This is a genomic window from Rhizobium sp. SRDI969 (assembly GCF_025152725.1).
GTDB classification, from domain to species: Bacteria; Pseudomonadota; Alphaproteobacteria; order Rhizobiales; family Rhizobiaceae; genus Rhizobium; species Rhizobium leguminosarum_I.
In genome coordinates this window covers 4,575,001-4,632,671 of sequence record NZ_CP104035.1, presented here as the reverse complement: position 1 = coordinate 4,632,671, position 57,671 = coordinate 4,575,001, and the positions used below count along the sequence as shown (strand labels likewise).

General features: G+C 60.5%; 45 protein-coding genes, 2 tRNA genes, 2 rRNA genes and 1 pseudogene (1 of these 50 running past the window's edge). 19 read left to right on the top strand and 31 right to left on the bottom strand.

Annotation, left to right across the window (positions count from 1 at the left end; genetic code table 11):
- The 3 genes from N2A41_RS22790 to N2A41_RS22780 form a co-directional block, all read right to left on the bottom strand.
- On the bottom strand, positions 1-1,217 hold the 5' portion of the coding sequence (locus N2A41_RS22790) for an MgtC/SapB family protein (RefSeq protein ID WP_260109771.1). Its footprint begins 37 nt before the window's first position; 1,217 of the gene's 1,254 nt are visible here — the first part of the coding sequence; the start codon lies at positions 1,215-1,217; its stop codon lies off the left edge, out of view.
- Between the two features lie 95 nt (positions 1,218-1,312).
- Entirely contained in the window at positions 1,313-1,669 is a 357-nt protein-coding gene (locus N2A41_RS22785) for an SPW repeat protein (protein ID WP_170257472.1), read from the bottom strand.
- Between the two features lie 119 nt (positions 1,670-1,788).
- Positions 1,789-2,220: a DUF3775 domain-containing protein gene (locus N2A41_RS22780; RefSeq protein ID WP_017966441.1), complete on the bottom strand. Its 432-nt coding sequence runs from the start codon at positions 2,218-2,220 to the stop codon at positions 1,789-1,791.
- Between the two features lie 201 nt (positions 2,221-2,421).
- Here N2A41_RS22780 and N2A41_RS22775 point away from each other — a divergent pair, with 201 nt between their 5' ends.
- Positions 2,422-3,405, top strand: a complete 984-nt coding sequence (locus N2A41_RS22775) for a zinc-dependent alcohol dehydrogenase family protein (RefSeq protein WP_260109770.1) — start codon at positions 2,422-2,424, stop codon at positions 3,403-3,405.
- Positions 3,406-3,591: 186 nt separating this feature from the next.
- Here N2A41_RS22775 and N2A41_RS22770 read toward each other — a convergent pair whose 3' ends face one another.
- Both N2A41_RS22770 and N2A41_RS22765 read right to left on the bottom strand, forming a co-directional pair.
- Positions 3,592-3,678: an inositol monophosphatase family protein gene (locus N2A41_RS22770; RefSeq protein WP_245268412.1), complete on the bottom strand. Its 87-nt coding sequence runs from the start codon at positions 3,676-3,678 to the stop codon at positions 3,592-3,594.
- Positions 3,675-3,869 carry a hypothetical protein gene (locus N2A41_RS22765; RefSeq protein WP_017966438.1) on the bottom strand — a complete coding sequence of 65 codons (195 nt, stop codon included), beginning with the start codon at positions 3,867-3,869 and terminating at the stop codon, positions 3,675-3,677. Before N2A41_RS22765 ends, N2A41_RS22770 begins: the two co-directional genes overlap by 4 nt.
- Positions 3,870-4,048: 179 nt before the next feature.
- Here N2A41_RS22765 and N2A41_RS22760 point away from each other — a divergent pair, with 179 nt between their 5' ends.
- Positions 4,049-5,635 carry an AAA family ATPase gene (locus N2A41_RS22760; protein WP_260109769.1) on the top strand — a complete coding sequence of 529 codons (1,587 nt, stop codon included), beginning with the start codon at positions 4,049-4,051 and terminating at the stop codon, positions 5,633-5,635.
- 33 nt (positions 5,636-5,668) lie between these two features.
- Here the strand turns inward: N2A41_RS22760 and N2A41_RS22755 are convergent.
- Positions 5,669-6,615 (bottom strand): IS630 family transposase gene (locus tag N2A41_RS22755; protein WP_222282285.1). Its coding sequence is split into 2 segments (ribosomal slippage): positions 5,669-6,274 and positions 6,277-6,615, totalling 945 coding nucleotides; the frame shifts between segments, so codons are not numbered across the junction.
- A 325-nt stretch (positions 6,616-6,940) separates the two neighbouring features.
- On the opposite strand from N2A41_RS22755, the gene N2A41_RS22750 reads away from it, so the two are divergent.
- A complete protein-coding gene (locus tag N2A41_RS22750; RefSeq protein WP_260109768.1) occupies positions 6,941-7,273 on the top strand; it encodes an ArsR/SmtB family transcription factor in 333 nt (110 codons plus the stop codon).
- A 154-nt stretch (positions 7,274-7,427) separates the two neighbouring features.
- Here the strand turns inward: N2A41_RS22750 and N2A41_RS22745 are convergent.
- Both N2A41_RS22745 and N2A41_RS22740 read right to left on the bottom strand, forming a co-directional pair.
- Positions 7,428-7,503, bottom strand: a tRNA-Ala gene (locus N2A41_RS22745).
- A 151-nt stretch (positions 7,504-7,654) separates the two neighbouring features.
- Positions 7,655-8,038: a TIGR02300 family protein gene (locus N2A41_RS22740; protein ID WP_017966434.1), complete on the bottom strand. Its 384-nt coding sequence runs from the start codon at positions 8,036-8,038 to the stop codon at positions 7,655-7,657.
- Positions 8,039-8,314: 276 nt separating this feature from the next.
- Here N2A41_RS22740 and aroA point away from each other — a divergent pair, with 276 nt between their 5' ends.
- From aroA to rpsA, 3 genes are all read left to right on the top strand, one after another.
- Positions 8,315-9,673, top strand: coding sequence for a 3-phosphoshikimate 1-carboxyvinyltransferase (aroA, locus tag N2A41_RS22735; protein WP_260109767.1), 1,359 nt, complete (start codon positions 8,315-8,317; stop codon positions 9,671-9,673).
- Positions 9,674-9,746: 73 nt separating this feature from the next.
- A complete protein-coding gene (gene cmk, locus N2A41_RS22730) occupies positions 9,747-10,394 on the top strand; it encodes a (d)CMP kinase (protein ID WP_260109766.1) in 648 nt (215 codons plus the stop codon).
- 175 nt (positions 10,395-10,569) lie between these two features.
- Positions 10,570-12,273 carry a 30S ribosomal protein S1 gene (gene rpsA / locus N2A41_RS22725; protein WP_003544285.1) on the top strand — a complete coding sequence of 568 codons (1,704 nt, stop codon included), beginning with the start codon at positions 10,570-10,572 and terminating at the stop codon, positions 12,271-12,273.
- A gap of 77 nt (positions 12,274-12,350) precedes the next feature.
- On the opposite strand, the gene N2A41_RS22720 is transcribed toward rpsA, so the two are convergent.
- The 3 genes from N2A41_RS22720 to N2A41_RS22710 form a co-directional block, all read right to left on the bottom strand.
- Positions 12,351-13,910, bottom strand: coding sequence for a hypothetical protein (locus N2A41_RS22720; RefSeq protein WP_260109765.1), 1,560 nt, complete (start codon positions 13,908-13,910; stop codon positions 12,351-12,353).
- A gap of 231 nt (positions 13,911-14,141) precedes the next feature.
- Entirely contained in the window at positions 14,142-14,768 is a 627-nt protein-coding gene (locus N2A41_RS22715) for a ribonuclease D (RefSeq protein ID WP_017966430.1), read from the bottom strand.
- A 253-nt stretch (positions 14,769-15,021) separates the two neighbouring features.
- The gene (locus tag N2A41_RS22710; protein ID WP_017966429.1) at positions 15,022-15,831 is read right to left on the bottom strand and encodes a MerR family transcriptional regulator; all 810 of its coding nucleotides are present in this window, start codon (positions 15,829-15,831) and stop codon (positions 15,022-15,024) included.
- A gap of 167 nt (positions 15,832-15,998) precedes the next feature.
- Here N2A41_RS22710 and N2A41_RS22705 point away from each other — a divergent pair, with 167 nt between their 5' ends.
- Together N2A41_RS22705 and N2A41_RS22700 are read left to right on the top strand one after the other, a co-directional pair.
- On the top strand, positions 15,999-17,279 hold the full coding sequence (locus N2A41_RS22705; protein WP_017966428.1) for a 4-aminobutyrate--2-oxoglutarate transaminase: 1,281 nt from the start codon (positions 15,999-16,001) through the stop codon (positions 17,277-17,279).
- Between the two features lie 67 nt (positions 17,280-17,346).
- Complete coding sequence (locus tag N2A41_RS22700; protein ID WP_017966427.1) at positions 17,347-18,828, top strand: NAD-dependent succinate-semialdehyde dehydrogenase; 1,482 nt, start codon at positions 17,347-17,349, stop codon at positions 18,826-18,828.
- A gap of 58 nt (positions 18,829-18,886) precedes the next feature.
- Here the strand turns inward: N2A41_RS22700 and N2A41_RS22695 are convergent, their stop codons facing one another.
- Positions 18,887-19,096 (bottom strand): SlyX family protein, encoded by a 210-nt coding sequence (locus N2A41_RS22695; RefSeq protein ID WP_026154379.1) that lies wholly within the window; start codon positions 19,094-19,096, stop codon positions 18,887-18,889.
- Between the two features lie 178 nt (positions 19,097-19,274).
- Here N2A41_RS22695 and uxaC point away from each other — a divergent pair, with 178 nt between their 5' ends.
- Both uxaC and N2A41_RS22685 read left to right on the top strand, forming a co-directional pair.
- Positions 19,275-20,690, top strand: coding sequence for a glucuronate isomerase (gene uxaC / locus N2A41_RS22690; protein WP_017966425.1), 1,416 nt, complete (start codon positions 19,275-19,277; stop codon positions 20,688-20,690).
- Positions 20,687-22,144, top strand: coding sequence for a mannitol dehydrogenase family protein (locus tag N2A41_RS22685; RefSeq protein WP_260109764.1), 1,458 nt, complete (start codon positions 20,687-20,689; stop codon positions 22,142-22,144). The genes uxaC and N2A41_RS22685 overlap by 4 nt, the downstream gene beginning before the upstream one ends.
- A 334-nt stretch (positions 22,145-22,478) precedes the next feature.
- Here N2A41_RS22685 and N2A41_RS22680 read toward each other — a convergent pair whose 3' ends face one another.
- From N2A41_RS22680 to N2A41_RS22650, 7 genes are all read right to left on the bottom strand, one after another.
- Positions 22,479-24,929, bottom strand: a complete 2,451-nt coding sequence (locus N2A41_RS22680) for a GcvT family protein (RefSeq protein ID WP_017966423.1) — start codon at positions 24,927-24,929, stop codon at positions 22,479-22,481.
- The gene (locus N2A41_RS22675; RefSeq protein WP_026154378.1) at positions 24,930-25,805 is read right to left on the bottom strand and encodes a phosphotransferase; all 876 of its coding nucleotides are present in this window, start codon (positions 25,803-25,805) and stop codon (positions 24,930-24,932) included.
- Between the two features lie 183 nt (positions 25,806-25,988).
- Entirely contained in the window at positions 25,989-27,065 is a 1,077-nt protein-coding gene (locus tag N2A41_RS22670; RefSeq protein WP_017966421.1) for an ABC transporter ATP-binding protein, read from the bottom strand.
- Positions 27,066-27,096: 31 nt separating this feature from the next.
- Positions 27,097-28,194, bottom strand: coding sequence for a Gfo/Idh/MocA family protein (locus N2A41_RS22665; protein ID WP_020486165.1), 1,098 nt, complete (start codon positions 28,192-28,194; stop codon positions 27,097-27,099).
- Positions 28,194-29,081: a carbohydrate ABC transporter permease gene (locus N2A41_RS22660; protein WP_085991538.1), complete on the bottom strand. Its 888-nt coding sequence runs from the start codon at positions 29,079-29,081 to the stop codon at positions 28,194-28,196. The genes N2A41_RS22665 and N2A41_RS22660 overlap by 1 nt, the downstream gene beginning before the upstream one ends.
- Positions 29,074-30,033, bottom strand: a complete 960-nt coding sequence (locus N2A41_RS22655; RefSeq protein WP_017966418.1) for a carbohydrate ABC transporter permease — start codon at positions 30,031-30,033, stop codon at positions 29,074-29,076. The genes N2A41_RS22660 and N2A41_RS22655 overlap by 8 nt, the downstream gene beginning before the upstream one ends.
- A gap of 6 nt (positions 30,034-30,039) precedes the next feature.
- Positions 30,040-31,326: an ABC transporter substrate-binding protein gene (locus N2A41_RS22650; protein ID WP_017966417.1), complete on the bottom strand. Its 1,287-nt coding sequence runs from the start codon at positions 31,324-31,326 to the stop codon at positions 30,040-30,042.
- Positions 31,327-31,524: 198 nt separating this feature from the next.
- Between N2A41_RS22650 and N2A41_RS22645 the strand changes: the two genes are divergently transcribed.
- The 5 genes from N2A41_RS22645 (at position 31,525) to N2A41_RS22625 (ending at position 36,928) form a co-directional block, all read left to right on the top strand.
- On the top strand, positions 31,525-32,202 hold the full coding sequence (locus N2A41_RS22645) for a TetR/AcrR family transcriptional regulator (RefSeq protein ID WP_017966416.1): 678 nt from the start codon (positions 31,525-31,527) through the stop codon (positions 32,200-32,202).
- Between the two features lie 131 nt (positions 32,203-32,333).
- Complete coding sequence (locus tag N2A41_RS22640; RefSeq protein ID WP_017966415.1) at positions 32,334-33,482, top strand: Gfo/Idh/MocA family protein; 1,149 nt, start codon at positions 32,334-32,336, stop codon at positions 33,480-33,482.
- Positions 33,483-33,485: 3 nt separating this feature from the next.
- Positions 33,486-34,649, top strand: a complete 1,164-nt coding sequence (locus N2A41_RS22635; protein WP_017966414.1) for a dihydrodipicolinate synthase family protein — start codon at positions 33,486-33,488, stop codon at positions 34,647-34,649.
- Between the two features lie 25 nt (positions 34,650-34,674).
- Complete coding sequence (locus N2A41_RS22630) at positions 34,675-35,499, top strand: sugar phosphate isomerase/epimerase family protein (protein ID WP_017966413.1); 825 nt, start codon at positions 34,675-34,677, stop codon at positions 35,497-35,499.
- A 151-nt stretch (positions 35,500-35,650) separates the two neighbouring features.
- Positions 35,651-36,928, top strand: coding sequence for a Gfo/Idh/MocA family protein (locus N2A41_RS22625; protein ID WP_026154377.1), 1,278 nt, complete (start codon positions 35,651-35,653; stop codon positions 36,926-36,928).
- Between the two features lie 27 nt (positions 36,929-36,955).
- On the opposite strand, the gene N2A41_RS22620 is transcribed toward N2A41_RS22625, so the two are convergent.
- From N2A41_RS22620 to N2A41_RS22610, 3 genes are read right to left on the bottom strand one after another with little or no spacing between them, the layout of a single operon-like run.
- On the bottom strand, positions 36,956-37,966 hold the full coding sequence (locus N2A41_RS22620; RefSeq protein WP_017966411.1) for a hydroxyacid dehydrogenase: 1,011 nt from the start codon (positions 37,964-37,966) through the stop codon (positions 36,956-36,958).
- Positions 37,963-39,819, bottom strand: coding sequence for a DUF2264 domain-containing protein (locus N2A41_RS22615; RefSeq protein ID WP_017966410.1), 1,857 nt, complete (start codon positions 39,817-39,819; stop codon positions 37,963-37,965). The genes N2A41_RS22620 and N2A41_RS22615 overlap by 4 nt, the downstream gene beginning before the upstream one ends.
- A gap of 8 nt (positions 39,820-39,827) precedes the next feature.
- The gene (locus tag N2A41_RS22610; RefSeq protein WP_017966409.1) at positions 39,828-40,862 is read right to left on the bottom strand and encodes a LacI family DNA-binding transcriptional regulator; all 1,035 of its coding nucleotides are present in this window, start codon (positions 40,860-40,862) and stop codon (positions 39,828-39,830) included.
- Positions 40,863-41,006: 144 nt separating this feature from the next.
- Between N2A41_RS22610 and N2A41_RS22605 the strand changes: the two genes are divergently transcribed.
- Positions 41,007-42,293 (top strand): ABC transporter substrate-binding protein, encoded by a 1,287-nt coding sequence (locus tag N2A41_RS22605; protein ID WP_017966408.1) that lies wholly within the window; start codon positions 41,007-41,009, stop codon positions 42,291-42,293.
- Between the two features lie 78 nt (positions 42,294-42,371).
- On the opposite strand, the gene N2A41_RS22600 is transcribed toward N2A41_RS22605, so the two are convergent.
- Genes N2A41_RS22600 through N2A41_RS22580 form a run of 5 tightly spaced genes read right to left on the bottom strand, consistent with a single transcriptional unit; the run spans position 42,372 to position 47,779 of the window.
- The gene (locus N2A41_RS22600; RefSeq protein ID WP_017966407.1) at positions 42,372-43,343 is read right to left on the bottom strand and encodes a glycoside hydrolase family 26 protein; all 972 of its coding nucleotides are present in this window, start codon (positions 43,341-43,343) and stop codon (positions 42,372-42,374) included.
- Between the two features lie 4 nt (positions 43,344-43,347).
- The gene (locus N2A41_RS22595; protein WP_017966406.1) at positions 43,348-43,869 is read right to left on the bottom strand and encodes a DUF995 domain-containing protein; all 522 of its coding nucleotides are present in this window, start codon (positions 43,867-43,869) and stop codon (positions 43,348-43,350) included.
- A 37-nt stretch (positions 43,870-43,906) separates the two neighbouring features.
- Entirely contained in the window at positions 43,907-45,775 is a 1,869-nt protein-coding gene (locus N2A41_RS22590) for a glycosyltransferase family 2 protein (RefSeq protein WP_017966405.1), read from the bottom strand.
- Positions 45,772-46,755, bottom strand: coding sequence for a UDP-glucose 4-epimerase GalE (gene galE, locus N2A41_RS22585; protein ID WP_017966404.1), 984 nt, complete (start codon positions 46,753-46,755; stop codon positions 45,772-45,774). The genes N2A41_RS22590 and galE overlap by 4 nt, the downstream gene beginning before the upstream one ends.
- 1 nt (position 46,756) lies before the next feature.
- Positions 46,757-47,779, bottom strand: coding sequence for a UDP-glucuronic acid decarboxylase family protein (locus N2A41_RS22580; RefSeq protein ID WP_260109763.1), 1,023 nt, complete (start codon positions 47,777-47,779; stop codon positions 46,757-46,759).
- Between the two features lie 385 nt (positions 47,780-48,164).
- On the opposite strand from N2A41_RS22580, the gene N2A41_RS22575 reads away from it, so the two are divergent.
- On the top strand, positions 48,165-48,485 hold the full coding sequence (locus N2A41_RS22575) for a hypothetical protein (RefSeq protein ID WP_260109762.1): 321 nt from the start codon (positions 48,165-48,167) through the stop codon (positions 48,483-48,485).
- Positions 48,486-48,500: 15 nt separating this feature from the next.
- Here N2A41_RS22575 and N2A41_RS22570 read toward each other — a convergent pair whose 3' ends face one another.
- Positions 48,501-49,283, bottom strand: coding sequence for a helix-turn-helix transcriptional regulator (locus tag N2A41_RS22570; protein WP_260109761.1), 783 nt, complete (start codon positions 49,281-49,283; stop codon positions 48,501-48,503).
- Between the two features lie 309 nt (positions 49,284-49,592).
- On the opposite strand from N2A41_RS22570, the pseudogene N2A41_RS22565 reads away from it, so the two are divergent.
- Both N2A41_RS22565 and N2A41_RS22560 read left to right on the top strand, forming a co-directional pair.
- Positions 49,593-49,984 (top strand): annotated as a pseudogene (locus N2A41_RS22565) (GNAT family N-acetyltransferase); the annotation flags it as partial.
- A gap of 122 nt (positions 49,985-50,106) precedes the next feature.
- The gene (locus N2A41_RS22560; protein ID WP_260109760.1) at positions 50,107-53,487 is read left to right on the top strand and encodes a DEAD/DEAH box helicase; all 3,381 of its coding nucleotides are present in this window, start codon (positions 50,107-50,109) and stop codon (positions 53,485-53,487) included.
- Positions 53,488-53,851: 364 nt separating this feature from the next.
- Here N2A41_RS22560 and N2A41_RS22555 read toward each other — a convergent pair.
- The 3 genes from N2A41_RS22555 to N2A41_RS22545 all read right to left on the bottom strand — a co-directional run bounded on the left by N2A41_RS22555 (position 53,852) and on the right by N2A41_RS22545 (position 57,382).
- Positions 53,852-53,928, bottom strand: a tRNA-Met gene (locus N2A41_RS22555).
- A 201-nt stretch (positions 53,929-54,129) separates the two neighbouring features.
- Positions 54,130-54,244, bottom strand: a 5S ribosomal RNA gene (rrf, locus tag N2A41_RS22550).
- Between the two features lie 260 nt (positions 54,245-54,504).
- Positions 54,505-57,382: ribosomal RNA gene (locus N2A41_RS22545) — 23S ribosomal RNA — on the bottom strand.
- Between the last annotated feature and the right edge of the window lie 289 nt (positions 57,383-57,671).

Genomic DNA, 57,671 nt, shown 5'->3' with positions numbered 1-57,671 from the left:
GCAACAATGCCGGCGATCGCGAAACGAACTGCATAGGCGATGCTCCCCATGCTTGCTGCAAGAACAGCTTTCGCAAGCAGATTGGCGAACGCGGCGACCGCTATGGCGCGAGCGGCCGCATCCGCCGGCACCTGGACGGATGACAATTTAGCCACGGCAAGTGTAATCGCATCGAGATCGCCCAGTCCCGTGATGAACGCAAGGGCGAGCAGCGACTGGTTTCCGAAGACGTTCAGGGTCACGCGCGTCAGGACTATCACGACGGCGAGAACAAGCGCGAAACGCAGCACAACCATCACCTCAAGTGGGTTTCGCGGCAAGAAATCAGTGCTGTCATCCGGGCGCCGCCACGATGCGGCGAGGCCGCCTGCCATGGCGAAGATCACAGCAGCTGGAGCGAGCGATGGAACCAGTTCCTTGAAAACAGCCGGTGCAACGACGCCGCAAATCAAAAGCACCCGGGCGAGGGAAACGGCGCCCGCCAGCATCGCTCCCGCTGAAAGCAATGGTGAGAGGGCAGGCATCTGTGTCGACTGGCGGGCAAAGGAAAGCGTCAAGGCCGTCGACGAGACAATGCCGCCGCTTGCCCCGGTCAGCAGGATGCCGGCGCGGGCGCCGCTGAGCCTGATCAGGATATAACCAGCAAAGGAAACAGTTCCCACCAGGATCGTCAGCATCCAAAGCTCAAAGGGGTTGATCGCCTGCCAGGGGTCAACCGGCTGATTGGGAAGGATCGGGAGGATGACCACCGTCATCGTCAGGAGGATCAGGGCGGCCCTGAGCTCGAGCCAAGTCAATTGACGAAGAAATCCATGCAATGGTTCGCGCGCGGCGAGGAGCGCTGTTATTGCAACAGCGCTTGCCGCCGTTGCCGTCATATCCGTAACGACTGCGCCGAAGCCCAGCGCGAAGACCGTTATTGCCGCAATGGCACCGGTTGCGCTGTAGTCTTTGTCATGTGTTGCCTGCATGCGGCTGAAAAGGAGAATTGTGACGCAAAAGGAAGCAAAGATGGCCGTCGGCAGAATTGGCCCCGTCACGGGCTGCAGGAAGCCGCAGAAGCCGCCCAGGAAACTGGACAGGCCATAGGTGCGGATCCCTGCTACCCTTTTGCCCGACGCGGCCTCACGATCCTGCCAGCCGCGCTCGATGCCGACCAGAATACCAATCGCAAGCGCGAGACTGAGGCGCTGGAAGGCTTCTTCGGTCGTTACCATGACGTGATCATCCGATGGGTCCAGACGTTGCCGGCCCATCCAATCGTGAAGGCACCTGCGCCGTATATGTCATTTCGTCATCCGCAAGCCGTCGTTCAGCGGCGTTCAGATAGGTTTGCTCCGCGAAGTGCCCATACGCCGAGAACAACGAGGAGAATGCCTGAGATGAAAGCATTCCAAACGAGGAGCGGCTCTTGAACGTACTGGAAGATCCATGGCGAGGCGACAAGCCAGACACCGATCAGAAGATTGACCCATTCTTCCCAAAAACGGTACGATGCCAGAGCAGCCAAGCCTAGGATAGCGATAGCGGTTCCGCAGACAAGGAAATTCCAGGCGGCCGACCCCATAGGCATGGAGTCCGGACTAAATCTTCCGAATACCCAAGGAGAACTGATGAGCCATATTCCCACGATAAAGGCGATGTGGTCTTGCCAACGGCGACGGTTCATTGCTGATCTCCTTGCTCTCCAAGAGCCATTCACAGTCATGCAGCTCAGTTCATGGCGTCGGATCGACATTCCTTGCAGCTGAGGAAATTCCCTGGCTGCCGCTTTGGGCGCCGGCGATATCAGAGCCGGCCCAACGCGTCGTCCGTGGACGCCTCTCCGAACTGGTCGAGTGCCTCTTCGAGATAATCCGGCAGGAGAGGCAGGCCGAGAAGATAAGCCGCCGTGCGCGTATTGTGCGCATCGGCAGCCAGGCTGCGCAGTTCATCCCAATCATCGACATTCCCATCGCCTCGGCCGAGCCATGCCAAGGCGACCAGGTCGATCTGTTCGTCTTCGTTGAGAGCCCAGATTGCACTCCTGAGCTCCGTCTCGACGGGATCGTCGTCATGGTCCTCCAGCACTTCGATCATCCCGTCGTCACTCGGATTCGAGCCCGGATCGGGTTCAGTGACAACATCCTTGACGTCGAACTGCTTGCCCTTGAGGATGAGAAAGCGGACGGTCTCCGGCGAAATGCTCGGCCTCCATGCCTCGTTCACAGCGTCATTCATGAAGTGGCCTCCGCGCACGTTATTTCATTTGAACTATACCACGATGTGACATGGAATGCCGATGCATTGAGAAGGTCAATCTGGGCGTCGTCACGTAACGAAAACGGCAAACGAGAATGGGCAGGACGTATCCTTGACGCGCGTTCATGCCGATTGACGCGTTTTCAAAAGGGTGCCGGTTTGCGAGATGAGGAGAGGCTGATGCAAGCAATGATTTTGGAAAGGATCGCGACCCCCTTGCGTCTGGTAGAGCGCGCTAATCCCGTGCCTGGAACGGGCCAGTTGATGTTGAGGATCGAAGCTTGCGCCGTCTGCAGGACGGATCTTCACGTCTGTGACGGCGACCTTCCGAACCCGAAGCTTCCACTCGTTCCCGGCCATGAGATCGTCGGCATCGTCGAGGCCGTTGGGGAAGGTGTCGCGCCATCGCGCATAGGGCAAAGGGTTGGTGTGCCCTGGCTAGGCCACACATGCGGCTGCTGCTCGTTCTGCCGCACCGGAGATGAAAATCTCTGCGACGAGCCGCAATTTACCGGCTATACGCGCGACGGAGGTTTTGCCACCCATGTGGTTGCCGACGCAGATTATGCATTTGCACTTGACGGCGAGGCCGATCCGGTCGCTCTTGCGCCGCTGCTATGCGCGGGTCTCATTGGCTGGCGTTCGCTGAAAAAAGCTGGTGACGGTGCCCGGATCGGGCTTTACGGATTCGGTGCAGCCGCCCATATCATCGCGCAAATATGCCGCTGGCAGGGCCGTCAGGTCTATGCTTTCTCACGCACCGGCGATGAGGCAGCGCAACGTTTCGCGCTCAGCCTTGGCGCTTCGTGGGCGGGAAGCTCGGATGAACCTTCGCCCGTCATGCTCGACGCGGCAATCATCTTCGCTCCGGTCGGCGAACTCGTGCCGGCAGCGCTGAAGGCGGTGCGCAAGGGCGGCAGGGTCGTCTGCGGAGGCATCCACATGAGTGATCTTCCGGCTATGCCCTATGCGCTGATTTGGGGGGAGAGAAGCGTTGTTTCGGTCGCAAATCTCACGCGCAAGGATGCGGAGGAATTCTTCCCCATCGCCCGCCAGGCAGGCATCAGAACCCATACGATTGTCTATCCGCTTACCGAAGCCAATAGGGCGCCTGACGACTTGCGTGCCGGCCGATTGAGTGGAGCGGCCGTCTTGAAGCCTTGAGCCACGGGCCTATTGCTGGGGCTTTGCAGCGCGACCAGGAGCGCTTCGGTCCGGGGATCGAGATGAGAGCGGCTGACAAGCGCGATCGGATGACGCCGTGGAGCGGAAGGGCGGGGCAGGCTGCGGCGCAGACCGCCGGCTGTTTGCTCGAATGCAAGTCCGGCGCCGTCGGTGAAGAAAAGCCGGTCACGGGCGGGTGCATAGGGCGATATTGACAGCAAACTCGTCTCGGCCTTTTATGAATTCCTTCGTGCCGTCGAGCGGATCGATCACGAGAGCGGAATCTGAGTCCTTGCGGGCCTCGAAGACACGGCTGTCTTCTTCGCCGGGACAGGCATTGCCGGAAAGACGGCCAGGCATGCTGCGCGCAGGATGTCATTGCTGGCAAGATCGGCGGCGGTGACGGGTGAACCGTCCTGTTTGGCTCTTACCGCAACGTCGTCGTCCTGCGACGTGAGCGGCATCGCCGGCTTTCCGGATCACCGGGATCAGCGCTTCGACAAGCTGTCTTCTCGAAGACAGGTTCATTTTCACCCCGCGACCCCGGGGCCTCGCTTTCGTTCTGAGATGTGGCGGCGGTCCGAGCATTGATACGGGTCAATGCACTGTCGCGGAGGCAGGGCGATGCTTTCGATGGCGCGGCATGTCAGCTGAAAGTTTGCAGATGATCACGGAAGACCAGTCGGCAACCATTTCCTTTCTCAACGACGCATTGCCCCAGGATGGGCAGCCGGTCGAAGTGATCGAGACGCATATCTCGCGCATTTTTCTTGCCGGGGACCGCGCGTACAAGATGAAGCGCGCCGTGAAGCTGCCCTATGCCGATTTCTCCTCGGCGGAGAAAAGGCTGGCGACATGCCGGAAAGAGGTGGAATTGAACGCGCCCACGGCGCCCGGCATCTATCTCGGAGTCAGGACGATCACGCTGGAAAAGGACGGTGGCCTTGCGCTTGATGGTCAAGGGACCCTGCATGATGCTCTGGTGGAAATGCGGCGCTTCGATCAGTCGCTGCTACTCGATCATATCGCCACCTCCGGCGGATTGACGTCGTCGATGATGACATCCCTTGCAAGGGCGATCGTCGGCTTTCATCGTCTCGCGCCGGTCATGAGTGCCAACGGCGGGGCGGCGAGCATGGCTGCGGTGCTGAAGGTCAATAAGGCCGGCTTTGCGACTAGCCATATCTTTTCCGTCAACGAGATCGAGGAACTGACCGGGGCCTTCGAGAGGCACCTCGCGCGGCTCGCCCAGCTCCTGGATCGACGGGGGCTGGCCGGCAAGGTCCGGCGTTGCCATGGCGACTTGCATCTCCGCAATATATTCTTGCTTGCTGGCGAACCATGCCTGTTCGATTGCATCGAGTTCAACGATCAGATTGCCACCACCGACGTTCTCTACGACCTCGCCTTCCTGCTGATGGATCTCTGGCATCGAGGGCATCCCGAGTTCGCGAACCTCGTGATGAACCGTTATCTCGACGAGACGGACGAGGACGACGGTTTTGCAGCACTGCCGTTCTTCATTGCCGTACGCGCTGCCGTGCGGGCTCATGTGATCGCCACTCAGACGGAGGATGCAGGTGATCGTGCTGCGATGTTGACCGATGAGGCGCGCTCCTATTTCCAGCTCGCCCGGTCTCTCCTGCATCAGGTGCCGGGACAACTCGTCGCGCTCGGCGGCCTCAGCGGATCGGGAAAGACGACGCTTGCAGAAGTGCTGGCGCCGCGGATCGGCCTCGCGCCGGGAGCACGTATCATCGAAAGCGACCGCATCCGCAAGGCAATGCACGGCGTTCCGGCAGAGACGAGGCTGCCGAAGGCCGCGTACCGGCCAGAGGTTTCGGCAAAGGTCTATCAGGAGATGGCCTGGCGCGCCCGTCTCATCCTTGCGGAAGGCAGTTCGGCGGTGGCCGATGCGGTCTTCGACAAGCCGGTCCACCGGCGGATGATCGAGGAAGCGGCGGAAGAAGGCCACCATCCCTTTTCGGCCTTCTGGCTCGAAGCCGATCCGGCACTGCTGTGGCAGCGCGTTGCGGCACGGGTTGGCAGCCCCTCCGACGCGACGGTCGATATCCTGGCGCACCAGTTCGCGCATGAGACGGGCGCCATCGCATGGCCGCGCCTCGACGCCACGCAGCCCGCCGAAAGGCTCGCCGAGGAGATCATGCTGCGCAATAAGGCAAAAGTCATCGAGCCCGTCCCCTGTCAGCCGGCAGACCGCTCGTCCTGAGCCGCATCAGCCGTCCGCTAGAGCGGGATTGTTTTATGTCCGTTCATATCCGGCTTCCTTGAAGTAGTTTTGGCACTCTTTCGGCGAGACGGTTTGAAGGGTGGCTGCCAGCGCGTCGTCGATGGCCTGTCGGGTTCGAGCCTGCGCCTTGCGCAGCTCGTGCTTGATCTTGGCGAAGAGTTTTTCGATCGGATTGAGATCGGGGGAATACTGCGGCAGGAAGAACAATCTGGCGCCGGCCTTGCGGATGGCGGCACGGATAGCGCCGGCCTTGTGCGAGCCGAGATTATCCATGACGACGATGTCGCCGGGTTTGAGCTCCGGTACCAGCACCCTCTCGACATAGATGCGAAAGCGTTCGCCATTGATCGGGCCGTCGATGATCCACGGTGCGCTGACGCGGTCGGCCCTGAGGGCTGCGACAAAAGTCATGGTATTCCAGTGGCCGAAGGGCGCATGGCCCAACAGCCGTTCGCCGCGCGGCGCCCAGCCCCTGAGCGGCGTCATATTCGTCTTCGTCCAGGTTTCGTCGATAAAGACAAGGCGAGATGGATCGATGCGATGGCGATGCTTCAGCCAGCGCGCCCGCCGGGCGGCAACATCGGGCCGCTCGCGCTCGCTGGCGACCAACGTCTTTTTTTATAACTCAGCCCTTCCTCATGCACGAAGGTCCGGACGGCGCTGTAATCCACTTTCAGGCCGCGCTCTCCGAGTTCCGCCACCAACCCGCGCAAGGTGAACGCCTGCATGTGGCAGCGATCGATCAACCAGACCCGATGTTTACCTGAGATCGCCCGTGGCTTGTGCCCGCCCATCTGGCCGGGAGCCGCGCTGCCCGTCTCACGCAAGCGCCGGACCCAGTCGATCGCGGTGCTGATGCCAATGCCGAAGCGCTTTGCCGCCGCTCGACACGACAGGCCCTCGCGCGTTACTGCGCCAACAACGCGTTCCCGAAGATCATCCGAAAAAGGTTTCGCCATCCAGACCGGCCTCCTGCACCGGCCAGAATGGTGAATCTGATTTGCACCAGAAAGGGAATCCCTGTTCCGATTCCGACTAAAACAATCCCGCTCTAGTGCGACCGCATGATGCCGTCAGCCGAGATGGCTGGCATAGTCAAGCTGAAGCCCGCGCCCTGCTTTCGTCGCCGGACGATCGCGGATCGAACAGCGTCCGTTTTCACCACGGGCCGTGCTGACCTTCAGCGTGTTTTGACGCGGCCTTCTCACTATGCGATTTGCGTTAGGTCAATGAGCAAATCTCGCCCGCCGCTAATGTACATTTCGTGTTCAGAGGAGGCACGCCATGATCGTAAATGACCGTGAGCTGGCGGACTATTTTTCCGCGCTCGCCAACGTCAGCCGTTTAGCCGTGCTGCGCACGCTGGCCAAGGGTGAGATCTCAGCCACGGAACTCGCCACAAGTGTCGGGCTCAGCCAGTCGGCGTTATCGCACCATCTGAACGTGCTGAAACGTCAGCAGGTCGTCAAGGCGCGCCGCGAAGCTCAGACAATCTATTATTCGCTCGCCAGCCATCGAAGCGAGAAAGCCGTCTCTCTTCTCAAGGGCATATTGTTTCCCGACGGACTCCAGATGTCGATGTTCGGCTTCTTGGACTTCGGCCCCGAGGCCGCGTGAAGATCGCGATCGGCCGGAGCCTCGATCCTGCCAAAGGCAGCCAGCCGCAGCCTACTGTTAGATCGAAGGTTTTTATTGTCCGGTCCATTCTGATGAATGGAACGAAGCCCTACAGGCCGAGCTCTACATGGAAGACCTGGTTGGCTAACGAGTTTGGTGGAGCTAAGCGGGATCGAACCGCTGACCTCTTGCATGCCATGCAAGCGCTCTCCCAGCTGAGCTATAGCCCCATCAAGGTGGTCCGGCTCATGGCCGGTCCTGGGATACTCGTAAGGCACGTGCCCTGCGGAGTGGCGGCTTATTACTTCCGGTTTCCGGAGATAGCAAGCCTAAAAAAATGCGGCCCGGAGAATTTTTTCCTCGCCGGGCCGAAATGCGGTCTCAGACTTCGTCTTCGTCGCCGGTGACGCCGATGATATCGCTCATGTCGTCATCATCGTCATCTTCGTCGGGTGTGAGGAAGGTGTCGTCGTCGTCATCGCCTTCGATTTCGACATCGTCATCGCCGATATCCGGAATGTCGTCGCCGCCGGCGGCGTCATCGGCATCTTCCAGCGAAACCAGTTCGACTTCGGTGTTTTCAGTATCGACTTCCGCGACCTCGTCTTCCTCGGCAACTTCGGCGATCGCCGAGGTTTCTTCGAAGAAGGACAGGGGGTAGGACTTGCCAGTATAAGGAGAAACGATCGGATCCCGGTTCAGATCATAAAACTTCTTGCCGGTTTCCGGATCGGTACGCTTGGTTCCAAGTTCCGCTTTCGCCACTATAAGCCTCGTGTGAATAGCCGAATATGAGATTCGGCAGATGCCGTTCAAGCCGGCGTTCCATCGGAATTTATAAGCCGGTCCCCTTAATCGCTGTGGCTTCGCATGTCAAAGCCAAATTTTGCGATCCGAGCGCCGGGATTTTGGCAAGCCGATGGATGACCGCCCGGCGCGTTTATGTTAACGAGCCGCAACAGCTGCAGAAGCGGACGGGAATTGCGACCGGCCAAGCCTGCCTTGCGGCAAAAATAGACTGCGTTTGCAAAGGATTACGCCATGCCGAACGGCTCTGCGCCCAGGCCCGCCACCGCCCGCAAATCCGCCGGTCTCAAGGGCAGCGTCCGCATTCCGGGCGACAAGTCGATCTCGCATCGTTCCTTCATGTTCGGCGGGCTTGCTTCCGGCGAAACTCGGATCACCGGCGTGCTCGAGGGTGAGGACGTGATCAATACCGGCCGGGCGATGCAGGCGATGGGCGCCGGGATCCGCAAGGAGGGCGCGCAGTGGGTGATCGAGGGCACCGGCAATGGTGCGCTACTTGCGCCTGAGGCGCCGCTCGATTTTGGCAATGCCGGCACCGGCGTACGGCTGACCATGGGCCTCGTCGGCACATACGACTTTCACTCCACCTTCACAGGCGACGCCTCGCTTTCGAAACGGCCGATGGGCCGTGTGCTCGCTCCGCTGCGCGAAATGGGCGTGCAGGTCAGCGCATCCGAAGGCGACAGGCTGCCGGTGACGCTCAGAGGCCCGGGAACGCCGAGCCCGATCCGCTATCGGGTGCCGATGGCATCCGCCCAGGTGAAATCGGCCGTGCTGCTTGCCGGCCTCAATACGCCGGGAGTCACCACGGTCATCGAGCCGGTGATGACGCGCGACCATACCGAAAAAATGCTGCAGGGCTTTGGTGCCGCCCTTTCCGTCGAGACGGACGGGGATGGCGTCCGCACGATCCGGCTCGAAGGCCGCGGCAAGCTTAAGGGCCAGGTGATCGATATTCCGGGCGACCCCTCCTCCACCGCCTTCCCGCTGGTTGCGGCGCTGATTGTTCCCGGCTCCGACATCACCATCGTCAACGTGCTGATGAACCCGACCCGCACGGGGCTGATCCTGACGCTGCAGGAAATGGGGGCCGATATCGAGGTGGTGAATGCACGTCTTGCCGGCGGCGAGGACGTGGCGGATCTGCGCGTACGCCATTCCGAGCTCAAGGGCGTCACCGTTCCCGAAGATCGGGCGCCGTCGATGATCGACGAATATCCTATTCTCGCCATCGCTGCCTGTTTCGCCGAGGGCGCGACGGTCATGAAGGGGCTGGAAGAACTGCGCGTCAAGGAGTCCGACCGCCTTTCCGCCGTCGCCGACGGGCTGAAGCTGAATGGCGTCGACTGCGACGAGGGCAAGGATTTTCTCATCGTGCGCGGCCGGCTAGACGGCAGGGGCATCGGCAACGCTGCCGGCGGCCAAGTCCGGACGCATCTCGACCATCGCATCGCCATGAGTTTCCTTGTCCTGGGGCTTGCCTCGGAGCATGCTGTGACGATCGACGACGCGGCGATGATCGCGACCAGTTTTCCGGAATTCATGCAGCTGATGACCGGCCTTGGAGCGAAGATCGAGCTCGTGGCGGAATGATGTGCCAGCTGCCGCATGTCCGCAAAGACGAACTCATTAATCGTTACCACGCACTGCCGCAGGGACTGATTTGATGACAAACGAGACTTTCATCATCGCCATCGATGGCCCGGCGGCAGCCGGCAAGGGCACGCTCTCGCGCCTCATCGCAGAGCGCTACGGATATCACCATCTCGATACCGGCCTGACCTATCGCGCCACGGCCAAGGCGCTGATCGATGCCGGCCTGCCGCTCGACGACGAGGCGGTAGCGGAAAAGATCGCAAGAGAGGTTGAACTCGCTGGGTTGGATCGTGATATACTTTCCACACATGAGATCGGCGAAGCCGCATCGAAGATTGCCGTCATGCCGGCGGTGCGCCGGGCGCTGGTCGAGGCGCAGCGGCGGTTTTCGACGAAAGCGCCGGGAACGGTGCTCGATGGGCGCGATATCGGCACGGTCGTCTGCCCGAATGCGGCGGTGAAATTCTATGTGACGGCGTCGCCGGAAGTCCGCGCAAGACGCCGTTATGACGAGATCCTCGGCAAAGGCCTGACGGCGGATTTCGATGCGATCTTCGAGGACGTCAAGCGGCGCGACGAACGCGACATGGGACGGGCCGACAGCCCTTTGAAACCAGCTGATGATGCGCACTTGCTTGATACGTCGGAAATGAGTATAGAAGCCGCGTTTCAAGCTGCTCAATCGATCATCGATGCGGTCTTGAGCCGAAATGCCTAAATTCAAGCGATTTTGCGTGCTCTGAGCATGGATCGCTTCTCATACAGCAAGCCTGAAATTCCGTCCAAGCGCCGGATTGCCTTCGTAAGAGAGGGCGGACTGGGTTCAGGCCCGTTAACGCAAACCAACCGGCGCATACGTGTCCGCTTCCGTTTCAGGACACGCAGGAGATTTTATGTCAGTAGCTACCCCCTCCCGCGAGGATTTCGCGGCTCTTCTCGAAGAGTCCTTTGCCAAGAACGACCTGGCCGAAGGCTATGTCACCAAGGGCATCGTCACGGGCATCGAGAAGGACGTCGCCGTTGTCGACGTCGGCCTGAAGGTTGAAGGCCGCATCGCGCTCAAGGAATTCGGCGCGCGCGCCAAGGACGGCCTGTTGAAGGTCGGCGACGAAGTCGAAGTCTATGTCGAGCGCATCGAAAACGCACTTGGCGAAGCCGTTCTGTCGCGCGAGAAGGCTCGCCGCGAAGAAAGCTGGGTCAAGCTCGAAGCCAAGTTCGAAGCGGGCGAGCGCGTCGAAGGCGTGATCTTCAACCAGGTCAAGGGCGGCTTTACGGTCGACCTCGACGGTGCGATCGCCTTCCTGCCGCGTTCTCAGGTCGATATTCGCCCGATCCGCGACGTAACCCCGCTGATGCACAATCCGCAGCCCTTCGAAATCCTCAAGATGGACAAGCGCCGCGGCAATATCGTGGTTTCGCGCCGTACGGTTCTGGAAGAATCCCGTGCCGAGCAGCGTTCTGAAATCGTTCAGAACCTCGAAGAAGGCCAGGTTGTTGACGGCGTCGTCAAGAACATCACCGATTATGGTGCGTTCGTTGACCTCGGCGGCATCGATGGCCTGCTGCACGTCACCGACATGGCATGGCGCCGTGTGAACCATCCGTCGGAAATCCTGAACATCGGCCAGCAGGTCAAGGTTCAGATCATCCGCATCAACCAGGAAACCCACCGTATCTCGCTCGGCATGAAGCAGCTCGAGAGCGATCCGTGGGATGGCATCCAGGCTAAGTATCCGGAAGGCAAGAAGATTTCCGGTACCGTCACGAATATCACCGACTACGGTGCATTCGTCGAGCTGGAGCCGGGCATCGAAGGCCTGATCCACATCTCGGAAATGTCCTGGACCAAGAAGAACGTTCACCCCGGCAAGATCCTGTCCACGAGCCAGGAAGTCGAAGTCGTCGTTCTCGAAGTCGACCCGTCCAAGCGCCGTATTTCGCTCGGCCTCAAGCAGACGCTGGAAAATCCGTGGGCAGCATTCGCCCGCAGCCATCCGGCCGGCACTGAAGTCGAAGGCGAAGTCAAGAACAAGACCGAATTCGGCCTGTTCATCGGCCTCGACGGCGATGTCGACGGCATGGTGCACCTCTCCGACCTCGACTGGAACCGTCCGGGCGAACAGGTCATCGAGGAGTTCAACAAGGGTGACGTCGTCAAGGCGGTCGTTCTCGACGTCGATGTCGAGAAGGAACGCATCTCGCTCGGCATCAAGCAGCTCGGCAAGGATGCAGTCGGCGATGCCGCTGCTTCTGGCGACCTGCGCAAGAATGCAGTCGTTTCCTGCGAAGTCATCGCGGTCAACGACGGAGGCGTCGAAGTGAAGCTCGTCAACCACGAGGACATCACCTCCTTCATCCGCCGTGCCGACCTCGCCCGCGACCGCGACGAGCAGCGCCCCGAGCGTTTCTCGGTCGGCCAGGTGTTCGACGCCCGCGTCACCAACTTCTCCAAGAAGGACCGCAAGATCATGCTGTCCATCAAGGCTCTGGAGATTGCGGAAGAGAAGGAAGCCGTTGCCCAGTTCGGTTCGTCCGACAGCGGCGCTTCGCTCGGCGACATCTTGGGCGCAGCCCTGAAGAACCGCGGCGGCGAATAAGCCTCGCGTCCGCCTTTGAATTGCAGAACCCGCCGGAGCGATCCGGCGGGTTCTTCATTTTCAGGCGATGATAATTATCATTCCCAGCCGACCATGCGCTGATAGAGCGCATAGACCGGATCGGCGGCCGCGCCTGCCTGATAGGCCGACGGTTCGGCATCGATCATCCTTGGCGTCCTCCGCTCGGGTGCAGCGGCGGTTTCTTCAGCGTCGGGCTCGGCATCGCCGCCGCCGGACTGCGCCTGCTGCTGATCCTCGGACGCGTCGTCACGGTGGTGCTGATGCTGGTGGTGCGTTTCGCCTGCCTTCTCGTTCGACGGCGTATCCTTGGCGAACTGGTAGGGCAGCTGGCTATAGGCAAATCCCTCCGGCATCCTTGCCGCCAACGGCACATAGGAAGCCTCGGCCGTCTCGGGAACCGGCCTCATCTGCGGTTGCGCGGAGATTTCTTTCGGCTGACGGGCGGCCGCAGCCGCGGCCTCGATATCCATCTGCGATGGGCGGAGTGCTGCGGATTGGCGAGCATCGGGTGCGGTGAATTCGGCCGGCTGCCTGGTCAGGGTTTCGGTCGCATCGCTGATGACGGCGTCGTCGAGGATCGTATCGATCTCCACTGCCGCCTCGACGGGAAGATCGTCCTGCACGGTCTGGACGTCTTGTTCGCGGATGATGGTGGCGATCATCTCGGAGACTTCTTCGGTCATCGAGGCGACAATTCCTGCCCAGTTCCTGGGAATGACAGGATCGACCTTTTCCGCCATCGCACTGGTTTGGATGGCAGCCGGCTCCGGCGTTGCCGGCGTATCGTCGGCCGCTGCGGCTTCCGTCGGCAACGGTTGCCCGGCTTCGATCTCCCGCGGCGCAGATTTTTCCGGGGCGATCTCCCTTGCCGTGACAGGGGCGGATTGAGCCCGGTTCTCAGCCTTCGGCGATTCCGGATCGGCAGCTTCCACGGCTTCGGCGATGACCGCTTCTTCGACGGTCGCCAAAGCTGCGGCCTCGATCAGCGAATCGGCTGACGCGGGCGCCGCGTCGGCCGGCTGGTGCATGGCGGCAGGCAGGCTGTCCTCATGCAGCCTTATCTCGGGCAGCCGGATCTCGGGGCGAGCTTCGGTGCGCATCGGCGATGCATCGTTCTGGCCATAGGAGCGGACGACGGCGCGGGCGGCGAGATCGCGATCCTTATAGCGGACGATCTCCAGATAGGCGACGACGCGGGCGGCTTCAGGACCTGTCGGGTTCTTCAGGGCCTCGGCGATCGTCCGGAGCGGCACGCTATGCCCATTCTCGGTGAGCTGGCGCTCGACCTCGTCGATCCTGGCGGTTGGCAGTCGCCGGATGGCATCGGCGAGCCGAGAGGCGAAGGCAAGATTGCTCTCGTCCTCGCCACGCTCCAGCGAGATCGAGCGGCCTGCCGCGTCGATGACATCGAAAAGGGCTTCGACCATGCGCTCGCGCGCCGCAAGGAGCAGAATATTGAGCTTGCCGGCAATGGCGGAATTGAGGTCGGCGGCCTCGACTGCGTTGACAGGCGCGGGGGCAATCACCGATTGGCCGAGACCACCGGCGACGATCGCCGCTGTCTGACTCTGGGACGAAAAGCTTGCATTGGACGCTGCACGAACGGGAGTCAACATGGCATGCTCCTTTCGTAAAGTGACGATGAAAGCAGGCTCTAGAAAAGGACCGCGCTCATCCGGTCCCCTTGCATCCCAGCAGATCCTCCTGTCCGCATGACGCAGTTCCGGCGTCATCGAAATGCATAAAAATTAACAGGAATATTAATGAACAGGCGTTAACGAATCGCTAACGGCCGCCGGCAAGCCTGCCGTACGGCTATTGGCAAACGCAGAATGAAAGCAATTCGCTCAGCTATGGGCGAAGATATCGGCATCTTCCCAGCCGAGCAGGTCGAGCTTGGCGCGGGTCGGCAGGAATTCGAAGCAGGCCGTCGCATGATCGTAGCGGCCATCGCGGATCAGGCGTTCGGTCAGCTTATCGCGCAATGCATGCAGATAAAGCACGTCGGAGGCGGCATATTCGAGCTGGGCCGGGGACAGCGTCTCGGCCGCCCAATCGGAAGATTGCTGCGCCTTGGAGACATCGACGTCGAGCATCTCCTTGAGATTATCCTTGAGGCCGTGGCGATCCGTATAGGTCCGGATCAGGCGCGAGGCGATCTTGGTGCAGAAAACCCGGGTCGTCGTGACACCGAAGGTATGGAAGAGCACGGCAATATCGAAGCGGCCGTAATGAAAGATCTTCTGATGGGTGGGGTCTTCGAGCAGGGCGACGAGATTGGGCGCCTCTTTCTGGCCGGCGGCGATGCGGATGATATCGGCGGTGCCGTCACCCGGCGAAAGCTGGACGACACAGAGCCGGTCGCGGCGCGGCACAAGGCCGAGTGTTTCGGTGTCGATCGCAATCGCGCCGGTGTAGCGGGCTGCATCGGCCGCGGAAATATCGCCTTCGTGATAACGTATGGTCGCTGCCATGAGATTGTCTTTCGTTCGAATGCATCCCCCACAGCGCCGCGCGTCTCTTTTGACGCGCAAAGGACGCTGTAGCACTTTGAATGGCTGCTTAATTTTATCCTGAAATCGATTCCGATTTAAGAATTTATCCAGCAGCGCTATAGCGCAATGGCGCAGAGTGCGAAACCGCTTTCCAGCCGCTGGAGCGCCGTGCGTCCTCCTGGACGCACAAAGGACGCTCTACCTCATTTCGTCTCCGCATCGTGTTGGCCGTTCAGAATGTCGGCGGGGTGTTGATCCAGAGAAGCACGGTTTCGCCATCGTGGCGGTTGCGCCAGGAATGGTCGCGGCGGCTTTCGAAATAAAGTGAATCGCCAGGCCCGAGATCGAAGAACTGATCGCTGTCGAGCACCAGTTCGAGCCGGCCGGACAGAACATGCATGAATTCCTCGCCCTCGTGGCGATAGGCGCCTTCGCTGGCAGCCCCCGGCGCCAGCACGAAACGGTGGCAGTCCATCATCCTGCGGCCTTCGGCAAGGAGCTGCACCGCGACACCAGGCGTTGTTTCCGGCCACTTGCGCCATTCGCCGGCGCGCACCAGCGCCGGCACGTCCCCGCTTTCTTCACCGGAGAGGCGGGAGACGGTGGTGCCGTAATATTCGGCGAGATCGTGCAGCGTCTTGAAACTGACGCCCTGCGAGGTGCGCTCCAGCGTCGAGAGCGTCGAAGAGCTGACGCCGATGTCGCCAGCCACCTGATCGAGCGTCTTGCCGCTCGCATGGCGCAGGCTGCGCAGCTTGCGGCCGAGGCCGCCATCCTGGCTTGCCTCGGCGCCATCGGCGGAAGGCTCCTCGCTCTCCAGCGCCTCGCGGATTGCCGCGGGATTGAGGCCACGCTCGATACGATACCAGGAGATGCGCTTCAACCGCGCCACATCGTCGGCGCTGTATTGCCGATGACCGGTTTGCGAACGACCGGGAACCACCAGACCCTGGCTTTCCCAGAGGCGCAGCGTCGAGGCCGAAACGCCCGCCAGCCGCGCGGCTTCCGCCACTTTGTAGCGCACAGGCCCGTTATCGTTCATCCGCCAACATCCCTGATTCCAATCGCCCCAGAGCTTTCATCAAAAAACGTGATGTTTGAAGCAAAAAATGCCGCTTGTTTTCTTGCAGGAAAAATGTAGGTGTTTTGTATGCATCTTGCAGAAGATATGCAAGATAGTTTTCAAACTTTCCAGCGGAGGAGCCACCGATGAACACGACAAGCCTTACGGACCGGAAGAACGCCGCTATTTCACGCGGCGTCGGCATGACGACCCAGATCTATGCGGATCGTGCAGAGAATGCCGAGATCTGGGACAAGGAAGGCCGCCGTTACATCGATTTCGCCGCCGGCATCGCCGTTCTCAATACCGGCCACCGCCATCCCCGGGTCATCGCCGCGGTCAAGGATCAGCTCGATCGCTTCACCCATACCTGCCATCAGGTGGTGCCCTACGAAAGCTACGTGCATCTTGCCGAGCGGTTGAATGCGCTGCTGCCTGGTGATTTCGAGAAGAAGACGATCTTCGTCACGACGGGCGCCGAAGCAGTTGAGAACGCCGTCAAGATCGCGCGTGCAGCAACCGGCCGCTCGGCCGTCATCGCCTTTGGCGGCGGCTTCCATGGCCGCACCTTCATGGGCATGGCGCTGACCGGCAAAGTCGTGCCCTACAAGATCGGCTTCGGCGCGATGCCCGGCGACGTGTTCCATATTCCTTTCCCGGTCGAGCTGCACGGCGTCACCGCCGACCAGTCGCTGACGGCGCTGAAGAAGCTCTTCGCCGCCGATGTCGATCCGCAGCGCGTCGCCGCCATCATCATCGAACCGGTGCAGGGCGAAGGCGGCTTCTACGCCGCACCCGCCGCCTTCATGAAGGCGCTGCGCGAGCTCTGCGACCAGCACGGCATCCTGCTGATCGCCGACGAGGTGCAGACCGGCTTTGCCCGCACCGGCAGGATGTTCGCAATGGACCATCACGAAGTGGCGCCCGACCTGACGACGATGGCAAAGAGCCTGGCCGGCGGCTTTCCGCTCGCCGCCGTCACCGGCCGCGCCGAAATCATGGATGCGCCAGGACCGGGCGGGCTCGGCGGCACCTATGGCGGCAATCCACTCGGGATCGCGGCCGCCCATGCCGTGCTCGACGTCATTGTCGAGGAAGATCTCTGCAACCGGGCCAACCAGCTCGGCGGGCGGCTGAAGCAGCGGCTGGAATCAATGCGCGAGACGGTGCCGGAGATCGTCGATATCCGCGGGCCGGGTTTCATGAATGCCGTCGAATTCAACGACCGGACGACGGGACTGCCGAGTGCGGAATTCGCCAACCGGGTGCGTCTGATCGCGCTCGACAAGGGCCTGATCCTGCTCACCTGCGGCGTCCACGGAAACGTCATCCGCTTCCTGGCGCCGATCACCATCCAGGACGAGGTGCTCGGCGAAGCGCTCGATATTCTCGAAGCCTCGATGCTGGAAGGGAGCGCAGGCATTTAAGCGCACCGGAACCGGATTTTCATTGGCCGCCGGCAGCCGGCAGCCGCACTCCCAAGGAGGTTTTGACATGGCTTTCACCACCGCACTGACCAGGCACGTTCCCTTCTCCTCGCCCTTGCTGCGCGCTGCCGGCTATATCGACGGCGCCTGGACATCAGGCGATGCCACGAAAACGTTCGACGTCTCGAACCCGGCAACCGGCGAGCTGCTCGCCTCGCTGCCCGATATGGGTGCGGCCGAGACGCGGGCGGCGATCGATGCGGCCCATGCTGCCCAGCCGGCCTGGGCGGCCCGTCCGGCCAAGGAGCGCAGCGCGATCCTGCGCAAATGGTTCGACCTGATGGTTGCCAATGCCGACGAACTCGCGGCGATCCTGACTGCCGAAATGGGCAAGCCGTTCCCGGAAGCGCGCGGCGAGATCCTTTATGCCGCGGCCTATATCGAATGGTATGCGGAAGAGGCCAAACGCATTTACGGCGAGACGATCCCTGCGCCTTCCCAAGACAAACGGATGATCGTCATCCGGCAGCCGGTCGGCGTCGTCGGCACGATCACGCCGTGGAACTTCCCGGCGGCGATGATCACCCGCAAGATCGCCCCGGCGCTTGCCGTCGGCTGCACCGTGGTGTCGAAGCCAGCCGAACAGACGCCGCTGACGGCGATCGCGCTTGCCGTGCTCGCCGAGCAAGCCGGCATTCCGGCGGGCGTCTTCAACGTCATCGTCGGGCTCGACGGCCCGGCGATCGGCCGCGAGCTCTGCGGCAACGAAAAGGTGCGCAAGATCAGCTTCACCGGCTCGACCGAGGTCGGCCGCATCCTGATGCGGCAGTGCGCCGACCAGATCAAGAAGGTGAGCCTGGAGCTCGGCGGCAATGCGCCCTTCATCGTCTTCGACGATGCCGATCTCGACGCTGCCGTCGAAGGCGCGATCGCCTCCAAATACCGCAATGCCGGCCAGACTTGCGTCTGCGCCAACCGCCTCTACGTCCAGTCGAACGTCTATGACACCTTCGCCGCCAAGCTTGCCGCCAAGGTCGCCGAGATGTCGGTCGGCGACGGCTTCAAGCCGGGTGTCGTGATCGGGCCGCTAATCGACGCGCAAGGCCTTGCCAAGGTGGAAGACCATGTCAGCGACGCGCTTGCCAAGGGCGCCAAGGTGCTGACCGGCGGCAAGCGCATCGACGGCGCCGGCACCTTCTTCACACCGACGGTGCTGACCGGCGTTGCGCGCGGCATGAAAGTGGCGCGCGAGGAGACCTTCGGGCCGGTGGCGCCGCTCTTTCGCTTCGAGACCATCGAGGATGTCATCGCCCAAGCCAATGATACGGAATTCGGCCTCGCCGCCTATTTCTACGCCGGCGACCTGAAGAAGGTCTGGCGGGTTGCGGAAGCGCTGGAGTACGGGATGATCGGCATCAATACCGGCATCATGTCGTCCGAGACCGCGCCTTTCGGCGGCATCAAGCAATCCGGCCTCGGCCGCGAAGGCTCGCGCCACGGCGCCGACGACTATCTGGAAATGAAATATCTCTGCATCGGCGGCGTCTGATCCGCCGTCTTACGGCGCAAGACACCCCAACGGGCACGCGGCATTGCGCCGCGTGTCGTCAATAGTGCGGCGGGCGGGTGATCGCCGGCGCGTCCAGCGACTGCTCCTCCAGCGACAGGAAGCGTTCGGTCAGCCGGTCGAGCTTGGTGCGCATCTGCTCCACGATCTTCCATTGCTCGGCGAGCTGATCGGAAAGCTCTTCGATCGTCTTTGCCTGGTGGGCCAACATTTCTTCCAGCTGGGTGATACGGTTCGTCTCGTCGGACATCGATGCTCCTTTGCCGAAACCGGCAGAACAGATGGTTCTCCCAAAGCGGAAATAGGCCGCCTCGTCAATGCTTTCCATGCCGGCGCGGCCACGCGCAAACTGTACCGTTTGGTTACTAAAAGACCTTGCCGTGCCTGATGTTGTGGGGTAGGCCGTTATCCATCAGGGAGGAATACTGATGGATGCAGGAAACGGCTTTCTTCATCCGGACCGGCTTTTTCCGGCTGATCCGGCAACACGGACCATCGCGCGAGACCTTTACGAGACGGTGCGCAATCTTCCGATCGTCAGCCCGCACGGGCATACCGAACCCTCCTGGTTTGCCGACGACAAGCCCTTCGAAGACGCGGCCTCGCTGCTGGTCATTCCCGATCACTATCTCTTCCGCATGCTGCACAGCGTCGGCGTCACCTTGGACGAGCTCGGCGTGCCGCGGCTCGACGGCAAACCGGTGGCTGAGGGACGGGCGATCTGGCGGACCTTTGCCGCGCACTACCACCTTTTCCGAGGGACGCCATCGAGCCTCTGGGTCGACCACGCCATGTCGGCCGTGCTCGGCTGCACCGAGCCGCTGACGTCAGACAATGCCGATGCGCTGTACGACCATATCAATGCCCAGCTTGCCCTTCCCGAATTCCGCCCGCGGGCGCTGCATCAGCGATTCGGCATCGAAACGATCGCGACAACGGATGGGGCGCTCGACCCGCTGGCGCATCACCAGAAGTTGGCGGCGGACGGCTGGATCGGCAAGGTGCGCACCACCTACAGGCCGGACAGCGTCACCGATCCCGACGCCGTCGGCTTCCGCGACAATCTCATCAAGTTCGGAGAAATCACCGGCACTGAGGTGACGCGCTGGGAGGGCCTGATTGAGGCGCACCGGCGCCGGCGCGCCTATTTCCGCCAATTCGGCGCCACCGCGACCGATCATGGCGTGCCGACAGCCTTTACATCAGATCTGCCGCCTGCGGAAAAACAGGCGCTGCTCGAGAAGGCGCTGAAGGGTCCGCTTTCGCCTGAAGAGGCCGAGCTCTTCCGCGGCCAGATGATGACCGAGATGGCCGGGCTTTCGGCCGAAGACGGCATGGTGATGCAGATCCACGCCGGCTCCAGGCGCAATACCGACCGCGGGCTCTTTGCGACGCGCGGCGCCAATATGGGCGCCGATATCCCGACACGCACGGACTGGGTCGGCGGCCTGAATGCGCTGCTGTCAAAATATGGCCACGCACCGGGTTTGCGTGTGCTGCTCTTCACGCTCGACGAGACGACCTATGCACGCGAGCTGGCGCCGATGGCTGGCCACTGGCCCTGCCTGATGATCGGCCCGCCCTGGTGGTTCTACGACAGCCCGAACGGCATCCGGCGCTATCTCGACCAGGTTGCGGAAACGGCAGGTTTTGCCAATATGGCAGGTTTCAACGACGATACGCGCGCGCTGCTTTCGATCCCGGCCCGGCATGACGTCTGGCGCCGCGAAGTCTGTCGCTTCCTCGCCCAGCTTGCCGCCGAGCACCGGATTTCCAAGCGGGAAGCCGAGATCGTCGCGGGCGAGCTCTCCTATGGCAATGCAAAGAAGGCCTACAAGCTGTGACCGAACGACTGCAGACCCTTTCCGGCCTCGCCCCGACAGCGAAGCTTCCCGCCTATGACCGCGACCAGCTGAAAAGCGGCATCCTGCATCTCGGGCCGGGCGCCTTTTTCCGCGCGCATTTCGCGCCGTTTACGGATGGTGCGCTCGCAGCCGCAGGCGGCGACTGGGGCATCGAGGTAGCAAGCCTGCGAACGCCCGATGTCGCCGACAATCTGAGCGCTCAGAACGGGCTTTATACGACGCTGATCCGCGACAGCTCGGGCACGACGGCTGAGGTGATCGGTTCGATCCTGAAGGCGCATGTGGCGCCGCGCGATCCGGCCGGTCTGCTGGCGCGGCTCGAAGATCCCGCTACCCGCATCGTCAGCATGACGGTGACGGAAAAGGCCTATGGTTTCGATCCGGCAACCGGCGGCCTCGACCTGAAGCACCCCGATATCGTCGCCGATCTCGCCAGCCCGCATGCGCCGCGCGGCGTCATCGGCTACCTCGTGGAAGGCCTTGCGCGCCGCCGGCAGAAGGGGATCGCGCCCTTTACGGCGCTCAGCTGCGACAACCTGCCGAGCAACGGCGCGGTTCTGAAACGCCTCGTGCTTGAATTCACCTCGCGCATTGATCCCGACCTGCATCGCTGGATCGAAGCGAATGTGCCCTTCCCTTCGACGATGGTCGACCGCATCACGCCGGCAAGCACCGAAGCGACCTATGCCGATGCCGAGCGGCTGACGGGCCGCACCGACATGGCGGCGGTCGAGACAGAGCCTTTTACGCAGTGGGTCATCGAAGATCATTTCGCCAATGGCCGGCCGGCCTGGGAAAAGGTCCGCGGCGCGCTGATGGTCGAGGAAGTCTCGGCCTACGAAAAGATGAAGCTGAGGATGCTGAACGGCGCCCATTCGCTGCTCGCCTATCTCGGTTATATCGGCGGCTATGAATTAATCCGCGACGTGATGGACGATGCAGCCCTGGCAGCACTTGCCTACCGCCACATGCATGCGGCCGCGCGTACGCTCGATCCGGTGCCGGGCATCGACCTCGATGACTATGCCAGCGAATTGATAGCGCGCTTTGCAAACAAGGCGATCGCACATCGCACCTATCAGATCGCCATGGACGGCACGCAGAAACTGCCGCAGCGGCTGCTGGAACCGGCAGCCGAGGCACTGGCGCATGGCGACAAGGCGGAGACCTATGCGATCGCCGTTGCGGCATGGATGCGCTATGCGATCGGCGAGCACGGCAATGGTGAGCGTTATGAACTGCGCGATCCCCGTGCTGGCGAAATCGCCGCTCTCATCGCCGATGTCCCGCGCACCGGCCTGGCGATTTCGGCCGCTCTTTTCACCCTTCCGGGACTCTTCCCGGCAGCTTTGACAGGAAATCGGGCGTGGACGCAGGATGTCTCAGACAAGCTGGAGATCCTGATCCAGGACGACCGGCTGCCGCTGTTTTGAGACTTGGAGTCTCTGGCGCAGGCTCTATCTCTTCCTCATCCTGTCCTCTTCCTCGGGCACGCTTTGCTCTGACTAAGGAGAGATTGCAAGGCGCGTCTTACACGTCTCTTCTCCCCCGCGGGGAGAAGGTGCCGGCAGGCGGTTGAGGGGGTGAGCGGCAAAGCCGCGAATGCGCCGAGCGCAAGCGAAGGGCAAGCGAAGGGCAATGAATGGCGTTCCGTGTGGCCCCCTCATCCGACCCTTCGGGCCACCTTCTCCCCACTGGGGAGAAGAGGGAGCCAAGCCGCGGCCGTCCCGCTTTGACGCTGAGGTTCGGCAAAACCAAATCGCATGCTCAGGCTTTCACCCGCTCCATATCCGGATCGTAGAGCGGCGACAGCGATACCTTGCAGGGGATGCGCTCCCGCGCGACGTCAAGCTCATAGGTGCCGGAGAGGACGAAATCCTCGGTGACGCCGTCGGGATTGCGGACGTAGCCGTAGCCGATCGGTTTGCCCAGCGTGTAGCCGAAGCCGCCGCTCGACAGCCAGCCGACGCGCTTGCCGTCGCGATAGATCGTTTCACGGCCGAGCAGCACGGCATCCGCGTCCTCCGGAATGAAGCAGGCGAGGCGCTTCTTCACGCCGCCCGCAAGCTGCCGTTCGACCGCCTCACGGCCGCGGAAGGGAATATTCCTCCGCATCTTCACCGCCCAGCCGAGACCGGCTTCAACAGGCGTATGGTCGGGACCGATATCCGAGCCCCAGGCGCGATAACCCTTTTCCAGGCGGCAGCTCTCAATGGCGCGGTAGCCGGCATTGATGAGGCCGAGTTCACCGCCAGCGGCCATCAGCACGTCATAGACCGTGGTCGCATATTCAATGGGAATATGGAGTTCGTAGCCAAGCTCGCCGACATAGGTGATGCGCAGCGCCCGCACGGGGCAGCCTGCAATGCCGATAGTCCTGACCTTGCCGAAGGGGAAGGCTGCATTCGAGACGTCGCTGCCCGTCACCTTTTCCAGCACGGCGCGGGAATTCGGTCCCATCAGCGACAGCACGGAATAGGCGGATGTGACGTCGACCAACTCGGCATGCATGTCCGCCGGGATATTGCGTGCGATCCAGTCGAAGTCATGGGTGGCGAAACCGGTACCGGTGACGATGTAATATTCATTCTCGGCGATGCGGGCGACCGTCACGTCGCACTCGATGCCGCCCTTGTCGTTCAGCATCTGCGTGTAGACAAGCGATCCCACAGGCCTTGCGACATCGTTGGAAGCGATCCAGGACAAGGCCGCCTCGGCATCCCTGCCCTTCAGCACGAATTTGGCAAAGGAGGTCTGGTCGAAGATGACGGCCGCTTCGCGCACCGCCTTGTGCTCGCGGCCGACGGCGTCGAACCAGTTCTGCCTGGCATAGCTGTAGATATCCTTCGGCTCCTCGTTGGCGAAGAGATCGGCAAACCAGTTCGGCCGCTCCCAGCCGAGCTTTTCGCCGAAACAGGCACCCTGCGCCTTCAGCCGGTCATAGAGCGGCGATTTGCGGCAGGGGCGGCCGCTCGAATGTTCCTCGAACGGCCAGGCCATGGTGTAATGTTTGCCGTAGGCTTCGAGCGTGCGTGTCCGCACCCAGTCGGTATCGAAATGCGGACGGCCGAAACGGCGAATATCGACTGGCCAGAGATCATAGGGCGGTTCGCCCTTCGTCACCCATTCGGCAAGCGCCATGCCGGCGCCGCCGGCCGAAGCGATGCCGAAAGCGTTGAAACCGGCGCCGACGAAGAAATTCTTCAGCTCCGGCGCTTCGCCGAGAATGAAGTTGCCATCCGGCGTGAAGCTTTCCGGGCCGTTCAGCAGCTGCTTGACGCCGACATTCTCCAGCGCCGGAACGCGGCCGAGCGCCTGTTCCATGATCTGCTCGAAATGGTCGAAATTGCTGTCGAGCAGCGTGTAATGGAAACCTTCGGGGATGCCGTTTGCCGCCCAGGGAATGGGGTTCGGCTCGTAGCCGCCCATGACGATGCCGCCCACCTCCTCCTTGTAGTAGGTCAGGCGATCTGGATCGCGCAGCGTCGGCAGGTTGGAGGGCACGCCGAAGGATTCGGTGATGATGTATTGATGCTCGACGGAGACCAGCGGCACGTTGACGCCGAAGCGGGCCGCAAAGGCGCGCGTCCATTGGCCGGCGCAGACGACGACGCGCTCGCATTCGATGCGCCCTTGCGCGGTGATGACCGCACGAATCCTCCCCTTGTCGATTTCGAGGTCGAGGACTTCGATATCCTCGAAGATCGAAACGCCCGACATGCGGGCGCCCTTTGCCAGCGCCTGGGTGATGTCGGAGGGATTGGCCTGACCGTCGGTCGGAAGGAAGGCGGCGCCGACGAGATCGTCCACAGTCATCAGCGGCCAGAGATCGAAGGCTTCCTGCGGTGTCAGCAACTGCATTTCGAGGCCGAAGGACTGGGCGGTGGTCGCCTGGCGCCTGACCTCGGTCCAGCGTTCCTCGTTGCAGGCAAGACGCAGGCCGCCATTCATCTTCCAGCCGGTGCCGAGACCCGTTTCCGCCTCCAGCCGCTTGTAGAGATCGACGGAATAGCCGAGAAGCTGGGTGATATTGGCGCTGGTGCGCAACTGGCCGACAAGGCCGGCGGCGTGGAAAGTGGTGCCCGAGGTAAGCTTCTTGCGCTCCAGCAGCACGGTATCGGTCCAGCCGAGCTTGCCGAGATGATAGGCCGTCGAGCAGCCGATAATGCCGCCGCCGATGACCACGGCTTTCGCCGTCTTCGGTAATTCCTTCGTCATTTATTGGTCCTGTTCAAAGGCTTGATAGGCGCGCTCGAAGCGCGCCAGATTTTCGGCTGTGTAGCCGGCATAATCGAAATCGATGCTGGAATGAATTTCCGAAATCATGCTCCAGAGCGTCTCGCGCAGCAGCGAGGCGCATTTCATTGCGGCATATCGCCTGCTGAGATCATCGGTCAGCGGCCGGTCGAAATAGGTCTCCAGCATCGTGCGCTCGACCGCTTCCGGGAGCTCGTTGTTGGAGGCCAATCCGCCAAGATCGAAAAGCGGCGTGTTGAAACCGGCATAGTCCCAGTCGATCAGCCAGAGCCGCTTGCCGTCATCGAGAAAGTTGGCGGCCAGCAGGTCGTTGTGGCCGAAGGCGATCTCGAAAGGCCCTGCCGCTTCTTCCAGCGTCTCAGCCCTGCCGACGAGCCCCGGCAGCAGAGGAAGATAGCTGCTCTGCGACGCCTTAAGATTGGCAGCGTAATCCCGGATAACGTGAAAGACCCAGAAGATCATCGCCTGGCCGCGGAAATGCCGGGCGATGTCGCGATGGCAGGCGCGCACCAGGGGCAAGACCCGGGCGAGCATATCAGGCGTCCTGATATCCTCCGGCGAAAGCGCCCGCGCCTCGATATAGTCGAGCACCAGGACGCCCGGCGAATGGTGGATGACGGCAGGCGATATGCCGGCGGCATGGGCGGCACGGCTTGCGGCAAGCTCGTTCTGCCGGCTGATGTGATGGATCGGAATATCGGTGCCGAGCCTGACCACGCAGCGCGCGACGGCATCGCTGACCAGATAATTTCTGTTGGTGATGCCGCCTGCTATCGGCGAGATTGCGATCGGGCCTTGCCAGATGCCAAGCGCATGAATCCTATCTTCAGGCGTCATGCTTGATCCCCCAGAGCATGATGCCGAAAAGTGTGAGCGGTTTTCGGACGACATCATGCTCTAACTATATAATGTAGAACAGGATTCAGATTTTAGGCCGACCCGGCCTAAAATCATCCTGTTCTAGCGGCCCCTCCGGAAATGATGGGCCAGAGGAGGATCTGATGTCAAGCGGCGCCGCGCTTAGATCGTCTTGCCGGCCGCGTCGAAGACGTGGCAGCGGGCCGGGTCGAAGGACGCCTTCACATTGGCGCCGCGCTCGACCTTCTGCTGGCCGTCGAGCGCAACGGTCAGGAGCTGGTTATCCGGCGTCGTGGTGTAGAGCATGGTGGCGCCGCCGAGATTTTCGACGAGATCGACGTTGATGGTCGAGAGCGTGATTGCGCCTTCGGCCAGGGAAAGATGCTCGGGACGGATGCCGAAGGTGACGTCCTCTCCCGCCTTGCCTTTCAGCCGGCGCGGCAGGCGGACGGAATTGCCGCAGACATGGATGCTGGTTTCGGCCTCGCCGACCTGCTCGATGCGGGCCTTCAAAAAATTCATCTTCGGGCTGCCGATGAAACCGGCGACGAAGCGGTTGGCCGGGTTGTTGTAGAGATCAAGCGGCGCGCCGACCTGCTCGATACGGCCGGAATTCAACACCACGATCTTGTCCGCCATCGTCATGGCTTCGACCTGGTCATGGGTGACATAGATCATCGTATTGCCGAGGCTGCGGTGCAGGCGGGAGATCTCGACGCGCATCTGCACGCGCAATTCGGCATCGAGATTCGACAACGGCTCGTCGAACAGGAAGATCCGCGGCTCGCGCACGATGGCACGGCCGATCGCGACACGCTGGCGCTGGCCGCCGGAGAGTGCCTTCGGCTTGCGCTCCAAGAGCTTCTCGATCTGCAATATCTCGGCGGCGCGCTTCACCTTTGGCTGGATATCTGCCTTCTTGTAACCTGCCGTCTCCAGGCCGAAGGCGAGGTTCTTGTAGACCGACATATGGGGATAGAGCGCATAGGACTGGAAAACCATGGCGATGCCGCGCTTGGCAGGCGCCACCTCGTTCATGCGCTCGTTGTCGAGCAGCAGCCCGCCGCCGGTGATCTCCTCGAGACCGGCGATCATGCGCAGCAGGGTCGATTTTCCGCAGCCCGAGGGGCCGACAAAAACGACGAATTCGCCGGGATCGATCGTCAGGTCGATGCCATGGATCACATCCAGCGAGCCGTAGCGCTTCTCGACCTTCTGAAGAACGACACTGGTTGCCATCTTCTCAAACCCTCTCTTTTTATTTTGTCGGTTACTTCGTTTTTGCGCGCCAATCGGCGTATTTCGGGCTGTCGGGACCGACCGGCAGCGGCACGTCGGCGCCGCTATCGGAAGACTGGTAGATGGCGGTGACGAGTTCCAGCGCGCGGCGGGCGTCCCGGCTCGTTACCGGCAGCGGCGCATGGCCGCTGAGGAAAGCGTGGAACTGGCCCATCTGCGTGGTGAAACGCGGCGCGACCGGCTGCCAGTCGCCAACCACCCTGTCGATCTGCTCCTGCACGTCGTCATTCGCAGCGATGATCTTCCAGGGGTCCTTGCCGGGGGTATAGGGCTCGTGGCTGCTTTCGAAAGTGACATTCTCGAAGTGCAGCCTGAGCCGGCTAATCTGTTCCTGCGAACCAAGCGTGCAGGACAGCGAGACAAAGGCGCCGCTTTCCATCAGCAGGCTGGCGGAGGCACAATCCTCGACCTCGATATCGTTGACGCGGGTGGCGACACGGCCGAAGACCCTTGCCGCCGGACCCATCAGATGCATCAGCATGTCGTGCAGATGCAGCGCATGAGTGACGAGCACGCCGCCAAGTTCCGTCGCCCATTTGCCGCGCCAGGGCACGGCGTAATATTCGGGCTTGCGCAGCCAGAAGGTTTCGACCGAAGCGGTATAGGGCTTGCCGGCAATACCGGCGTCGATGATCCGTTTGGCCTTCTGGATGCCGTCGCCGTAACGATATTGGAAGATCGGCATCAGCACGCCTTTGGCGGTCTTTTCCGCTTCCATGATGGCATCGACAGCGGCAAGCGAGCCGGTCAGCGGCTTTTCGCAGACGACATGTTTACCGGCGGCAAGGGCTGCGACCACTTGTTCCAAATGGATGCCGGGAGGGGTGCAGATATCGATGATGTCGATCGCGTCGTCGGCCAACAGCTCCGCAAAGGAAGTGGTGCGCCGTTCGATGCCGAACTCGTCGCCAACCGCCGCCATGCGCAGCTCGTTCAGGTCGCAGATCGCCACGACCTTGAACTTGTCGGAATGCGGCAAGTAGCCTTCGACGATGTGGGAGCGGCCGATACCGCAGCCGACGATCGCAACCGTCCTGATGCTCATGTCGCTCTTTCCCGTTATCGCCATCAACGCTTCATGCCCGTCGTGGCGATGCCCTCGATCAGCAGGCGCTGGAAGAACAGGAAGAAGAAGAACACCGGCACGAGCGTCAGGGTCGACATGGCGAACAAACCGCCCCAATCCGATGCACTGGTGGAATCCACGAAAGTGCGCAGGCCGAGCTGGATCGTATAGGTGTTCATGTCGTTCAGATAAATCAGCGGGCCGAAGAAATCGTCCCAGGTCCAGATAAAGGAGAAGATCGCGGCCGTTGCCAGCACCGGCAGCGACAGCGGCAGCATGATCTTCCAGTAGATGCGCCAAGCGCTGCAGCCATCCATCATCGCGGCCTCATCGAGTTCGCGCGGGATACCGCGGAAGAACTGCACCATGAGGAAGATGAAGAAGGCATCGCTAGCCAGGAACTTCGGCACAACCAGCGGCAGGATGGTGTTCACCCAGCCGAGGTTGAGGAAAAGCACATATTGCGGGATCAGCGTCACATGGTAGGGGATCATCAGCGTGCCGAGCATGATCGCGAACCAGAAGTTCCGGCCGGCAAAACGCAGCCGCGCAAAGGCGAAGGCCGTCAGCGAACAGGCGATGACATTGCCCGTCACCACCAGCAGCGAGATGACCAGCGAATTCCAGAAAAACCGACCAAAGCTGACATCAAGGCCGACCCAACCGCGCGCATAGGAGGAGAAATCGATCGACGACGGGATGAGCGAGGTCGACGAGAAGATCTCGTTTTCCGGCCTGACCGACGCCGAAACCATCCACAACAGCGGATAGAGCATCAAAAGTGAAGCGGCGATCAGCAGGGCGTGGACGATGAGCGACGCCGGCAGGCTGCGTTTGGTGATGTCGGATGGCGGCCTGGCCGCAGTGACGGAAGCGGTCATCTCAGTCATCGTAGTGCACCCAATAACGCGAGGTCAGGAAGGAGAAGGCGGTGAAGATCGCGATGATCAACACCAGGATCCAGGCGAGCGCCGAGGCATAGCCCATGCGGAAATTGCCGAAGGCTTCCTGATAGAGGTAGAGCGTGTAGAACAGCGTCGAGTTGATCGGACCGCCGGTGCCGCCTGAGATGATGAAGGCCGGCGTAAAGGCCTTGAACGCATCAATCGTCTGGACGACGGCATTGAAAAAGATCACCGGCGTCAGAAGTGGCAGGGTGATCTTGTAGAATTGCCGGAATTTCGAGGCGCCGTCGAGGCTTGCCGCCTCATACATATCCTGCGGGATCTGGCGCAGGCCGGCCAGGAAAATAATCATCGGCGAGCCGAACTGCCAGACGGACAGAGCCACCAGCGTGTAGATCGAATAGTTCGGATGCGAGATCCAGCTCGGACCTTCGATGCCGAAATGCGAGAGCGCGGCATTGACCAGGCCATCGCTGGCGAAAAGCTGACGCCAGAGCACGGCGATCGCCACGCTGCCGCCCAGGAGTGACGGCAGATAGAAGATGGCACGATAGATCGACAGCCCGCGCAGGCCGCGGTTCAGCGCCATGGCGACCAGCAAGGCGAAGGTCAGCTTGAACGGCACCGAGAAGACGACATAGGTCAGGGTGACATGCATGGCAGCCGAGAATTTCGGATCCGCCGTGGCGATGCGCACGTAATTCGCCATTCCCACCCACCGCGGCGACTGAAGCATGTCGAAGTCGGTGAAGGAGAGGTAGAGCGAAATCAGGGCCGGCCCGAGCGTCAGCCCGAAAAAGCCGATGAGCCATGGAAGAAGGAAGAGATAACCGGGAGCATTGGCATTCCAGAGACGCCTGAAGCGTCCTTCGGCCACGGCCCCCTGATATCTTTCCACATTTATGGCCCCTGCGGGCGTGCGCATCGCATTGCTCATACGGGATCAGCCTCGTGCGAGAATCTGCGTGATTTCAGCGACAAGCTGTTTGCCGCCGTCTGAGGGAGACAGCTGTCCAAAGCCGACCTGTTCGGCGATGTTGCGTAACATCAGCTCACCTTCACCGGCGCCGGCCGGCGGCGGCGGCGGCAATTTGCCGGCGAGATCGCCAAGGCCACTGACATAGGCCAGCGCAACCTTGCCGTTCTCATCAAGCTTCGCCGCCACGACTTCGCGCATGGCCTTCGATTCCGGAATTCCGCGTTCGACATCCAGAAGCAGCGCTGCCTCGGGGTTCTTGACGAAGAAATTGACGTAGTCCACGGCCAGGTCCACGGATTTCGACTGGGCGGAGACCGAGAAGAACATCGAAGGCTTGCGATAATGGCCGCCCTTCGAATCCGCCTTGACGCGCATGTAGTTGGTCAGCGCCAGCTTGTCCTTGTTCATTGCCTGATAGGCGACGAATTGGTTGGAATGGGCAAAACCGGCGGCCGACTTGCCGAGCGAAACCGTGTTGGTGTCGATATCGTTCTTGTCGAGGGCCTGGACATCGGCAGGAACGCAGGCGCCCGCCGCACGGAACTTGGCCCACATGTCGTACCATTCGGAGGCATCGTCCACGTCGAAGGCGATCTTGCCGTCGGCGGTATAAAGCGCCTTGCCGCGCTGACGCAGCCAGTTTTCGAACAGCGGTTCGCCGCCGCTGCCGTCGGCCATGCCGAACATGCCCTTGCGTTTGCCTGCCTTGGTGATCTCCGTCCCCATGCGGGCGAATTCTTCCCAAGTGGTCGCCTGGGTCGGCAGATCGACGCCGGCTTCCTTGAAGGCGGTGGTGTTCAGGACCGTGGCGGCCGAATTCGCCCCAAGGCTGACGCCGTAGAGATGGCCGTCGACGCTGCCGCCTTCGATCTGCGCCTTGTCGAAATCGTCGAGGTTCAGCTTGGCCGGCATATAGGATTCGAGTGGGGCGAGCGCGCCGCGCCGCGCATACTGGACAATATAGCGATAGTCCATCTGGATGACATCGGGCGCGTTGCGGCCAGCGACCTGGGTCGCAAGGCGCGGCCAGTAGTCGCCCCAGCCGAGGAATTCGCCGGTGATCGACGTGCCCGGATTTTTCGTCTGATAAAGCTGCGATACCTTGTTGGTTCGGTCGGCGCGCGGCTGCGAACCCCACCACAGGAGACGCAGGCGCTTTTCCTGTGCCAAAGCGCTGGTTCCCAGCGCTGAGAGTGAGAGAAGCGTGGCGCCTCCCGCGACGAAATTGCGTCTGCTTACACGGAATGTCATTTCTTTCCTCCTCTAAAGGGAAGCGCCTCCACACGCTTCCGAACCTAGTTACCCTTGCATAAATAACTAATTGGTTACAAGCTACGGGCAAAGCGGCGCACGTGTCAAGCGGTGTCGCTCGCAGGCCCTTCAAATTCGGTTTTTACAATTTCGCACCGAAGGCTTATGAGCGCAACATGTGAAGACGGAGGTGGAGAGATGAACGACAGCGGGGAGAATGGGGGAAAGAAAAGGTCTCGACGCCCATCGGCAGAACGGACGACCCAACGCGATCCGGAACGGACACGCGCTGCTATCCTTGATGCCGCAACTCGGGAATTTGCCGAAAACGGCATAGGTGGAGCTCGCGTCGATGCGATCGCCGAGCGCGCCGGCACCAATAAGCGCATGCTCTATCATTATTTCGGCGACAAGGAGCAGCTCTACCTCAGAGTGCTCGAGGAAGCCTATGTCAGCATCCGCACCGCAGAGCGCGCGCTGCATATCGGCGACCGCAGCCCCGAGGAAGGCATCGGCGAATTGGCACTCTTCACCTGGCGTTATTTTCTCCAGCATCCGGAATTCCTCAGCCTGCTCGGCACGGAAAATCTGCATCGGGCCCGCTGGCTACGCCAGTCCGTCCGGCTCAAGGAATTGCATTCGCATCTGATCGGCGAGCTTTCGGACGTGCTCAAGCAAGGAAAGAAGCAGGGCGTCTTCATCGAGACCGCCGATCCCCTGCATGTCTACCTGACGATCGCCTCGCTCGGTTATTTCTACCTCTCCAACCAATACACGCTGTCGACGATCTTCGGCCGCGACCTGATCGAGCCGACCCATCTCAACGCCTGGGAAAGACATATCGTCCACGTCACGCTCGCCTCGATCAAGCGCTGAATTTCTAAAATCGGATTTGACTATTGACAGCCACGTCGCTCTTCTGCCATCAAGTAACTGTTTAGTTACCGGCTTGGGAGGGTCGGGCCAGGACGCCCGCTCCCGCCGCAAAAATCTGCTGGGAGGAAAACATGGCACGCTTGGGGATCATCTTGCACGGCGTCACCGGCCGCATGGGTTACAATCAACATCTGGTGCGTTCTATCCTCGCCTTCCGCGACCAGGGCGGCATCATGCTGAAATCGGGCGAGAAACTCGAGATCGACCCGATCATTATCGGCCGCAACGGCGCCAAGATGGAAGAGCTGGCGAAGAAGCATGGCATCAAGCGCTGGTCGACCGATCTCGATGCCGCTCTCACCAATCCCGACGACACGATCTTCTTCGACGCCGGCACGACGCTGATGCGGGCCGAGCTGCTGTCCAAGGCGCTCGATGCCGGCAAACATGTCTATTGCGAAAAGCCGATTTCCGACGATCTGCAGGTGGCGCTCGACCTTGCTCGCAAGGCGCGCCGCTCCGGCCTCAAGCACGGCGTCGTGCAGGACAAACTCTTCCTGCCCGGCCTGCGCAAGCTGGCCCTACTCAAGGATTCCGGCTTTTTCGGCAAGATCCTCTCGGTGCGCGGCGAATTCGGCTACTGGGTTTTCGAAGGCGATTGGGGCGTGCCCGCCCAGCGCCCCTCCTGGAACTACCGCAAGGGCGACGGCGGCGGCATCATCCTCGATATGCTCTGCCACTGGCGCTACGTGCTCGATAATCTGTTCGGCGAAGTCAAAGCCGTATCCTGCCTCGGCGCTACGCATATTCCGCGCCGCATTGACGAGCAGGGCAAGCCTTATGAGTGCGACACGGACGATGCGGCCTATGCGACCTTCGAGCTCGAAGGCGGTGCGATCGCGCAGATCAATTCCTCCTGGGCCGTTCGCGTCCGCCGCGACGACCTCGTCACATTCCAGGTCGACGGCACACATGGTTCAGCCGTCGCCGGCCTGACGAAATGCTGGAGCCAGCACCGCGTCAACACGCCGAAGCCGGTGTGGAATCCAGACCAGCCGCAAACGATCGACTTCTACAAGACCTGGGACGAGGTTCCCGACACACAGGCCTTCGACAACGGCTTCAAGGCGCAGTGGGAAATGTTCATCCGCCATGTCGTCGAAGATGCGCCGTGGCCCTATGGCCTGGAAGCTGGTGCCAAGGGCGTGCAGCTTGCCGAACTCGGCTTGAAATCCTGGGCCGAGCGCCGCTGGCTCGATGTTCCCGCACTGGAGTTCTGAGCCGTGACGACGATCAATCTCCCTCTCGACGGCAAGATCGCCCCCTACACGCTGACGGGCACGCCGATCGCGCTCGTCAAGCGCGACTCCAAGGCCTTTCCGCGCATCGCCTTTGCCGCCGCCCATGTGGTCGCCGATCCGCTCGCCGACAATGATCCGTGGCTGACGCCGGCGATCGATTGGGAGCGAACACTTGCCTTTCGCCATCGGCTCTGGGATCTCGGCCTCGGCGTTGCCGAAGCGATGGATACGGCGCAGCGCGGCATGGGCCTCGGCTGGCCGGAAGCGCGCGACCTCATCCGCCGGGCGCTCGGTGAGGCGGCCGGCCGAAAGGACGCGCTGATCGCCTGCGGCGCCGGCACCGACCATCTGCCGCCGGGACCTGATGTCACTATCGACACGATCCTCAGGGCCTATGAGGAGCAGATCGAAACGGTGGAGGCGGCCGGTGGTCGCATCATCCTGATGGCGAGCCGGGCGCTTGCCGCCGCCGCCAAAGGGCCGGACGACTATGTAAGCGTCTATGACCGCATTCTCCGCCAGGTCAAGGAACCTGTCATCATCCATTGGCTCGGCGAAATGTTCGATCCGGCGCTTCAGGGTTATTGGGGCAATGGTGATCATATCGAAGCCATGTCCACCTGCCTCGAGGTGATCGAGGCGCATGCCGACAAGGTCGACGGCATCAAGATCTCGCTGCTCTCCAAGGAAAAGGAAGTGGCGATGCGCCGCCGGCTGCCGAAAGGCGTGCGCATGTATACCGGCGACGATTTCAACTATGCGGAACTGATCGCCGGCGACGAAGAGGGCCATTCCGACGCGCTGCTCGGCATTTTCGACGCCATCGCGCCGGCTGCCTCGGCAGCCCTCGAGGCGCTCGGCCGCAAGAGCAGTCATGAATTCTTCGACCTGCTGGAGCCGACGGTGCCGCTGTCGCGCCACATCTTCAAGGCGCCGACCCGCTTCTACAAGACCGGCGTCGTCTTCCTCGCCTATCTCAACGGCCTGCAGGACCATTTCGTCATGGTCGGCGGCCAGCAGAGCACGCGCTCGCTGACGCATCTGGCCGAACTCTTCCGCCTGGCCGACAAGGCACGGGTTCTGGCCGATCCCGAACTGGCCGCAAGCCGGATGCAGAAGGTGCTCGCCGTCCACGGCGTCAACTGAAGCCACCGGATGGGAGGAGAATGACATGCAGGTCGAAGGACTTTCGATCAATCTGGCGACGATCCGCGAACAATGCGGATTTGCAGAAGCCGTGGACATCTGCTTGAAACACGGCATCACCGCGATCGCGCCGTGGCGCGACCAGGTCGCCAAGGCCGGTCTCGACGAGGCGGTGCGTATCGTCAAATCGAATGGCATTAAGCTGACCGGGCTTTGCCGCGGCGGCTTCTTCCCGGCGGCAAACGATGCCGACTGGCAGAGAAACCTCGACGACAACAGGCGTGCGATCGACGAGGCGGCGGCATTTTCAGCCGATTGCCTCGTGCTGGTCGTCGGCGGCCTGCCGGGCGCGTCGAAGGACATCGTCGCTGCGCGCCAGATGGTGTCCGACGGCATTGCCGCGGTGCTGCGGCATGCGCAGGCTGCCGGCGTGAAGCTTGCCATCGAACCGTTGCATCCGATGTATGCCGCGGACCGTGCCTGCGTGAATACACTCGGTCAGGCGCTCGACATGTGCGAGCAGCTCGGCGAGGATGTCGGCGTGGCGATCGATGTCTACCATGTCTGGTGGGACCCCGATCTTGCCAACCAGATTGCCCGCGCCGGCCGCCTGAAACGCATCTTTGCCCATCACATCTGCGACTGGCTGGTGCCGACAACGGACATGCTGCTCGACCGCGGCATGATGGGCGATGGCGTGATCGACCTCAAAGGCATAAGGCGAATGGTGGAGACCGCTGGGTTCTTCGGCGCGCAGGAGGTGGAGATCTTTTCGGCCGAGAACTGGTGGAAACGCCCGGCCGAGGAAGTGATCGCCACCTGCGTCGAGCGCTTCAGGAGCTGCTGCTAAGGCATGTCGCGCAAAAGTGTACAGCGGTTTTGGACCATGACATGCGAAAATCAAAAACCTAGAGCGCTGGCCAAGCGAATCTGAAAGATCGCGACGCGCTTTAGGCCTGATTTCAGTATTTGTTTCATCACGCATGCAGGAGGATCATTCGATGGAGAAACGCCGTTTTGCCCTGATCGGGACGGGAAACCGCGGCACCACCATGTGGGGCAAGGATCTGCTTGCCGGCTGGCGCGAGCATGTCGAGCTGACCGCGATCGTCGAGAAGAATTCGCTGCGTGGCGAACGCGCCCGCAACATGATCGGCAGCAATGCGCCGCTCTACGAAAACATCGATTCGATGCTTACCGAGCAGAAACCGGATCTGGTCATCGTCTGTACGCCCGATCATACGCATGACGATATCGTCGTACGGGCGCTGGAGTCCGGTATCGACGTCATTACCGAAAAGCCAATGACGACCTCGGTCGAGAAGATTCGCCGGATTCTGGATGCCGAAAAGCGCACTGGTCGCCGGGTCGACGTGTCCTTCAACTATCGCTATGCGCCGACGGCGGCGAAGATCAAGGAATTGCTGAATGCCGGCGAGATCGGCCGGGTCACGTCAGTCGATTTTCATTGGTATCTGAACACCAAACACGGCGCCGATTATTTCCGCCGCTGGCATGCCTATACGGAGAATTCCGGCAGCCTGTTCGTCCACAAAGCGACGCATCATTTCGATCTGCTGAACTGGTACCTCGACAGCGATCCCGATGCCGTCACCTCCTTCGCCGACCTGCAGAATTATGGCAGCAGGGGCCCGTTCCGCGGCCCGCGCTGCAAGCTCTGTCCGCACGCACATGAATGCGACTACTACCTCGATCTCGAGGCCGATCCTTTCCTCGATTCGCTCTACGAGGATCCCTCGAAGATCGACGGCTACTTCCGAGACGGCTGCGTCTTCCGCGAGGACATCGACATTCCCGACACGATGGTGGTGTCGCTGCGTTACCGCAACAATGTCCATGTCTCCTATTCGCTGAACACCTTCCAGCCGATCGAAGGCCATCACCTTGCCTTCAACGGCACCAAAGGGCGCATCGAGCTTCGCCAATACGAGGCCCAGCCCTGGGAAGAGCCGAAGCAGGACACGATCCTCCTCATCCGCAATTTCCCTGATGGTAAGGAGGCTGTGGAGCGCATCGTCGTTCCGCATTTCACCGGCGGCCATTACGGCGGCGACGATCGGATGCGCAACATGATCTTCAAGCCCGATTCGGAAGACAGGCTCGCCCAACGCGCCGGCACGCGGGCGGGTGCCATGTCGGTGCTTTGCGGTATTGCCGCGCTGGAGAGCTCGCGCACCGGAAAGGTGGTCAATATTGCCGATCTCATGCCTGAACTTGCCAATGACGGTTCGCCAAATTCGCTGAGGACGTCGCGCTGATACCCTTCGCCTGAGCCGCTCGACGCCTCAGGCGATGTTTTCGAGATTTGCCTGGTGGATCTGGTAGAGCAGCGGCTGGCCGGTCACGAAGCGCTCTATCTCGTCCACCGCCATCTCGCCGAGGCGCGCCCGTTCCAGCCCGATGGCGCCGGCGATATGCGGTGTCAGAAAGACATTCGGCAGATCGTAGAAAGCAGAGCCCGCCTCCGGGATCTCCGGATCGGTGACATCGAGGACCGCGTCGATGCGGCCGGTCTTCAGCACCGAAAGCAGGGCGGCCTCATCGATGAGAATGCCGCGCGCCGTGTTGATGAGCGTCGCGCCGTTCTTCATCAGCGACAGCCTTCGCGCATCGATCATATGCTGTGTCGACGGCAGCGACGGCGCATGCAGGGAAACGATGTCTGCCTGCCGCATCAATTCATCGAGATCGACCTTTTCCGTTCCGAGGCCGGCTGCCTCAGCGGCATCGAGCGTCGGGTCGGCGAGCAGCAGCCTATAGTCAAAGGGTTTCAGGAGCTCGATGACGCGCCGGCCGATGCGCGACGCGCCGACGATGCCGACGGTGCGGCGGTAGTTTCCGATCGCTTCGCGCTGCATCGGATGAGTCCGATTGCGGTTGCGGTCGGCAACGTAGAGATCGCGGAAACGGAAAGCACGCTTGCCGGCGAAAATGATCGCCGCCAGCGTGAACTCGGCAACCGGCACAGCATTGGCCTCGGCCGAATGGCTGACCGGGATACCGGCTTCGAAGATGGCGTCGTCGACAACGCCCTTTACCGTGCCCGCCGCATGGACGATGAGCTTAAGATGCGGCGCCGCGGCGGGGATTTCAGGCCCGACATAGGGGGCGCCCCAGCCGGTGATCAGGATTTCGGCTTCGGCCAGCAGACGCCTCGCACGCTCGTCGTCGAAGCGCTGCAGCGGCTTGGAATCCAGCAGGCGACCGATGCCGCTCAGCCGGCGCCGGACCTCATCCGGCAGGACATGCTCCGTGCGCGACGGTTGCATGGCAAGGACAATGGCCGGCTGGCTCATGGCATGTGTCCCGGCGCCTCAATCGCGCTGACTGTCACGCCCTTTTCCCTCACCAGGGACTCCAGCGCTGCAATGTCAGGCGCTTTCGGCGGGATCGTCCAGACAGACGAGACAGCAGCGGGATCGTCAAGCGCGAGCACCGCCGTCACCAGAATTGTTTCACCGGCCGGAATCTGCCCGCGCAGTTGCGGCACGAGGGTTTTCGCGACAATCACGTTGGTGTTGGGCATTGCCTTCTGGACGAGCCCCGAACGCTTGACCGAAGAGCCGAGATCGAGAATGCCGGTGAAATCGGCGTCGCCGATCGCATAGGCAACCCCATCGGAAGCGGACAGCGTATCCAGCTCAAAATCCCGGCGGCCGATGGCAAACCCGCCTTCGGCAATCCGCAGCGGCCGACTTGTCCTGACCCGGTGGAGGCGGATATGCCAGGGAGCGGCAGGCACGAGCCAGGTTTCGACGTCGACATCGGCAAAAGGCGACCATTTCGCATACAGCACGTCGCCTGCGAGCTTGGCTTCCTCGTTCGTTTCGCGCACGCGGTAGTGCAGCCCGTCATCGCTGAAGGCAAGTGCTGAATCGAAGGCGGCAAGCGCAAAGGCACGCTCATCGGCCTCCACACTGAAGCCGTAGCGAGCGGAATAAGCGAACTTCGCGTATTTTTCCGTGCCGCACCGCATCTGCAGGTTTTCCTGGCCGGAAGACAGGGCCACGACATCGCCGCCCGCCCGCATGATCACCATGCCGGGGTGACGCTGGGCGACGACAACAGGCGCCTGCTCCGGCTCCTTTTCCGTAGCGGTCCAGAACGGATGATCATCGGGGATTGCCAGCGGCAGAAAGGCCTTGAAGGCCCAGTAGGGCGAGCCGGCGGAATTGTAGCTCTCCGACATCAGGAGGTTCGGATAGCCGAAGCCGATCGACAGCACGCCGTCGCGATCGGCGATCGGCTTGTCCTTCCACCAGCGCAGATGTTGAAGGCAGAGATGCTTGATCTCCCCCCAAGGCAGAGCCTCGACATCGGCAAAGGCCAGCGCCGACCAGAAGCCGGCGCAGGCGAAGCGATAGGTCAGGCTGCGGCCGAAGGGGATCGTCGCCCCGTCAGCGGCAAACCAGTGGCGGAAATCCCGGGCGAAGAGGACCGCGCGTTCGCGGTAGCGTTTTGCATAATCGTCATCGACGAGCTTCGAATAGATCAGGCCATAAAAATGCATGGCAAAGGGAATGTAATGGTCGATGCGACGCACGTTTCCGTCGCGATACCAGCCGTCACTGATATAGAAGCCTTCGAGTTCCTCGAGATATTGCCGCGTCAGGCTGCGGTCGAAATCGGCGCCGAGACGATCGAGTGCGATATCGACGAAGATCCGGAAGAATTTCCAGTTGTTGTCGGCATAGTCGAACTGTCTGACATGCTTGAGGTAGGCGACGACATTGCCGCGGGCGCGCGCATCGAGCGGCTCCCAGATCTTTTCCGGCACCAGCGCCAGGGCAAAACCGAGAGCGGCAAGCTCGACCATCCGCTGATCGCGGCTATTCACCGTTCCCCAATATTCGGGATGGGCGGGATCGGTGCCGTTTGCGAGACCCTCGGCAAACCGATGCCAATGGGCAAAGTTCCCACCGCCGGCGCCAAACGGCGCCAGTCCCCAGAGCGGGCGGGCGAACCCTTCGAGATCGGCCGCTGCCCGGTCGAAATGGGCGCCGCCGCCATTGAGGGTGACGCGGGCATTGCCCTTCGAAAAACAGGCAAGCAGCGGATTGAAGAGAGCAAGCAGGGCGCCGCTCATATCGGCGCGGGTTTCCAGCGGATTGCCGGCAAGCGGGTTGGCGCTGGCGGGATCATAGGTCATCGCATCTCTCACGGGTTTTCGGCATTCGGATTCGGAACAGTTCCGCCCGGAACGGGAATGACCGCCTGGCAGATGTGGCGCGCCGGTGCCGTCCTGTTGCGGAAACGGGCGAGCATCAGCGACACGGCCTCGCGCCCGAGGGCGGAACGATCGACGCGCATGGTGGACAGCCGCGGATTGGTCATCAGCGCGCAGGGCAGATCGTCGAAACCGACGATCGCGAAATCCTCCGGCACGCGCAGGCCGGCCTCGGTGACAGCCTCGAGCACGCCGACGGCGATGAAATCATTCATGCAGAAGGCGGCGGTAAAACCGGCATCCTCGGCAAGTGCTTCTGCCGTGCGTTCATGTGCCTCGCGGATGGCGCTGCCTTGAAGTGTCAAGGACACCAGACGGCCCTCGGCGCCGGGGACGGCGGCGATCGCCGCCTCGAAACCGCGCACGCGCTCGCGGATCGTGTGGCGGTGGGAGCCGCTGAGATGCAGGATGCGACGATGCCCGGCTTCGGTCAGCCGACGGGTGGCCTCGTAAGCGCCAAAGAAATTAGCCGGCGAAACACCGTCAAACTGCATCCTTGGATCAGTGCCGTTGACAAGAACGGTCGGTGTCATGCTGGCTTGCAGCCAGCCACGCAGCATCTCGTTCGGATCGATGCCGACGAGAAAGAGACCTTCAGCCTCAGCCGTCTGCATATAGTCGCGCACGGCATCCGGGGTGGTTCGATCCTCGCGGACCAACCGGACGTCGAAGGGCATGCCCGCTTCGGCAGCGCCGGCGCGCAGGCCGTCGACGATGGCTTCATAGAAGACGCTGAGGGTGCCGGTGACGCCGTCGCTGGCAATCAGCGCCAGCCCGCCGGCAACGGCGTCGGAAGCAGGCTTGACGGGATAGCCGTGCTCGGCTGCCACCTTCAATATCTGGCGGCGGACGGTTTCGCTGATGCCAGGTTCATTGGCGAGCACGCGCGACACCGTGGAGACGGAGACCCCGGCCAATGTAGCGATATCGGCCTGACGCGGCCGTCTGATCTTTTGGTCGTTCATAGGCAAACATTATGCAAGTGATGCAAATTTGCAAGAAAATGGTTGCTTCTTGCAATAAATTTTTTTTTGCGTAATCTGTTTGCCGAAGTGCCCGATAACGCCGTTGGAGGATGGCAGCGGGCAATTGGGACAAGGAGGATTAGCATGCAGGTCAATCGCCGTTCATTTCTGATGGGTTCAGCCGGTGCGGCCGCCGGCCTCGCTCTCGGCGCCGGAAGCGCCATTCCGGCCTTTGCCGAAGGCGCGCAACTGCGCGCCATGTGGTGGGGATCCAACGACCGCGCCAAGCGCACGCTCGATGTTGCCAAGCTCTATCAGTCGAAAACGCCTGGCGTCACTATCGTCGGTGAATCGCTTTCGGGCGACGGCTATTGGACGAAGCTGGCAACGCAGATGGCTGGCCGCTCGATCGCCGACATCTTCCAACTCGAGCCGGGAACGATTTCAGACTATTCGAAGCGCGGCGCCTGCCTGCCGCTCGATGAATTCGTCCCCTCCACCCTGGACGTTCAGTCCTTCGGTGCCGATATGCTGAAACTGACCACCATTGACGGTAAGCTCTATGGTGTTGGCCTCGGCCTCAACTCCTTCTCGATGTTCTTCGACACAGTCGAATTCGAAAAGGCAGGCATCCCGTTGCCGACGCCCGACCTCACCTGGGATGAGTACGCCAAGCTCGCCGTCGAACTCGCCAAGTCTTCCGGCAAGGGCGGCGGCCCCTATGCGGCGCGCTACGCCTATGTGTTCGATGCCTGGCTGCGCCAGCGCGGCAAAAGCCTCTTTGCGAGAGAAAGTGTTGGGCTGGGCTTCACGGCCGACGATGCCAGGGAATGGTTCGACTACTGGGAGAAACTGCGCAAGGCGGGCGGCACTGTTGCTGCCGACGTGCAGACGCTCGATCAGAACACGATCGACACCAATTGCCTTGGTCTCGGCAAATCGGTGATCGGCATGGCCTATTCCAACCAGATGATCGGCTATCAGCTGATCATCAAGAACAAGCTCGGCATCACCATGCTGCCGCGTGAAAAGAAGGGCGGTCCATCCGGCCATTATTACCGTCCGGCACTGATCTGGAGTGTGGGCGCCACGACCAAGCAGGGCGAAGCTGCCGCGAAGTTCATCAGCTTCTTTGTCAACGATCCCGAAGCCGGCAAGATTCTGGGTGTCGAACGCGGCGTGCCAATGTCGCCTGCCGTACGCGAAGCCATCCTGCCGCAACTCAACCCGACGGAGCAGGAAACGGTCAAATACGTGAACCTGCTCAAGGATCAGGTCGGCGAGTATCCGCCGCCGGTACCGATGGGAGCAACCCAATTCGACCAGCGCGTGCTGCGCCCGATTTGCGACGAACTCGCCTTCGAACGGATTTCGCCCGCCGATGCGGCGACCCGGCTCATCGAAGAGGGTAAGGCAACGATCAAGGGATGATCGGTCGCCCGACATGAGGAGAGGCCCGCAACACCCCGGCGGGCCTCTTCGTATTTCAGGCCTCTGTTTTCCGGACTATCAGTTGCTGCCCAGGTTTTCGACCACGCGCCAATCCGGCCGGCCGAGATCGAACGGCCATGCTTGCACATCCCGGTCGTTGAAATAGACGACTTCCTGCAGATTCGGGAAGGCGCTCTGCTTCAACGTGGCAGTTTCGATCCACGGCCTGATATAGGCGTCGCCGCCTTCATAGCCGAGCTCCGCCACCCAGATCGGCTTTCCGTAGCCGGCGACGAGATCATAGCCCTGCTTCAGCGCTTCCGAGAACGTCCGGTGCTCCTTGTAGGCAAGCTCGTCGTAGCGCTGCAGGCCGAAGACCGAGAGCCCGACGAGATCGACATAATCGTCGCCGGGATAGTAGGCCTGAAGGCCAGGTTCTCCCTTCGGCGACCACATGAGCTCTGTGCCGGGCGCCTCCTTGCGGACGATGTCCATCATCCGCTTGTAGGCCGTGATATAGTCTTGCGGGCTCCAGCCGGACCAGGAGAACCGCCCTGACTTGTCCTCCATCTCCTGTCCCCAGCGGACAATCACCGGGCTTTTCAGCTCGGATATCATATGGGCGATCGAACGCATGTTGACATCGTAGTCACCGCGCAGGACCTTGGCGCGAAGTTGAGCGGAGCTTAGCCGCCAGTCGACGTCCCAGGACCACGGCTCCACAGTGATCAGCAGGTTGCGGCCTCTCGCCAGCGCATAGGCATCGGCGACCCGCAAGGTTTCCAGGTCGACGTCCTCCCACGGCAGGAACAGGGCTTCGGTCGCGACATTCGTCTGCGCGCCGAAATCGCCGTGCGGATCGTAGGCCCCGAACTTGATGCCGCCGGCATGAACGACGGGGCGCTTGTCGATGATCGTCTGCACGGCCGCCGCCGGATTTGGCGCAATGCCCGCATATTGCACTTCGCTTCGGCCCGGCAGTTCCGCGACACACAACAACAGCAACGCGATCGCGGTGGTCGAGAGGTTGTTTTTCATTAGCTTCTTCATGGCTTCACCCTCCTTTTCGGGCTATTTCCTGGCTCAGCAGAACCTGCTTCAGTTCGCGCGCCTTCGCGCTCACCGTATCCAAGGGAACGAGCTTGCGGAACTCGTCATCCGGAAGCACCGATGCATGGCGGAAGACGTACCAATTGCCGTCCGGCTGGCGCCGCTGATAGATCGTGTTGCCGATCTTGCGGTGACCGAAACAGGTGCTGGCGCGGGCCGCACCCTCGGCATTCGTCCAGGTGGCACGCATGCAGAGCTGGCCGAGATCGTCGACCACCCATCTGCCTTCGGCGAAGGACGGCTTCCCCTTGTCATTGCTCCAGGCAACGAACCGCCGCCCATTGTCGAAGAAACGGCCGCCGCCGGTGTTCCAGGTCCAGGTCTTGTCGCCGTAGATACGATAGAGCTCATAGGCGCTGACCGGCGTTGGCGCCTTCGTTTTGGCGACCTCTGCGCCGTATGCTGCCACTGGCAGGCACAGGCTCAAAGCGAGCGCCGCTCCGTATAATTTCGATCCGATACTCATTACATCCTCCTAATCGATACTTGCCGGTTCCGCCGGCTCAGACACCTTGTTCGTCCCGTCCCGTGCTTCCGAACCCATTCCATCTGAGGCGGAACTTCACGATCCTGGTCTTGCCGCCGCCGAGGCCGGCGCCGGCCACGGCAAATTGCGTTTCGGTGAAACTGACGAACGCCTGGCCGTGCGAAAGAGCTTCGAGGCCGCGCAGGCCGTGGCTCCCCGCCTGCGTGCCGCCGGCGACGAAAATCGCAAGCCCGGTGGCTGTCGCAAGCCACAGCCCGCGCGATTGCGGCAGCAGCGGCAGATCGTTTTCGACTGCATGGCGAACGACGATCAGCACCGTCAGCGACAGGTAGACCGAGAGGTTCATCATGGCGAAAACATAAAAACCCTGGGCGGCCGCGGCATCGGTCGCAAACATCATTGCGACGGCGGAAAGACCGGCGAGCCCGATATAGGGCGCGATGACGCGCAGCGGCAAAAACCGCTGCTGCTGCCTTCCCTTCGGAGTGATGCGGAAATCGACGAAAGAGCCACAGATATAGTCGCGAAGCGCGGCGAGGCTGCCGGCAAGCGACCATGGCCAGCGCAGGAAGATGAAGGCAAGCCCTTCCCAGCCGAACAGTTTCGCATCGTTCGGCCTGAAGGTTGCCGTGGCCCGCCAGAAGAAGGCAAACAGCGTCAGCACGACCGATATCGGCCCAAAATGCAGTAGGAAATCCGGATAGGTCACATTGACGAAGACCTGGCCCGTCATCAAGGCGGCAACCGGCAGCAGGAACATCACGGCCATGAAGGCGGAGAAGAGCGGATACCACAACTGCGAGAACACGAACTGAAATCTCAGTCGCCAGGGCAGGTGCATGATGTAGCGGCGGGAATGTTGCAGCAGAATGGTGACCAGGCTGCGCGACCACTGGAATTCCTGGACGACGAGATCAGTGAAGTTTGCTGGTCCGTCGCCATGGGCGATCGCATCGACGGCGTGCACGCCGCGCCAGCCGCCGGCATTCATCATCAGCGTCGTCGAATGGTCTTCGGCAAGTTCGGGGCCGAGGCCGCCGATCTGGCGAAGGGCTGATGTGCGGACCGCATAATGGGAACCGATGCATAGGGGCGCCCAGCCATTGTTGTAACCGATCTGCAGCGAACCGTGCAGGCTTGCCTCGGCATAGAGCCTGCCGCGCGCCGCCCAGCTTGCGCCGGCATTGGCATCGCAGATGCTGGGAGCGGAGACATAACCGATGCCGGGATCGGCAAAGGGGCGCAGGACTTCACGGAGGTAGGTCGGCGTCGGCACATGGTCGGCATCGAACTGGGCGACGAAATCATAGCGTGCATAGCCGAAATGGTCGTAGAAATAGGCGAGGTTGCCTTCCTTGCAACGCGTCCGACGCGGCCACGCGGTGCGATGATACTCCGCCACACCCTTTCGGGTGGAGATCAGCACGCCGTGCTCCGCACACCAGCGCGTGGTTTCGTCCGAAGGGTCCTCGTCGGCCAGCCAGACATCGAAATCGACGCCGATCTGGTCGAGCATCGCCTGAAGCGTAGCGCGAACGACGGCAAAGGGCTCGGACGGCGCCTTGGTGACGACCATCGCCACCCGCCCTTCCGGCAGCCCTGCCCGAGCGCTGACCGTTCTCGCGTCGAGGAAGATCAGGATAAAATAGGCCGGTACCAGCGTGATCCAAGCAAGCACGAGGGTAATCAGCACGAAGGCCGCCCAGGAAATAATATGGGCGGACTGGCACCACCAGATCCAGAAATAACCGAGTGCTGCCAGCCAGCAGAGGATGCCGAAGGCATAGGCGACGCGGTTCCAGCCGGTGAAAACAGGATCGAATGCATCAGCTGTGGCGGCCTCCGCCGTCCTGGCGCTGTGACCGACTTGCAGTGTGTCACTCATGCCCTCATCTCCAGTCCGAAGGTGGGGCCGGCGGTGCGGATGATCGTATCGATATCCGACAAGACCGGCGCGAAACCGAGTTCCGCTTTCGCCCTTGCGGCATTGGCAAAGAGGATCGGCGGATCGCCGGAACGGCGGGCGCGATAATTCACGGGGACTTCACGACCGCTCGCGCGACGGATCGCCTCGAGAATCTCCCGTACCGAAGTGCCCCGGCCGGAGCCGAGATTGACGCTGAGCGAGCCGCCGCCCGCCATCAGATGATTGACGGCGGCGAGATGCGCCTGGGCGAGATCGCTGACATGAACATAATCGCGAACACAGGTTCCATCCTCGGTCGCATAATCGGTGCCGAAGATATCGAGCCGCTCCAGCCTGCCGGCAGCGGCAAGAAGGGCGCGAGGGATGAGATGGGTCTCGGGATGATGACGCTCGGCAAGCTCGCCATCTGGATCGGCGCCGGCCGCATTGAAATAGCGCAGCGCGGCAAAGCGGATACCGTAGGCGGCGGCGAAATCCTCAAGCACCATCTCGAAGATCAGCTTGGTGCGCCCATAGGGATTGACCGGGTGCTGCGGGCTTTCCTCCCGAATCGGCAGCGAGGCGGGAACGCCATAGGTGGCGCAGCTGCTCGAAAAAACGATCCGCTCGATGTCCTGATCGAGGCAGACCTCGAGCAGCGTCAGGCTGCCGACCACATTGTTCCGGTAGTATTTCCTGGGCATGTCGACGGATTCGCCGACATAGGCATTGGCACCACAATGGATGACGCAATCGGGCGAAAACTCTGCAAGGGTCCGGCGCAGCGTGGCAGCGTCGGCAAGCTCTGCCCGGATGAGCGGGCCCCAGCGGACGCTGTCGGCATGTCCCGTCGAGAGATTGTCGTAGGTGACGGGGATCATGCCGGCGCGCGACAACGCTTTGCAGATATGACTGCCTATGAAACCGGCGCCGCCGGTAACGAGAATGTAGCGGGGCATCTCATACGACCTCCGCCTTCTCTGTGCCGGCCAGCAGTCCGTCGAAATATTCGACGGTGCGAGCCAGGCCGGCTTCCAGCCCGATGCGGGGCTTCCAGCCAAGATCGGCCATGGCCCGGGAAATATCAGGCCGCCGCTGACGAGGGTCGTCGGTGACCGCAGGCAGGTGAACTATCCGGGAACGCGAGTTCGTCAAGTCTCGAATGATTTCCGCCAGACGCCGAACGGTCATTTCGGCTGGGTTGCCGAGGTTGATCGGACCGTTGCAGGCGCTGCCGGCAGCCGAAAAACGCAGGAAACCCTCAACGAGGTCGTCGACGTAGCAGAAAGAACGGGTCTGCTGACCATCGCCATAGATCGTCAGGTCGGCGTTGCGCAGGGCCTGAACGATAAAATTGGAAACCACCCGGCCGTCGTCCAGGCGCATGCGCAGTCCGTAGGTATTGAAGATGCGGCCGACCTTGATGTCGACACCGCAAGTCCTGTGGTAATCGAAGAACAGCGTTTCGGCGCTGCGTTTGCCTTCGTCGTAACAGCCGCGCGGCCCGATCGGGTTGACATTGCCGCAATAGGATTCGTGCTGCGGGCTCTGGGTCGGATCGCCATAGACCTCCGACGTCGATGACTGGACGACGATCGCACCGGTCTTTCGCGCGCAATCAAGGGTATTGACGGCGCCGAGCACGTTGGTGAGCAGCGTTCCCACAGGATCCCGCTGATAATCGGGCGGAGAGGCGGGGGAGGCGAAATTGAAGATGAGCGACGCGTCGATATCGAAGGGCTGCCTAACATCGTGCTCTACGATGCGGAAGCGGATGCTCGCTGCAAGGTGAGCGACATTCGCACGGCGGCCGGTCGAGAAATTGTCGAGGCATGTAACGCTGTGGCCGCGCTGCAGGAGCCTTTCGCAGAGATGTGAACCGAGGAAGCCGCCCCCGCCATTCACAAGAACGGTGCGTCGTCCTTGGAGCACCGGTATGCCTGACACTTTAGAAGTGCCTTCGTTGGGAACGAAACTACGCATTACCAACTCCTTCCCAGGTATTTAGTCTTTTGTTTTATTTACGCACTGCATGCCTCTGTACCCGCTCTGGATATTCATAAAACTGAGCGTCCATACACGAATAACTTTGTAGTTACTCTTCGGATACAGAATTATTAGTAAAATAGTACAACGAATGTTAGCGTGGTCAACATGAAAAGCTTTAGATATCCGAAATAATTATGAAAGTATACTTAAAAGTAACAAATGATTAATCACTTCAATGTTTTACCACCAATACGCCTCTCATATGCCTCTCAAGCTTCACTCAATGCCGCTAATATACGAGGGAAGTCGGGAGATCGGCGGAGCTCAACGGCACGGCCGGTCTTGCATCCGGAAGTGCCATATGCGAGGGGTTTGGGCTATGTTGAAGAAACAAGATGCAGCGCAGCTGAAAGGCTGGTGTCTTCGTTTGGCGATGTTCGTCGGGGGAACGACGCTTATGGCGATCGGACAAACGGCTTGCACGCTCGTTGATGACGATATCGCTGTCGTCGCGAAGAAGAATATCGTCGTGGCCGAGGCTCCGCGTTTCTCGAAGGCCTACGCCTATCCGGAAAATCACGCCGAGCGCCCGGCCGGAGTAACGGCCCGCGCTGTCGCCTATCACGGCTCAGCGCCTTATATCTGCTCTCCAAGCGGCTTCGGACAGAAGTCGCGCTGCTTTGCGCGTCCTTCTATCTGAAACAATAGCATTATATCAATTGCGCCACCGGCCGGACATGTCGTCTTCTCCGGCGGGATGCTCATTGAAGAAGCGGGATGCCGCTTCCGTGCGGTTCCGCACGTTCATCTTCTTGTAGATGTTGCGGACGTGAACCTTCACGGTGTTTTCGGAAAGATGCAGCTTGTCGGCGATGATCTTGTTCTGCGTCCCCTTGCAGATGAGATCCAGGATCTGAACCTCCCGGGTGGTCAAAGCAGAGATGCTGTCGCGTCTCAGCTTGAGCGCATTGTTGCGGGCCGCATCGACCGATTTTGCCTGATAGAGCGAAGGTTCCAGCTGGGCGTTCTTGTTGTTGAGGCGGTTGAGAAGTGCTGACGGAAAATGTTCGCCGCCCTTCATCAGTAAATCCACAGCGGCCATGAAGACGTCGAGCCGCAGGTTGAGCGGCAGGACACCATCGATGATCCTTGCCTCCACCAGCCGGCTGACGTAGGGCTCGAGCATGTCGATCGCTTCGACAACAAGCCCGATCGAGGTTTCAGGGTGGTTTTCGCGCGCAGCCTGCAACGCCTCATGAAGCTCGGGGCCGGGTATATGATAGAATAAAACAAGCTTAATCTCGCTGGTATCTTTTTCCAGCATTGGCTTTGTGCTCGTTATGCTTGCTACTTCACAATTCGGAAATTTCTTTGCCAGTGCTTCTACCATGCACTCCGAAAATAAATCCGCATTTGCCACTACTAGTATAGTATCTCCAGACGTATTCAACTTCCTCCCCTGGTCAGTATTCTCCATTCCAGAGCCTGTCATGAACATATACGCCTCCCCTAGCGTTACACTTTACTCAAACGTGGAGCGATGGCGGGTATTAGATAGTATGAAATGTCGGTCCCGGATGTCATCGCCTTATTTTTTAGACATTTCTTAATTATGTTAATACGGATTGAGAAGGAAGGAAATGGCCCAAAGTGATTAGTTTTAGCGGACGAAAAACCATATAATACAAAGCTTTGGTTGTATTTTCACTTAGTAGATACTTGAAGGCTATATTTGCTCTGGCTATAGACGATCAGCTTAATGTAATATTTCAGTACAAATTGTCATACTTTCGTCATGCAGCGTGGCCGAGGCAAGCTGACAGGGTCCTTGACTGCCAAAGTCTCACTGAGCCAGCGAGCCCGATCCTACACCGATCCAGATGCGGCTTGGCGACACGCAGCTTGCCCTGCAATATCAGCGAGCTGCAGAGACTTTCCGCCGGGTCGGCGAGATCGGGCCGCATCTTATCCAGGCGCGTTACTTGGCATCGCTCTTGCAACCAGCAAACGGCTGGCGGAAGGGGCCGTCTTGCCGCAAATCCAGGACCTGTATTCGGACGATCCGGCCGCGCTTGATTATGCCGGCGGTGCTCGATCGCCGAGCCCGCCGCTGGCAAGACGGATGTCGTGACGGCGACCATGGCTTTGCTGGAACCGGGGACGGCGCTCGGCGAGCGACGCCGATCGCGTCTGCATTGACGCGGTTTTGCCATGTGCGGAAATGCGTTCGGGACGCGCAGTCGCCATGGACTTTGATTTCGAGCTGCGATCGTTGCTAAAACAAGCGCGAGCCTATTTTTGCAACGCCTCAGTGAGAACTCATGCCGATGAATGCAGACGGCGCCGAAAAAGAACGGCTTCTCGCCATTCTCGATTTCTGGCACAAAATCGAGTTCTTCATTCCTTACGATCTCTCCAGTCGTATTGCCTCCAGTGAAGGCCGTAGCGTTTTTTGGCTGCATGCGAAAACGCTCGAGGATGACGGCGCCGCACTCAGCCGCCCAGCCATACCCGAAGAGAAGCAGATCACGGGCTTCACCCTGTTCCTCGGCGTTTTCAGCAAATCCGAAATTGCCGATATCCGCAGGCACTTCGATTGCGTTGCGGCCGATATCGCCGAGTATGAGGATGCCGAACGCGGCGATCTGGATGGCGATACCTGCTTTGCCAGCCTGCAGCTCTCTCCCTTTGGACAGCCGTTGTTCGAAACATTTTCCGTTTCCACGCTTCCCTGGGCCCTGGGGCGGGTGCGGAAATCCGGCCTCTCGTCACTCAGCCACGAGGCATTTGCCGACGGCAAGAGGCAGCTTTCGGAATTGCTTCAAAACTTTCGGGCACAACGGCATCTGAGATCTTCGTCCGTCGAGGATCCCGACGGTCAGCCGATCGATGCCGCCGAAATCCTGACGCTGCATGAATTGCTCTGCGATTGGGCCGGCTTTTCATCGAAGCAAGAGAAACCCGTCGCTGCTGTTGAAATACGCTACCGAGACAGGATGGAAAGACCTGAAATCATCTCCTTGCCGCCACCGCAGGAGAGCAATGCGCTCGATGCCGGCGACGAGGAGGAGGAGAGTGCAAACGTTGAAGAAGACATCGGGATCCTGAACAGTTTCTTCATCGAGGATATCGAACGGGCGATGACGTGCGTCAAACACGGCGATATTCCCGAGCCGCTCAGGCAATATCTCACGCCGCCTGCGCAAGAGAAGCGGATCGACCTCTACTCGGAGGATGGACGCCGGGCGATCGTTCAAGCCCTGCATCCAGGAAATCTCAACCGCGGACGCTGGCTCAGCGAACCTCACCAGGCGATGAGCCTGATGCAGCAGTTCGCGATCAATTCGGCCATCGGCGACCTTTCGGAAACGGGACTGTTCTCGGTCAACGGCCCACCAGGGACGGGAAAGACGACCCTGCTTCGCGACATGTTCGCGGATAATATCGTTCGGCGCGCCCGCGTCCTGGCCTTCTTGAAGACGGCGCGCGATGCCTTCGACGGCTCGCCGCGCCGAGCCATCTTCACGGACCGGAGCACCGCCTCGATATCGGCGCTGATCCCGGCTATTTCGGGATTCGAAATGGTCGTCGCTTCGTCCAACAACGCCGCAGTGGAGAATATCTCGCGCGACCTTCCCAAGCGGAGTTCGATTGGGAAGACATCTTCATTCCAATATCTGCAGACGGTCGCGCACAAGATCGCTTGCCAGAAGGACAATGGAGCTGCCGTCAAGCTCTCCGACGGCGACCGCCCATGGGGGTTGATCGCCTGTGCGCTCGGCAACGCCCGGAACCGTCGAGCCTTCAAGGAACGTTTCGCCTTCATGGAGATCGCCGAAAGGCCAAAACCTGGCTGGTCCGGCGCCGATAAGCCACAGACCATCTGGGAATGGCTAAAAGGCTACGAGGGACCAACCTTCGCCGAGGCAGCGGCGGCATTTCATGCCGCCGATGAGGTGGTTCGCGACAAGATCGGCCAGTATGCGCGCTATGCCGATCTCTGTGATGAAATCGCGCTGGTTTCGCAAGATGTATTCTGCCGCGAGGCGCTTGAAGGGGTCAGGGCGGCCGCGACCGAACTTCGGCGCGCACAGGATCGCTGCGACATGGTCGCGGCCGAAATGCTCGGTATCAGGGAAGGATTGTCTCATCTGAAGGAGGAGGAACAGCTGCTGGAGCGCAGCGCTCCTGCGTGGTGGGAGAAAGTGCTGCCGGCCAATCCTGCCCGGCAGCATCGGCAAAATGTCGTTGCCAACGCGCGCAAGCAGCTGGAACTGCGCAAGGCCCTGGCGGAATGCGAGCGTCGTCTTGCGAAAGTCCATGGACCTGCGCTGAAGCGAGCGTTGCGGGGACATCAACGGGCCGAGCGGGCGCTAGGATCGCAACGGGAAATCTGGTCTAGGAAGAGAGAGGAATTCGATCGTCTCGGGACGATTCTCGATCATCCCACCGTACCCAGGCATCTCTCCGATCTCGAGGCCGACCGTTTCCAGATTGATGGTCTGTGGCATCGAGACGAGTTGGCAGGTCTGCGTTCTGCATTGCTGGAAGCGGCTTTGACGCTGCATGAAGCGTGGCTGGCGGAGGTCGGCAGGAAGGGCGGGGGTTTTGGGGGAAATATCGTCGCCATCAGCAAACTGCTTTCCGACAACAGTCCCGTCGATGGCGAGCACATTGCCTTGATCTGGCAGAGCCTTTTCATGATCGTTCCGATCGTGTCGACGACGTTTGCGTCCTTCGCCCGGCAGTTCCGCGGTCTCGAAGCCGGCTCGATCGGCTGGGTTTTCATCGATGAAGCCGGTCAGGCGGTGCCGCAGGCGGCCGTCGGGGCCTTGTTGCGGGCGCGCCGTGTCATGGTGATCGGCGATCCCCAGCAAATCGAGCCGGTCTTCACGCTACCCAGCGTGCTGATCACCGCCACCTCGGCTCTCTCGCCCCACACCGCCGCAGGACAATATTCGCCGAACAGGGCGTCGGTGCAGATGCTGGCGGATGCCGCCAATCGCTATGGAACGACCGTTCCGGGCGAGGAGGCGGACGGGCTCTGGATCGGCAGCCCTCTCAGGGTGCATCGGCGCTGCATCGATCCGATGTTCGGCCTTGCCAACCAGATCGCCTATCAGAACAAGATGGTCTTCGGACTGCAGGAGCGCCGGCCCGCCGGCGATGCTCCACCGTTTTATGGCGACAGTGCCTGGATCGACGTCAAGGGAAGGGTAGCCGGCAAACAGGCCGTTCCAGAACAGACGGACTTCATCGTCGATCTCCTCACCGCCACTTATCGCCGGGACGGCGTATTGCCTGATCTCTATATCATTTCGCCGTTCAAGGAGGTCAAGAACAGTCTGAAGCAGGCTCTGGCCCATGCAGCCTGGGTCGATTGGAACGGAAATACGCGCTCACCTCCACCGAAGCTGTCGAGGTGGCTGCGGGATCGGATAGGCACGGTGCATACCTTCCAGGGCAAGGAAGAGGACATCGTTTTCATGGTGCTCGGCGCCGATGCCGACCATAGCGGAGCGGCCAGCTGGGCCGCCTCGAAGCCGAACCTCTTGAACGTTGCCCTGACGCGCGCCAAGCGCCGATTCTATATCGTCCGCGATCGCAGCCTCTGGGAAGGCCTGCCTTATTTCCGGGCGACAGCGAGCGCCCTGGAGACAATTCAGGCGGCCGAATTCCTGGCCCGGAATGAATTGAACTGAAGCATCGGATCCAATTGCTGCCCGACGGATGCCTGCCTCGACCCAGCGGTAAGCAGAAACGCAAAAGGCCCGCAGGAGGCGGGCTTTTGCGTATGTGTATTTGGGAAGGTTTGGTTGCGGGGGCAGGATTTGAACCTGCGGCCTTCAGGTTATGGTCCGCAGGACGAGGAGCTACCATCGCCAGCGAAGATGAAGTCTTCGCGCCAGCGATATTGCTCAGGAGTGTATTTGGGATTTGGTTGCGGGGGCAGGATTTGAACCTGCGGCCTTCAGGTTATGGTCCGCAGGACGAGGAGCTACCATCGCCAGCGAAGATGAAGTCTTCGCGCCAGCGATATTGCTCAGGAGTGTATTTGGGAAGGTTTGGTTGCGGGGGCAGGATTTGAACCTGCGGCCTTCAGGTTATGAGCCTGACGAGCTACCGGGCTGCTCCACCCCGCGCCATGATGAGCTGTCTGGGGCAAGCCCGGACTTTTTGTTTGCCGGTCCTCGAAGGCTTTGCCTTCTGCGGTTCCGGCGGGGCTGCTCCACCCCGCGTTATTATATTACAGCAGAAAGGGCCGCTTGGGCGACCCTTTTTGTTCGGCATGGGCCGTTTGTTTTGTTTAGAGAAGATTGTTTTATCAAAGTTGCGTTTTGCAGACCTGGCAGCGACCTACTCTCCCGCGTCTTAAGACGAAGTACCATGGGCGCAGGGGCGTTTCACGGCCGTGTTCGGAAAGGGAACGGGTGCAGCCACCCCGCCATAACCACCAGGTCGGCAAAGCGCAACTTTGTTGTTTTGAGAAGCTGGATTTGGAGCGAATAGGGAGTAGCCAATAGCGAATAGCGCTATTTGGTTCTCTTTCGCTGGTTTTGAACACGTCTTTTGGAACCTCTTCCGGCTGCGGGTGCTTGTGGCACCCATACAGGCCAGAGGCCGTCGCCAATCGTTTGGCGGGCCGTCCGCAGCGCCATGGCGCGTCAGGACAAAGGTCTGGCACATCGAACTTTGTTCGATGAGCATAGTCAATGAGAACGATCAAGCCGATCGAGCTATTAGTACCGGTAAGCTTCATGCGTTGCCGCACTTCCACACCCGGCCTATCAACGTGGTCGTCTTCCACGGCTCTGATAGGGAATACTCGTTTTCAGGTGGGTTTCCCGCTTAGATGCCTTCAGCGGTTATCCCGTCCATATGTAGCTACCCTGCTATGCCCTTGGCAGGACAACAGGTCCACCAGAGATATGTCCATCCCGGTCCTCTCGTACTAGGGACAGATCCTGTCAATATTCCTACACCCACGGCAGATAGGGACCGAACTGTCTCACGACGTTCTGAACCCAGCTCACGTACCGCTTTAATTGGCGAACAGCCAAACCCTTGGGACCTGCTCCAGCCCCAGGATGCGATGAGCCGACATCGAGGTGCCAAACAACCCCGTCGATATGGACTCTTGGGGGTCATCAGCCTGTTATCCCCGGCGTACCTTTTATCCGTTGAGCGATGGCCCTTCCACGCGGGACCACCGGATCACTATGACCGACTTTCGTCTCTGCTCGACTTGTCAGTCTCGCAGTCAGGCGGGCTTATGCCATTGCACTCGACGACCGATTTCCGACCGGTCTGAGCCCACCATCGCGCGCCTCCGTTACTCTTTCGGAGGCGACCGCCCCAGTCAAACTACCCACCATACACTGTCCCGGACCCGGATAACGGGCCGCGGTTAGACATCCATGACGATAAGGGTGGTATTTCAAGGATGGCTCCACGGAAACTGGCGTCCCCGCTTCAAAGCCTACCACCTATCCTACACATGCCGACACGAATGCCAGTGTAAAGCTATAGTAAAGGTGCACGGGGTCTTTCCGTCTGACCGCAGGAACCCCGCATCTTCACGGGGAATTCAATTTCACTGAGTCTATGTTGGAGACAGCGGGGAAGTCGTTACGCCATTCGTGCAGGTCGGAACTTACCCGACAAGGAATTTCGCTACCTTAGGACCGTTATAGTTACGGCCGCCGTTTACTGGGGCTTCGATTCAAAGCTTGCACCTCTCCTCTTAACCTTCCAGCACCGGGCAGGCGTCAGACCCTATACGTCGTCTTGCGACTTCGCAGAGCCCTGTGTTTTTGATAAACAGTCGCTACCCCCTGGTCTGTGCCACCCCATAATAGTTGCCTACCATGGGGTCACGCTTCTTCCGAAGTTACGCGTGCAATTTGCCGAGTTCCTTCAACATAGTTCTCTCAAGCGCCTTGGTATACTCTACCTGACCACCTGTGTCGGTTTCGGGTACGGTCTATACGGTGGAGCTATTTCCTGGAACCGCTCCGCTGCCCTGATAATCCAATAAACCAGAACAACTTGTGCAATCCGTCACTACCACCAGGCCCACGAATATTAACGTGGTTCCCATCGACTACGCATTTCTGCCTCGCCTTAGGGGCCGGCTAACCCTGCTCAGATTAACTTTAAGCAGGAACCCTTGGTCTTTCGGCGAGAGGGTCTCTCACCCTCTTTATCGTTACTCATGTCAACATTCGCACTTCCGATACCTCCAGGAGCCCTCACGGGTCTCCCTTCATCAGCTTACGGAACGCTCCGCTACCACGTGTATTGCTACACATCCTCAGCTTCGGTGCATGGCTTCAGCCCCGTTACATTTTCGGCGCAAAGACCCTTATTTAGACCAGTGAGCTGTTACGCTTTCTTTAAATGATGGCTGCTTCTAAGCCAACATCCTGGTTGTTTTGGGATCCTCACATCCTTTCCCACTTAGCCATGACTTGGGGACCTTAGCTGGAGGTTAGGGTTGTTGCCCTTTTCACGACGGACGTTAGCACCCGCCGTGTGTCTGCCGAGTAGTACTCCCCGGTATTCGGAGTTTGGTTAGGATCAGTAAGACGGTGAGTCCCCATAGCCCATCCAGTGCTCTACCCCCGGGGGTATTCGCTCGACGCTCTACCTAAATAGATTTCGCGGAGAACCAGCTATTTCCGAGTTTGATTGGCCTTTCACCCCTAGCCACAAGTCATCCCAATCTATTGCAACAGATGCGGGTTCGGTCCTCCAGTTGGTGTTACCCAACCTTCAACCTGCTCATGGCTAGATCACTCGGTTTCGGGTCTAATGCAACAAACTAAATCGCCCTATTCAGACTCGCTTTCGCTTCGCCTACACCTACCGGCTTAAGCTTGCTTGTTACACTAAGTCGTTGACCCATTATACAAAAGGTACGCCGTCACCCTTTCGGGCTCCGACTGTTTGTAGGCATCCGGTTTCAGGTTCTATTTCACTCCCCTTGTCGGGGTGCTTTTCACCTTTCCCTCACGGTACTTGTTCGCTATCGGTCATGCACGAGTACTTAGGCTTGGAGAGTGGTCTCCCCATGTTCAGACAGGATTTCTCGTGTCCCGCCCTACTCTAGGACAATCATGATATCTACGCGTACGGGGCTGTCACCCACTACGGCCGCACTTTCCAGAGCGTTCCACTTTAATCACAATTGCCACTGGCCTGGTCCGCGTTCGCTCGCCACTACTTGCGGAGTCTCGGTTGATGTCCTTTCCTGCAGGTACTTAGATGTTTCAGTTCCCTGCGTTCGCTTCTTACACCCTATGTATTCAGGTGCAGATACCTTATCACAATGCTTGGAACCTGGCGTCGCCTTGCGACGCAGCGAATAGTTGTTAGCGAATAGCGAATAGAATTTAAAAACTATTCGCTACTCACTATTCGCTATTCGCGGCGCCTGCGGCGCCAGATTCCCAAGCATTTAAGGTGGGTTGCCCCATTCGGAGATCCATGGATCAAAGCTCATTCGCAGCTCCCCACGGCTTTTCGCAGCGTATCACGTCCTTCATCGCCTGTGCATGCCAAGGCATCCACCAAATGCCCTTACGACACTTAATCGTTCTCATTGCCAATGCTCATCGTCTCGTTGCCCGTTCCGAAGGAACGGCAACAGACCGGGTTACCTTTTACAACCCATTCAATCCAACAATGCCATCGACGTGTTCGACAGGTCTGCTTTATTGGAGCTACGCCGAGCAGCTCGCTTGCAGCCTGTCTTAAGACCAGCTTCTCGAGATATGATCCGATACCGCGCGGTCAGGCAACGGTAATCCGATCGTTCATCAGACGAAGCCCAAAGGCAACGAACAACAAACGATCCAGAGTGACAAGCTTCCCTCCTACCTCC

Excerpts from the sequence above, each read along its gene's own strand:
- N2A41_RS22785 (WP_170257472.1), bottom strand. The coding sequence starts at position 1,669 with ATGAACCGTCGCCGTTGGCAAGACCACATCGCCTTTATCGTGGGAATA.
- N2A41_RS22780 (WP_017966441.1), bottom strand. The coding sequence starts at position 2,220 with ATGAATGACGCTGTGAACGAGGCATGGAGGCCGAGCATTTCGCCGGAG.
- N2A41_RS22775 (WP_260109770.1), top strand. The coding sequence starts at position 2,422 with ATGCAAGCAATGATTTTGGAAAGGATCGCGACCCCCTTGCGTCTGGTA.
- N2A41_RS22765 (WP_017966438.1), bottom strand. The coding sequence starts at position 3,869 with ATGCCGCTCACGTCGCAGGACGACGACGTTGCGGTAAGAGCCAAACAG.
- N2A41_RS22760 (WP_260109769.1), top strand. The coding sequence starts at position 4,049 with ATGTCAGCTGAAAGTTTGCAGATGATCACGGAAGACCAGTCGGCAACC.
- N2A41_RS22750 (WP_260109768.1), top strand. The coding sequence starts at position 6,941 with ATGATCGTAAATGACCGTGAGCTGGCGGACTATTTTTCCGCGCTCGCC.
- aroA (WP_260109767.1), top strand. The coding sequence starts at position 8,315 with ATGCCGAACGGCTCTGCGCCCAGGCCCGCCACCGCCCGCAAATCCGCC.
- cmk (WP_260109766.1), top strand. The coding sequence starts at position 9,747 with ATGACAAACGAGACTTTCATCATCGCCATCGATGGCCCGGCGGCAGCC.
- rpsA (WP_003544285.1), top strand. The coding sequence starts at position 10,570 with ATGTCAGTAGCTACCCCCTCCCGCGAGGATTTCGCGGCTCTTCTCGAA.
- N2A41_RS22720 (WP_260109765.1), bottom strand. The coding sequence starts at position 13,910 with ATGTTGACTCCCGTTCGTGCAGCGTCCAATGCAAGCTTTTCGTCCCAG.
- N2A41_RS22715 (WP_017966430.1), bottom strand. The coding sequence starts at position 14,768 with ATGGCAGCGACCATACGTTATCACGAAGGCGATATTTCCGCGGCCGAT.
- N2A41_RS22710 (WP_017966429.1), bottom strand. The coding sequence starts at position 15,831 with ATGAACGATAACGGGCCTGTGCGCTACAAAGTGGCGGAAGCCGCGCGG.
- N2A41_RS22705 (WP_017966428.1), top strand. The coding sequence starts at position 15,999 with ATGAACACGACAAGCCTTACGGACCGGAAGAACGCCGCTATTTCACGC.
- N2A41_RS22700 (WP_017966427.1), top strand. The coding sequence starts at position 17,347 with ATGGCTTTCACCACCGCACTGACCAGGCACGTTCCCTTCTCCTCGCCC.
- N2A41_RS22695 (WP_026154379.1), bottom strand. The coding sequence starts at position 19,096 with ATGTCCGACGAGACGAACCGTATCACCCAGCTGGAAGAAATGTTGGCC.
- uxaC (WP_017966425.1), top strand. The coding sequence starts at position 19,275 with ATGGATGCAGGAAACGGCTTTCTTCATCCGGACCGGCTTTTTCCGGCT.
- N2A41_RS22680 (WP_017966423.1), bottom strand. The coding sequence starts at position 24,929 with ATGACGAAGGAATTACCGAAGACGGCGAAAGCCGTGGTCATCGGCGGC.
- N2A41_RS22675 (WP_026154378.1), bottom strand. The coding sequence starts at position 25,805 with ATGACGCCTGAAGATAGGATTCATGCGCTTGGCATCTGGCAAGGCCCG.
- N2A41_RS22670 (WP_017966421.1), bottom strand. The coding sequence starts at position 27,065 with ATGGCAACCAGTGTCGTTCTTCAGAAGGTCGAGAAGCGCTACGGCTCG.
- N2A41_RS22665 (WP_020486165.1), bottom strand. The coding sequence starts at position 28,194 with ATGGCGATAACGGGAAAGAGCGACATGAGCATCAGGACGGTTGCGATC.
- N2A41_RS22660 (WP_085991538.1), bottom strand. The coding sequence starts at position 29,081 with ATGACTGAGATGACCGCTTCCGTCACTGCGGCCAGGCCGCCATCCGAC.
- N2A41_RS22655 (WP_017966418.1), bottom strand. The coding sequence starts at position 30,033 with ATGAGCAATGCGATGCGCACGCCCGCAGGGGCCATAAATGTGGAAAGA.
- N2A41_RS22650 (WP_017966417.1), bottom strand. The coding sequence starts at position 31,326 with ATGACATTCCGTGTAAGCAGACGCAATTTCGTCGCGGGAGGCGCCACG.
- N2A41_RS22645 (WP_017966416.1), top strand. The coding sequence starts at position 31,525 with ATGAACGACAGCGGGGAGAATGGGGGAAAGAAAAGGTCTCGACGCCCA.
- N2A41_RS22640 (WP_017966415.1), top strand. The coding sequence starts at position 32,334 with ATGGCACGCTTGGGGATCATCTTGCACGGCGTCACCGGCCGCATGGGT.
- N2A41_RS22630 (WP_017966413.1), top strand. The coding sequence starts at position 34,675 with ATGCAGGTCGAAGGACTTTCGATCAATCTGGCGACGATCCGCGAACAA.
- N2A41_RS22625 (WP_026154377.1), top strand. The coding sequence starts at position 35,651 with ATGGAGAAACGCCGTTTTGCCCTGATCGGGACGGGAAACCGCGGCACC.
- N2A41_RS22620 (WP_017966411.1), bottom strand. The coding sequence starts at position 37,966 with ATGAGCCAGCCGGCCATTGTCCTTGCCATGCAACCGTCGCGCACGGAG.
- N2A41_RS22615 (WP_017966410.1), bottom strand. The coding sequence starts at position 39,819 with ATGACCTATGATCCCGCCAGCGCCAACCCGCTTGCCGGCAATCCGCTG.
- N2A41_RS22610 (WP_017966409.1), bottom strand. The coding sequence starts at position 40,862 with ATGAACGACCAAAAGATCAGACGGCCGCGTCAGGCCGATATCGCTACA.
- N2A41_RS22605 (WP_017966408.1), top strand. The coding sequence starts at position 41,007 with ATGCAGGTCAATCGCCGTTCATTTCTGATGGGTTCAGCCGGTGCGGCC.
- N2A41_RS22600 (WP_017966407.1), bottom strand. The coding sequence starts at position 43,343 with ATGAAGAAGCTAATGAAAAACAACCTCTCGACCACCGCGATCGCGTTG.
- N2A41_RS22595 (WP_017966406.1), bottom strand. The coding sequence starts at position 43,869 with ATGAGTATCGGATCGAAATTATACGGAGCGGCGCTCGCTTTGAGCCTG.
- N2A41_RS22590 (WP_017966405.1), bottom strand. The coding sequence starts at position 45,775 with ATGAGTGACACACTGCAAGTCGGTCACAGCGCCAGGACGGCGGAGGCC.
- galE (WP_017966404.1), bottom strand. The coding sequence starts at position 46,755 with ATGCCCCGCTACATTCTCGTTACCGGCGGCGCCGGTTTCATAGGCAGT.
- N2A41_RS22580 (WP_260109763.1), bottom strand. The coding sequence starts at position 47,779 with ATGCGTAGTTTCGTTCCCAACGAAGGCACTTCTAAAGTGTCAGGCATA.
- N2A41_RS22575 (WP_260109762.1), top strand. The coding sequence starts at position 48,165 with ATGTTGAAGAAACAAGATGCAGCGCAGCTGAAAGGCTGGTGTCTTCGT.
- N2A41_RS22570 (WP_260109761.1), bottom strand. The coding sequence starts at position 49,283 with ATGTTCATGACAGGCTCTGGAATGGAGAATACTGACCAGGGGAGGAAG.
- N2A41_RS22560 (WP_260109760.1), top strand. The coding sequence starts at position 50,107 with ATGCCGATGAATGCAGACGGCGCCGAAAAAGAACGGCTTCTCGCCATT.